Source organism: Novosphingobium sediminicola, assembly GCF_014196525.1.
Lineage (GTDB): Bacteria > Pseudomonadota > Alphaproteobacteria > Sphingomonadales > Sphingomonadaceae > Novosphingobium > Novosphingobium sediminicola.
On the sequence record NZ_JACIDX010000021.1, the window covers coordinates 1 to 57,671 of the forward strand.

At 62.2% G+C, this 57,671-nt stretch carries 46 protein-coding genes and 1 pseudogene (1 of these 47 running past the window's edge); 22 read left to right on the forward strand and 25 right to left on the reverse strand.

Going from position 1 to position 57,671, the window contains the following annotated elements; genetic code table 11:
- Positions 1-312: electron transfer flavoprotein subunit alpha/FixB family protein (locus GGR38_RS20815; RefSeq protein WP_221227191.1), on the forward strand; the 312-nt coding region annotated here is incomplete at its 5' end.
- Positions 313-346: 34 nt separating this feature from the next.
- A complete protein-coding gene (locus tag GGR38_RS20820; RefSeq protein ID WP_183628380.1) occupies positions 347-1,216 on the forward strand; it encodes a 3-hydroxyacyl-CoA dehydrogenase family protein in 870 nt (289 codons plus the stop codon).
- A gap of 158 nt (positions 1,217-1,374) precedes the next feature.
- Here GGR38_RS20820 and metB read toward each other — a convergent pair whose 3' ends face one another.
- Positions 1,375-2,616: a cystathionine gamma-synthase gene (metB, locus tag GGR38_RS20825; RefSeq protein WP_183628382.1), complete on the reverse strand. Its 1,242-nt coding sequence runs from the start codon at positions 2,614-2,616 to the stop codon at positions 1,375-1,377.
- A gap of 49 nt (positions 2,617-2,665) precedes the next feature.
- Complete coding sequence (locus tag GGR38_RS20830) at positions 2,666-2,983, reverse strand: Rrf2 family transcriptional regulator (protein WP_183628529.1); 318 nt, start codon at positions 2,981-2,983, stop codon at positions 2,666-2,668.
- Here GGR38_RS20830 and GGR38_RS20835 point away from each other — a divergent pair.
- Entirely contained in the window at positions 2,912-3,385 is a 474-nt protein-coding gene (locus GGR38_RS20835; RefSeq protein ID WP_183628384.1) for an NnrS family protein, read from the forward strand. The genes GGR38_RS20830 and GGR38_RS20835 overlap by 72 nt on opposite strands.
- Positions 3,386-3,423: 38 nt before the next feature.
- On the opposite strand, the gene GGR38_RS20840 is transcribed toward GGR38_RS20835, so the two are convergent.
- Complete coding sequence (locus GGR38_RS20840; protein WP_183628386.1) at positions 3,424-4,272, reverse strand: LysR family transcriptional regulator; 849 nt, start codon at positions 4,270-4,272, stop codon at positions 3,424-3,426.
- Between the two features lie 222 nt (positions 4,273-4,494).
- Between GGR38_RS20840 and GGR38_RS20845 the strand changes: the two genes are divergently transcribed.
- The 5 genes from GGR38_RS20845 (at position 4,495) to GGR38_RS20865 (ending at position 9,497) form a co-directional block, all read left to right on the forward strand.
- On the forward strand, positions 4,495-4,707 hold the full coding sequence (locus GGR38_RS20845) for a hypothetical protein (protein WP_183628388.1): 213 nt from the start codon (positions 4,495-4,497) through the stop codon (positions 4,705-4,707).
- 203 nt (positions 4,708-4,910) lie between these two features.
- Complete coding sequence (locus GGR38_RS20850; protein ID WP_183628391.1) at positions 4,911-6,962, forward strand: FUSC family protein; 2,052 nt, start codon at positions 4,911-4,913, stop codon at positions 6,960-6,962.
- Positions 6,959-7,189: a DUF1656 domain-containing protein gene (locus GGR38_RS20855; RefSeq protein WP_183628393.1), complete on the forward strand. Its 231-nt coding sequence runs from the start codon at positions 6,959-6,961 to the stop codon at positions 7,187-7,189. The genes GGR38_RS20850 and GGR38_RS20855 overlap by 4 nt, the downstream gene beginning before the upstream one ends.
- Positions 7,186-8,085 carry an efflux RND transporter periplasmic adaptor subunit gene (locus tag GGR38_RS20860; protein ID WP_183628395.1) on the forward strand — a complete coding sequence of 300 codons (900 nt, stop codon included), beginning with the start codon at positions 7,186-7,188 and terminating at the stop codon, positions 8,083-8,085. Before GGR38_RS20855 ends, GGR38_RS20860 begins: the two co-directional genes overlap by 4 nt.
- Positions 8,079-9,497, forward strand: a complete 1,419-nt coding sequence (locus tag GGR38_RS20865) for an efflux transporter outer membrane subunit (protein ID WP_183628397.1) — start codon at positions 8,079-8,081, stop codon at positions 9,495-9,497. Before GGR38_RS20860 ends, GGR38_RS20865 begins: the two co-directional genes overlap by 7 nt.
- An 11-nt stretch (positions 9,498-9,508) precedes the next feature.
- Here the strand turns inward: GGR38_RS20865 and GGR38_RS20870 are convergent, their stop codons facing one another.
- Genes GGR38_RS20870 through GGR38_RS20880 form a run of 3 tightly spaced genes read right to left on the reverse strand, consistent with a single transcriptional unit; the run spans position 9,509 to position 12,601 of the window.
- Positions 9,509-10,156, reverse strand: a complete 648-nt coding sequence (locus tag GGR38_RS20870; protein ID WP_183628399.1) for a 2-dehydro-3-deoxy-6-phosphogalactonate aldolase — start codon at positions 10,154-10,156, stop codon at positions 9,509-9,511.
- On the reverse strand, positions 10,153-11,022 hold the full coding sequence (locus GGR38_RS20875) for a 2-dehydro-3-deoxygalactonokinase (RefSeq protein WP_183628401.1): 870 nt from the start codon (positions 11,020-11,022) through the stop codon (positions 10,153-10,155). The genes GGR38_RS20870 and GGR38_RS20875 overlap by 4 nt, the downstream gene beginning before the upstream one ends.
- Before the next feature lies 1 nt (position 11,023).
- Positions 11,024-12,601: a sodium/sugar symporter gene (locus GGR38_RS20880; RefSeq protein ID WP_183628403.1), complete on the reverse strand. Its 1,578-nt coding sequence runs from the start codon at positions 12,599-12,601 to the stop codon at positions 11,024-11,026.
- An 86-nt stretch (positions 12,602-12,687) separates the two neighbouring features.
- On the opposite strand from GGR38_RS20880, the gene GGR38_RS20885 reads away from it, so the two are divergent.
- Positions 12,688-13,410: a FadR/GntR family transcriptional regulator gene (locus tag GGR38_RS20885; RefSeq protein WP_183628405.1), complete on the forward strand. Its 723-nt coding sequence runs from the start codon at positions 12,688-12,690 to the stop codon at positions 13,408-13,410.
- A gap of 9 nt (positions 13,411-13,419) precedes the next feature.
- On the opposite strand, the gene GGR38_RS20890 is transcribed toward GGR38_RS20885, so the two are convergent.
- Together GGR38_RS20890 and GGR38_RS20895 are read right to left on the reverse strand one after the other, a co-directional pair.
- Entirely contained in the window at positions 13,420-14,277 is an 858-nt protein-coding gene (locus GGR38_RS20890; protein WP_183628407.1) for an SMP-30/gluconolactonase/LRE family protein, read from the reverse strand.
- Between the two features lie 10 nt (positions 14,278-14,287).
- Positions 14,288-16,084, reverse strand: coding sequence for an IlvD/Edd family dehydratase (locus GGR38_RS20895; protein WP_183628409.1), 1,797 nt, complete (start codon positions 16,082-16,084; stop codon positions 14,288-14,290).
- 114 nt (positions 16,085-16,198) lie between these two features.
- Here GGR38_RS20895 and GGR38_RS20900 point away from each other — a divergent pair, with 114 nt between their 5' ends.
- From GGR38_RS20900 to GGR38_RS20910, 3 genes are read left to right on the forward strand one after another with little or no spacing between them, the layout of a single operon-like run.
- On the forward strand, positions 16,199-17,122 hold the full coding sequence (locus GGR38_RS20900; RefSeq protein WP_183628411.1) for a Gfo/Idh/MocA family protein: 924 nt from the start codon (positions 16,199-16,201) through the stop codon (positions 17,120-17,122).
- Positions 17,123-17,126: 4 nt separating this feature from the next.
- Positions 17,127-19,640, forward strand: a complete 2,514-nt coding sequence (gene galA / locus GGR38_RS20905; protein ID WP_183628413.1) for a beta-galactosidase GalA — start codon at positions 17,127-17,129, stop codon at positions 19,638-19,640.
- A 13-nt stretch (positions 19,641-19,653) separates the two neighbouring features.
- Entirely contained in the window at positions 19,654-20,724 is a 1,071-nt protein-coding gene (locus GGR38_RS20910; RefSeq protein WP_183628415.1) for a glycoside hydrolase family 53 protein, read from the forward strand.
- A gap of 108 nt (positions 20,725-20,832) precedes the next feature.
- Here GGR38_RS20910 and GGR38_RS20915 read toward each other — a convergent pair whose 3' ends face one another.
- The gene (locus GGR38_RS20915) at positions 20,833-23,421 is read right to left on the reverse strand and encodes a TonB-dependent receptor (RefSeq protein ID WP_183628417.1); all 2,589 of its coding nucleotides are present in this window, start codon (positions 23,419-23,421) and stop codon (positions 20,833-20,835) included.
- A 452-nt stretch (positions 23,422-23,873) separates the two neighbouring features.
- Here GGR38_RS20915 and GGR38_RS20920 point away from each other — a divergent pair, with 452 nt between their 5' ends.
- From GGR38_RS20920 to GGR38_RS20940, 5 genes are read left to right on the forward strand one after another with little or no spacing between them, the layout of a single operon-like run.
- Complete coding sequence (locus GGR38_RS20920) at positions 23,874-26,522, forward strand: TonB-dependent receptor (protein ID WP_183628419.1); 2,649 nt, start codon at positions 23,874-23,876, stop codon at positions 26,520-26,522.
- Positions 26,523-26,533: 11 nt separating this feature from the next.
- Positions 26,534-27,319, forward strand: a complete 786-nt coding sequence (locus GGR38_RS20925) for a DUF1868 domain-containing protein (protein ID WP_221227192.1) — start codon at positions 26,534-26,536, stop codon at positions 27,317-27,319.
- 29 nt (positions 27,320-27,348) lie between these two features.
- The gene (locus GGR38_RS20930; protein WP_183628421.1) at positions 27,349-28,041 is read left to right on the forward strand and encodes an acid phosphatase; all 693 of its coding nucleotides are present in this window, start codon (positions 27,349-27,351) and stop codon (positions 28,039-28,041) included.
- Positions 28,042-28,055: 14 nt separating this feature from the next.
- Positions 28,056-29,366, forward strand: coding sequence for an MFS transporter (locus tag GGR38_RS20935; RefSeq protein ID WP_183628423.1), 1,311 nt, complete (start codon positions 28,056-28,058; stop codon positions 29,364-29,366).
- Between the two features lie 8 nt (positions 29,367-29,374).
- Positions 29,375-30,544 (forward strand): ROK family transcriptional regulator, encoded by a 1,170-nt coding sequence (locus GGR38_RS20940; protein ID WP_183628425.1) that lies wholly within the window; start codon positions 29,375-29,377, stop codon positions 30,542-30,544.
- 50 nt (positions 30,545-30,594) lie between these two features.
- Here GGR38_RS20940 and GGR38_RS20945 read toward each other — a convergent pair whose 3' ends face one another.
- From GGR38_RS20945 to GGR38_RS20955, 3 genes are read right to left on the reverse strand one after another with little or no spacing between them, the layout of a single operon-like run.
- On the reverse strand, positions 30,595-31,602 hold the full coding sequence (locus tag GGR38_RS20945; RefSeq protein ID WP_246405124.1) for a diguanylate cyclase: 1,008 nt from the start codon (positions 31,600-31,602) through the stop codon (positions 30,595-30,597).
- Positions 31,566-34,385, reverse strand: coding sequence for a hybrid sensor histidine kinase/response regulator (locus GGR38_RS20950; protein WP_246405125.1), 2,820 nt, complete (start codon positions 34,383-34,385; stop codon positions 31,566-31,568). The genes GGR38_RS20945 and GGR38_RS20950 overlap by 37 nt, the downstream gene beginning before the upstream one ends.
- Positions 34,385-34,753 carry a hypothetical protein gene (locus GGR38_RS20955; RefSeq protein ID WP_183628427.1) on the reverse strand — a complete coding sequence of 123 codons (369 nt, stop codon included), beginning with the start codon at positions 34,751-34,753 and terminating at the stop codon, positions 34,385-34,387. The genes GGR38_RS20950 and GGR38_RS20955 overlap by 1 nt, the downstream gene beginning before the upstream one ends.
- 798 nt (positions 34,754-35,551) lie before the next feature.
- On the opposite strand from GGR38_RS20955, the gene GGR38_RS20960 reads away from it, so the two are divergent.
- From GGR38_RS20960 to GGR38_RS20970, 3 genes are all read left to right on the forward strand, one after another.
- Positions 35,552-36,748: an AAA family ATPase gene (locus GGR38_RS20960; protein WP_183628429.1), complete on the forward strand. Its 1,197-nt coding sequence runs from the start codon at positions 35,552-35,554 to the stop codon at positions 36,746-36,748.
- On the forward strand, positions 36,749-37,858 hold the full coding sequence (locus GGR38_RS20965) for a ParB/RepB/Spo0J family partition protein (RefSeq protein ID WP_183628431.1): 1,110 nt from the start codon (positions 36,749-36,751) through the stop codon (positions 37,856-37,858). It abuts the gene before it with no gap.
- Positions 37,859-37,939: 81 nt separating this feature from the next.
- Positions 37,940-39,061, forward strand: a complete 1,122-nt coding sequence (locus tag GGR38_RS20970) for a replication initiator protein A (RefSeq protein ID WP_183628433.1) — start codon at positions 37,940-37,942, stop codon at positions 39,059-39,061.
- Positions 39,062-39,910: 849 nt separating this feature from the next.
- On the opposite strand, the gene GGR38_RS20975 is transcribed toward GGR38_RS20970, so the two are convergent.
- The 7 genes from GGR38_RS20975 to GGR38_RS21005 all read right to left on the reverse strand — a co-directional run bounded on the left by GGR38_RS20975 (position 39,911) and on the right by GGR38_RS21005 (position 48,782).
- Entirely contained in the window at positions 39,911-40,408 is a 498-nt protein-coding gene (locus tag GGR38_RS20975) for an RES family NAD+ phosphorylase (protein ID WP_183628435.1), read from the reverse strand.
- Between the two features lie 9 nt (positions 40,409-40,417).
- Positions 40,418-40,768, reverse strand: a complete 351-nt coding sequence (locus tag GGR38_RS20980; RefSeq protein WP_183628437.1) for an antitoxin Xre/MbcA/ParS toxin-binding domain-containing protein — start codon at positions 40,766-40,768, stop codon at positions 40,418-40,420.
- A 449-nt stretch (positions 40,769-41,217) separates the two neighbouring features.
- Positions 41,218-42,462: a phosphatidylinositol-specific phospholipase C1-like protein gene (locus GGR38_RS20985; protein ID WP_221227193.1), complete on the reverse strand. Its 1,245-nt coding sequence runs from the start codon at positions 42,460-42,462 to the stop codon at positions 41,218-41,220.
- A 62-nt stretch (positions 42,463-42,524) separates the two neighbouring features.
- Positions 42,525-43,724: a Ca2+-dependent phosphoinositide-specific phospholipase C gene (locus tag GGR38_RS20990; protein WP_183628439.1), complete on the reverse strand. Its 1,200-nt coding sequence runs from the start codon at positions 43,722-43,724 to the stop codon at positions 42,525-42,527.
- A gap of 12 nt (positions 43,725-43,736) precedes the next feature.
- Positions 43,737-46,142, reverse strand: coding sequence for a TonB-dependent receptor (locus GGR38_RS20995; RefSeq protein WP_246405127.1), 2,406 nt, complete (start codon positions 46,140-46,142; stop codon positions 43,737-43,739).
- Positions 46,143-46,214: 72 nt separating this feature from the next.
- The gene (locus GGR38_RS21000; protein WP_183628441.1) at positions 46,215-47,561 is read right to left on the reverse strand and encodes an MFS transporter; all 1,347 of its coding nucleotides are present in this window, start codon (positions 47,559-47,561) and stop codon (positions 46,215-46,217) included.
- A 30-nt stretch (positions 47,562-47,591) separates the two neighbouring features.
- Positions 47,592-48,782, reverse strand: a complete 1,191-nt coding sequence (locus GGR38_RS21005; protein WP_183628443.1) for a TetR/AcrR family transcriptional regulator — start codon at positions 48,780-48,782, stop codon at positions 47,592-47,594.
- A gap of 147 nt (positions 48,783-48,929) precedes the next feature.
- On the opposite strand from GGR38_RS21005, the gene GGR38_RS21010 reads away from it, so the two are divergent.
- Positions 48,930-50,651 (forward strand): phospholipase D-like domain-containing protein, encoded by a 1,722-nt coding sequence (locus tag GGR38_RS21010; protein ID WP_183628445.1) that lies wholly within the window; start codon positions 48,930-48,932, stop codon positions 50,649-50,651.
- A 71-nt stretch (positions 50,652-50,722) separates the two neighbouring features.
- On the opposite strand, the pseudogene GGR38_RS21015 reads toward GGR38_RS21010, so the two are convergent.
- Together GGR38_RS21015 and GGR38_RS21020 are read right to left on the reverse strand one after the other, a co-directional pair.
- A pseudogene (locus tag GGR38_RS21015) lies at positions 50,723-50,821 on the reverse strand (IS5 family transposase); the annotation flags it as partial.
- 57 nt (positions 50,822-50,878) lie between these two features.
- Positions 50,879-51,994: a zinc-binding dehydrogenase gene (locus GGR38_RS21020; protein WP_183628447.1), complete on the reverse strand. Its 1,116-nt coding sequence runs from the start codon at positions 51,992-51,994 to the stop codon at positions 50,879-50,881.
- A 160-nt stretch (positions 51,995-52,154) separates the two neighbouring features.
- Here GGR38_RS21020 and GGR38_RS21025 point away from each other — a divergent pair, with 160 nt between their 5' ends.
- On the forward strand, positions 52,155-53,786 hold the full coding sequence (locus GGR38_RS21025) for an FAD-dependent oxidoreductase (RefSeq protein ID WP_183628449.1): 1,632 nt from the start codon (positions 52,155-52,157) through the stop codon (positions 53,784-53,786).
- A gap of 4 nt (positions 53,787-53,790) precedes the next feature.
- On the opposite strand, the gene GGR38_RS21030 is transcribed toward GGR38_RS21025, so the two are convergent.
- From GGR38_RS21030 to GGR38_RS21045, 4 genes are all read right to left on the reverse strand, one after another.
- Positions 53,791-54,558, reverse strand: coding sequence for a glucose 1-dehydrogenase (locus GGR38_RS21030; protein ID WP_183628451.1), 768 nt, complete (start codon positions 54,556-54,558; stop codon positions 53,791-53,793).
- A 106-nt stretch (positions 54,559-54,664) separates the two neighbouring features.
- The gene (locus GGR38_RS21035; RefSeq protein WP_183628452.1) at positions 54,665-55,864 is read right to left on the reverse strand and encodes a cytochrome P450; all 1,200 of its coding nucleotides are present in this window, start codon (positions 55,862-55,864) and stop codon (positions 54,665-54,667) included.
- A gap of 14 nt (positions 55,865-55,878) precedes the next feature.
- On the reverse strand, positions 55,879-56,934 hold the full coding sequence (locus GGR38_RS21040) for a phosphotransferase family protein (protein WP_246405129.1): 1,056 nt from the start codon (positions 56,932-56,934) through the stop codon (positions 55,879-55,881).
- Positions 56,924-57,671: the 3' portion of an acyl-CoA dehydrogenase family protein gene (locus tag GGR38_RS21045; RefSeq protein ID WP_183628454.1), read on the reverse strand. 437 nt of this gene lie beyond the right edge of the window; the window shows 748 of its 1,185 coding nt (coding positions 438-1,185); the start codon falls outside the window, past its right edge — the gene reads right to left on this strand; the stop codon is at positions 56,924-56,926. The genes GGR38_RS21040 and GGR38_RS21045 overlap by 11 nt, the downstream gene beginning before the upstream one ends.

Below are 57,671 nucleotides of genomic sequence, written 5' to 3' on the forward strand. Positions count from 1 at the left end.
GAGACCTTTGCCGCCACGATCCTGCCGCTGGCCGACAAGCTGGGCGCGGCGGTGGGCGCGAGCCGCGCGGCGGTCGACGCGGGATACGTGCCCAACGATTATCAGGTGGGCCAGACCGGCAAGATCGTCGCGCCGCAGGTCTATGTGGCCGTCGGCATTTCCGGGGCGATCCAGCACTTGGCAGGCATGAAGGACAGCAAAACCATCATCGCCATCAACAAGGACGAGGACGCGCCGATCTTCCAGGTGGCCGACATCGGGCTGGTCGCGGACCTGTTCCAGGCCGTGCCCGAACTGACGGGGAAGGCATAAGGCTGTCGTCTGAGGGATTTGAAAGGTAGAAAGCATGAAAATCGTTGGTGTAATCGGCGCGGGCCAGATGGGCGTGGGCATTGCCCAGACTGCGGCGCAAACCGGACATAGCGTGCGGCTCTCCGACATCAGCCTGGAGCTGGCTGAAAAGGGAAAGGCAGGCATCGGCAAGTCGCTTGCACGGCTGGTGGCCAAGGAGAAGTTGAGTGAGGATCAGGCGCAAGCCATCCTTGCCGCGATTACGCCGGTAGGCGAACTGGCCGCCATGGCCGAGGCCGATATCATCATTGAGGCCGCGACCGAGCGCGAGGAGGTCAAACTCAAGATTTTCGAGAGTACGGCAAGTATCCTTGCCCCTTCCGCGATTCTGGCGACCAACACCAGTTCGCTCTCGATCACTCGAATGTCGCGTTCCGCGCCGGACCAGAGCCGCTTTATCGGCATGCATTTTTTCAATCCGGTCCCCGTTATGCCTTTGGTGGAGGTGATCCCCGGCCTTGCGACCAGCGATGATATCACCATCCGCACCAAGGCTTTTGGCGAAAAGCTGGGCAAGACGGTGGTGCTGGCGCAGGACGATCCGGGCTTTGTCGTCAATCGCATCTTTGTGCCTTTTATTAACGAGGCCATTTTTGTGCTTGGCAACAGCACGGGTAGCATTGTCGATATCGACGCTGGTGTGAAATTGGGACTGGCGCATCCGATGGGGCCGCTGGAACTGGCTGATTTCATCGGGTTGGACACGCTTTACGAAATCATGATGGTCTATCTGCGCACCACGGGCGACAGCAAGTATCGACCCGCGCCCTTGCTTCAGAAATATGTCGAGGCAGGCTGGTTCGGTCGCAAGAATGGGCGTGGTTTCTATGATTATTCAGGCGGAAAGCCGGTGCCTACGCGCTAATTTCATCCGATCCGTCATTGGGGATCTTGAATGTCGATCCTGACTGACAAGAGTATCCAAGTCATCACACAGCCGATGGCTGGCTTCATCGCTGGCCGCCCTTAGAGTTTTTACATAATTACCAATATTCAAAAAATGGTCCTGCCACCAGATCGCCACTACCGCTCCTTCCTTAACGCATTCTCCGCCCGTGCCAATTCTTCATGCCGACAAAGAGGAATGGTCGTGTCGGCGCTTGCCTCCAAGGCGCGCCCGAGGTCGGCCAGCAGATCGTCGCGATGCTCCAATCCGACCGAGAGGCGCAGCAGATTGTCCTCAATCCCTGCCGCCTGACGGGCTTCCTTGCCCATATCGGCATGGGTCATGGTGGCCGGATGCGCGATCAGGCTTTCAACGCCGCCAAGGGACTCAGCCAAAGTCAGAACCGAAATACCGGCCACGAAGCGGCGGACCGCTGCCTCGCCCCCGGCCAGTTCAAAGCTCAGCATCGCGCCAAAGCCCGTTTGTTGCGCTCCGGCCAGTTCATGTCCGCCATGAGAGGTCAGGCCGGGGTAATGCACCTTGGCAACGGCGGGGTGATTGTGCAGAAATTCGGCAATGACCATGGCGGTGGACTGCTGTTCCCGCATCCGGGCAAACAGGCTGCGCAGCCCTCTCAAGGTCAGCCACGCATCGAAAGGCGATCCGGCGGTGCCGATCACGTTGCACCATTGCTTCAGGGAAGCCGCCGCCTGCTCCTGCGCCGCAATGACCGCTCCACCGATCACGTCGGAATGCCCGTTCAGAAATTTCGTTGTTGAATGAACAACATAATCCGCCCCGAGAGCAAGGGGCCGCTGAACCGCCGGAGAAAGGAACGTGTTGTCCACCGCAACTTGTGCGCCAACGGCATGGGCCATCCGGCACAAGGCAGCAATGTCGACAATACGCATCAACGGATTGCTTGGCGTCTCGACAAACAGCATCGCCGCGCCGCGCCCGAGAGCATCCGATACGGCAACAAGATCGGACTGATCCACAAAGGCGAGCTGAAAATGCCGCCGCGCCGCTCTGGCCTTCAACAGCCGCATCGTCCCGCCATAACAATCGTAAGGCGCGATCACCAGATCATCGCCCGACAATTGCCCCAGCACCAGATCAATGGCCGCCATGCCGCTGGAGGTCACCACGGCCCCTGCTCCACCTTCCAATTGAGCCAGAGCATCGCACAAAAGGTCGCGCGTCGGATTGCCAGCGCGGCCGTAGTCATATTGGCGAGCCCGATCAAAACCGGCAAATTCATAGGTGGTCGAAAGATACAGCGGCGGGGCAACCGCGCCAAAGGCAGGATCTGTTGCGACACCATGGCTGGCCGCGATGGTTTCCCTGTGCAGGGGGTGATCGTGGCGGTCTTTTGTCATGCCTGCACTCCTGTCCTGATGGCGGCATGAAGCGCCGCGTAACGCCAGATCATAGGGCTATGCTGGCCAGACTATGCTTGTCGAGGTCGGCGTAAAAGGCCTGTTCGGCAGCGATCAGGCGAAACTTTAACCGGCATTTGCCGTCGAGTGAACAATCCCGCTCGCTCCCCGTGGCCAGACAGTCCACCAGCGCCTGTCCCTCCTCAAGTCGGCGGATGATCTGGCCAGGAAAGATCTGATCGGGCGGGCGTGCCAGAATGGCCCCGCCCCCGCGCCGCGTTTCGACAATGCCCATTTGCGCCAGCTTCTGAATGATCTTGGCGAGATGATTGCGCGCGAGATCATTGCCGGGCGCAATTGGCGCAATCTGGGCGTGTTGGTGCTGCTGGTGAGCGCTCTGGCATGGATCATGGCACCCTCATCCCGCCTGACGGCTCTGGCGCTGGCCGCTGCGGGTGTGCTGCATCTGCTGCACCTTGCCTATGCGTTTCTGCCGGTCGGTGCGCTGGTTATGGCGGTTTCGGCGGTGGTCCCTGCCTTTGCCACCAATGCGGCGGGACAGCATTGGTGGATGGCCGGTTGCATCGCCATGATGACGATGGCCGTCATGACGCGGGCCACGCGTGGACATACCGGCCATGACCTTGCCGGAATTGCATGGATCGCGGGTTTTGCCGGGTTCTGCCTGCGCTATGGCCCGATGCTGTTGAACCGGCGGGACGGCCAGCCCCAAGGACAAAATCCGCTTCACGCAATCAGGCTGCATTGATCGTTTGCCGCAATATTTTTGATATTAAAGTGGCAGTATCACAGGATGATCTGCGCGGCGGCGCTCAGCCCTGCCCTGACGCGATCCATGACGCCCGCATCCGCGCGTGAGGAATGAACAGCATAGGCGGAATGGGAAAATTCCGGGCTTCCCGGCACCAGTATCAGGCGCCCCTCCTCCAGATAGGGCCGGATGAAACCCTTACGGAAATAACCGCTGCCCCCCGCCGCAAGGATATATTCCAAAGCCAGCGGACCATAGCTGATCGACATCACCGCATTGGGCTGATCGGGAAACGCGGCCTGATAACTGGCCGCAAATTCCTCGCCCCAATCGATCTGCACATGATCCTCGGGCGTCAGTTCAACCGAGGTCGGCGTGGTCCTGACCAACACCAGCTTTTCCTCGAACAACAATTCGGCGACGATACCGGGACGGCTGGGCGCGGCATAGAGCACGGCCACATCCAGCGTTCCGTCCTGCACCTGCTCCATCAGGCGATCGGCCGTGTCGATCTGGGTGCTGACGGCAATATCGGGGCATTCCCGGCGCATCCAGATCAGCCAGTGCCGCAGCAAAGGGCTCCATAGGCTAAGCTCCGCACCGATGGTCACCACCGTCTGGCGCCCCGGCGGCAGCGCCACCGCGCGCTGGGCGCGGGCCCAGACCTGCACCAGCGTTGTCGCAAAGCGCTGGAACTGCTCGCCCGCCGGGGTCAGTTTCGCCCCGGCCTTGTTGCGGATGAACACCGGCCGTTCGAGCTGCTCCTCCAGCACCCTGATCCGAGCGCTGACGGCGGTCTGGGTCAGATTGAGATTGTTGGCCGCCCCCACAAAGCTGCCTGTCTTGACCACTTCGAGGAAAGTGCGGGCGATGCCTATATCCATCCCATCATAATCCTTGTGTTAAATTCGATCAATGCAATTTTCCGATTGGCATTAGCATGAGAAGCTGTCTTCACAAAGCGTGGGAATGCGTCACCCTCGCCGCCCGCCCTTGGCGGCTGCGTCCGGGGGAAGCACAAAAATCCGATGGATGAACCACAAATATCGGCATTGGATAGCAGAAAGCAGAGCGGCTAAATCCTGCCTCAAAAGGGTAAGATCACGATGGCTCGGACGAAGATATACAGCCGGATATGCAATGGTTTGGGCGTATCCTCCCGCGCCATGATGGCCACGGCCCTACTCGCGCTGGCCACGGCTGTCCTGTTGTTGATCCAGCGATATTTCGCCTTCGCTGATTCCTCGCTCTACATTTTTGTCATTCTGGCGATGTCAGTGGCGATCTCGATCATGGCCCGGCGCGACGACGGGGCCTGATAAAGCCCATTACGCCCGAGACGGAAACAGATTTCATTTTAAAATCAATTTAATGCATTTTATTTGCTGATTCCATTCAAAATTTTGCTTTTGTACAGCCCCCGCCCTGCCCGCTAGTGGCCCGCCTCGATCCAGAGGGCAGTCGGGCACGCGGCCTGTTTGCCCATCGGGAAGAGCAACCAGCCCAGGCAAAACTTCATCCCATGTGGCCGCCCCAGCCTTTGACCCCCAGGCCTTTGACCATCGACCGCCGCAAGCTGCTGTTTTCCATCAGCAGTTTCGTGGCCGCCGCGATCACTCTGGCCATTGCCTTTGCCGCCAGTCTACCCCGCCCATGGTGGGCCCTGCTGACGGTCTATGTCACGGCCCAGCCCATGGCAGGCGCCTTTCGTCCCAAGGTCATCTATCGCCTGTTGGGCATTGCGGTGGGCGCGATCACCGCGCTGACGGTCGTGCCCAATCTTCAGAACTCGCCCGCCCTGCTGGTTCTCGTGATGGCGGCATGGACCGGATTGTGCATTGCCCTTGCCGTGCTGGACCGCAGCCCGCGTGCCTTTCTATTTCAAATGGCGGCCTTTTCCAGCGCCGTCATCAGCTTTCCCTATCTCGACGATCCAGCCAATATTTTCGACACAACCATCGCGCGGGTTGAGGAAATGGCGGTGGCCATTCTCTGCGTCACGGCGGTCCACGCGCTGTTTCAGCCATGGCGCGCCATCGATCCGATCCGGGAGCGGGCCGACACTTTTCTGGAGGACGCGGCGGCATGGTGCGCCGATGCCGTCGCCATGGGCAGCATCCGGGCCGAGCCGCTCCATCGGCGCAAACTGGCCACCGATATCACCGAAATCGGCATGATCGCGCTGCATCTGCCCTTTGACGATCCGGCCGCCCCCGCCACCCGCAGCACGATCAGGGCGCTGCAACATGAATTGACCGAGATCCTCCCGCTGGCCTCGGCGGCGGCAAACCGGCTCGCGTTGCTGGATGCGAGTGGCGGTTGCGGCGCGCCGCTTATGGCTCTGCGCGACAGGATCGCGCAATGGTTGGGCGAGGCCCGCGCCGGGGATGAGGCATGGATTGCCCAAGGCGAAGCCCTCGCGCGCCTCGCCGGCGAAGGCCCTGAACCGGGCGCGCATCCATGGACCGACCTGTTGCGCGAAAGCGCGGCGATGCGCATGGGCGGGATGGTGACCGCGCTGGTGCGCGCCCATCGCCTCGCCGCCACCTTGGGGGCAAAGGCGCCCGACCTGTCAGATTATCGCACCGACCGCTTTCCGCTGGCCCGCGATTACGGCATCGCCGCCATGGCCGGATTGGCCACGGCGGCCGCGATCATGCTCTATTGCGCGGTCTGGGTGCTGCTGGCCTGGCCCGCCGGTTCGGCCACGGCGGCCTTTGCCGCGCTGATCACCTGCTCCTTTGCCGCGCAGGACGATCCCGCCCCGGTCATCGGGCGCTATCTGACGGCCACCTTGCGCACCATTCCGCTGGCCGCGCTCTATCTCTTCGTGATCCTGCCCCGGGTCGACGGGTGGTTTATGCTGGTGCTGACGCTGGCGCCCGCCCTGATCCGCATGGGCTATATTCAGGCCGATCCGGCACGTTCCGCGCAAGCCTTGCCGATGTTTTCCTGCTTTATCGTGGCCATGGGCTTTCTGTCCCGGTTTCAGGGCGATTTTGCCGCCTTCATCAACACCGGCCTGGCCCAGATCGGCGGGATTGTCACCACGCTGGCCATCACGCGCCTGTTCCGCTCGGTCGAGGCGCAATGGAGTCTGCGGCGGGTGCTGTCGGCCAACTGGTCCGAGATGGCCCGGCTTGCCGATATTCGCCGCCCGTTCCGCGCCGGTGACTGGAGCGCAAGGGCTACCGACCGCATGGGCCAGATCGCCGCGCGCATGGCCCTGTCCTCATCGGCCGGGCCGGTCGATGCCGCCGATGCGCTGGCCGATCTGCGGATCGGGCGCAATGTCCTGCCGATACGGGGCGCCCTGCCCCATGTGCCCCATGCCGCGCGCCACCATTTGGGGGAAGTTCTGGCCATGCTGGTCGAATTGCTTCGGCAGCGCGGGATGATGGGGCAGGAATTGCGACCGGCCAACACGCTGTGTTCGGCCATTGACGGCGCTTTGGCGGCGCTGCTGGCGCTGGCCTCGGACCGGCATCGCCACGCCGCGCTGGCCGCGCTGGTGGGCATGCGCTGCAACCTGTTTCCCGATGCCGCACCGCCCCATCTGGAGGTGATGCCATGATCGAGGAAGTCGTCCTGCTCGGCGTCTATGCCCCCGCCGCGCTGGTATGGGCGGTGCTGGCGGTCGTGATGGTCTGGCTGATCCGCCCCGCTTTGCTGCGCCTGCCGCTGGAGCGCCTCGTGTGGCAGCCCGCACTGATCGACATCGCCCTGTTCATTGCCGTCTGGTGGGGGCTGTCCGCCCTTGCCGACACGTTTCTCCCAGCGTGGATTGCGCATCACTCATGATACATCGAACCAATCTCCTTCGCTCAATCGGTACGCTTGCGCTGATTTCGGCCATTCTTTTCGGCATTTACGCGCTGTGGATGCGCTATCAGGTCGAACCGGTCACGCGCGACGGCAAGGTGCGCTCCGACCTCGTTCCGGTGGCGCCCGATGTTTCGGGGCTGGTGACGCAGGTGGCGATTGCCGACAATCAGAGCGTGCGCAAGGGGCAGGTCCTGTTCGTCATCGACCCGCCGCGATACCGGCTTGCCCTGGCGCAGGCCGAGGCGGCGCTGGCCGATCAGCGCGCCGGGCTGGCTCAGGCGATCCGTGAGGATCAGCGCAACCGCGCCATGCCCGATGTGGTCGCCGCCGAAACCATCGAGGAAGGCCGCACCAAGGTCGAAACCATGCGCGCGGGGCTGACCCGCACCTCGGCGGCCCGCGATCTGGCGCGGCTCAACCTTGAACGCACCGCCGTGCGCGCGCCGGTCGACGGCACGATCACCAATGTCTCGATGCAGCCGGGGATCTATCTGGCGGCGGGCAAACCGGCGCTGGCGCTGGTGCATGGCGCATCCTTGCGGATCGAGGGCTATTTCGAGGAAACCAAGCTGCCGATCATCCATCCCGGCGATCCGGCCAGCGTCTGGCTGATGGGCGTGCGCGACGAAATTCGCGGCCATGTCGAAAGCATCGCGGGCGGGGTGGAGGATCGCGAGCGCAGTGGGGGCGACGCGCAACTGGCCAATGTCAATCCCGCCTTCACCTGGGTCCGCCTGGCCCAACGCATTCCGGTGCGGATCGCCATAGACAAGGTTCCCGACGGTTTGCGCCTGATCCCCGGCCAGACCGCGACGGTCGAAATCCACCCGCGCGCCGATGGCCGCATCGTGCATCGGAGCCTGCCATGGTGAGGCGCACACTTGCCATTCTGGCGCCGATCCTGCTGGCCGCCTGCGCGCCGGTAGGGCCGAATTACCATGGTCCCCAAACCGCGCTGGTCGCCCGCCCGGCGGTCAGCGGGCCGTTTGTCGCAGGCGATAGGGCCATCGATCACGCCATGCCTTTGCCCGATCGCTGGTGGCGGCTCTATGACGATCCGGTGCTGGATGGATTGGTCGAACAGGCCTTTGCCGCCAACACCGACCTGCGCGTGGCCAATGCCAATCTGGCGCGCAGCATGGCCCTGCTGAGCGAGGCTCATGCGCGGCGGCAGGTGCAGGCCGGATTCAGCAGCGAGGTCAGCGAGCAACAGCGCTCGGCCGAGCAGGTCTTGAGCCATGTGCAGCCGCACGAGCGCCCGCTCTACGATATAGGTGTATCGGTGGGTTATGATCTCGACCTGTTCGGCGGGATCCGGCGCGGGATCGAGGCTGCCTCCGCCGACAGCGACGCGGCCGGCGCCGCGCGCGATCTGGTGCGGGTGGCCGTGGCCGCCGAAACCGCCCGCGCATGGGCCGATATCTGCAATGCCGGAAACCAGATGGCCGCCATGAAGCAGATCATTGCCACGCAGCGCGGCGATCTTGCGCTGAACCGGCAGATTGTGGCGCAGGGGCGATTGCCCGGTTTCGAAGCCGAAAAGCGTCAGGGAGCGGTTGAGGCAAGCCGCGCCCGCCTGCCGCAAATTCAGGCCCGTCAGCGTAATGCCGCCTTCCGTCTGGCCGGTCTGATCGGGCGTCCGCCCGAAGAATTCGATCCGAGCTGGCTGGGCTGCAACCGGCCTTTGGCGCTCATGCAGCCTCTGCCGGTTGGCGATGGCGCGGCCCTTTTGCGGCGGCGGCCCGACATCCGCATCGCCGAGCGCCGGATCGCGGGCGATACGGCGCGGGTCGGCGTGGCCATGAGCGCTTTGTATCCTGACATCCGTTTGGGCGCATCCATCGGATCGACCGGCGCGGTGGTGGACCGGTTCTCGCCGCTGACCAACCGCTTTGCTTTGGGGCCACAGATCAGTTGGACCGTCAATCGCAGCGCGGTGCGGGCAAGGATCGCGGGCGCGCGGGCGGGTGTCGATGCCGATCTGGCCGCCTTTGACGGCAGTGTGCTCAAGGCGCTGCGCGAGGTGGAAACGGCATTGAACACCTATGCGGCGGACCTCGATCGGCTGAACGAATTGACAAAGGCGCAGGAGGCCGCCGCGCTGGTGGCGGAAAAGGCGCATAAATTGCACGCCGGGGGCCGCATCGGCGCCCTGCCCGCAATTGCTGCCGACCGTGATGCGGCCATGGCAAAGCAGGCGGTGGCCGATGCGCGCGCGGATATCAACACCGACCAGATCGCCGCCTTTCTCGCGCTGGGCGGAGGATGGGAGGCCAAGCCCTGACGAGGCGCCGGTTAGCCCGCCTTGGGCAGCTCTGCGACCGCCGCGACAAAGGCCTGCGCCCGCGCGCCGACCTCGGTCGCCGAGAGGCCCGCCTTGTAGAGCGCCGAGCCAAGCCCTGCGCCTTGCGCGCCTGCGTCCACCCATTGCGACAGGTTTTCCGGCGTCACCCCGCCCACGGCCAGCAAGGGCAGATCCTTGGGCAGAACCGCGCGCTGGGCCTTCATATAGGCGGGACTGGCCCCTTCGGCGGGGAAGAGCTTGAGGCCCGTGGCGCCTGCATCCAGCGCGGCAAAAGCCTCGGTGGGCGTGTAGAAACCGGGCAGCGAGATCATGCCCGCCGCCACGCTGGCGCGGATCACATCGGCGTTCACATTGGGCGAGATGATGAGGCTGCCCCCGGCTGCTTTGACATCGGCGACATTCTGCACGGTCAGCACCGTACCCGCGCCCACAAGCACGTCCGGCCCATAGCGCCGCGCCAGCAGCGCGATTGAGGCCAGCGGATCGGGCGAGTTCAAAGGCACTTCGATCATCGAGAAGCCCGCCTCGATGATCGCATCGCCAACGGCCTCAACCTCATCGGGGCGCACACCGCGCAGGATCGCCACCAGCGGACAAATGGCAAGGGCGGCGTTCAGGGTTTCGATAGGAGTAGTCATATTTGGCTCGCTTTCCACAGGCGGAAGATACCGGCGACAAAAGCCGCGTGGCTGTCGATCAGGATGGGCTGGCCACCGGCAATATGCACGGCGCTGGCGTATAACCGGCCCAGATGCGGGTCGGCAAGGATATGGACCGGGTCGCCCTCGCGCAGGCCTTCGCCGCCCACATCATGGCCGATCATCAGGCCCGAGGTATAGGAGGCGCTGTCCTCGATGCTGCGCTGGCCCAGCAGGGCGGCGGCGCGCACGCGGAACAGGCGCGTGGTCAGGCGGCCCGTCAGCCCATCGCGCACCCCGGCTCGGAAGGCTTCATCATCGCCCACTTCGCCGCCGAGAAAATCGGCCAGCAGGCTGTGGTTTTTGAGCAGGGCAAAGATCTCGCCGGTCATGGCGGTGGCGAAACTTTCCACACGCCCGCCCGCCATGCGCGCCCATTTGCAATGGGTGCCGGGCTGACACAGCAGCGCATCGCCGGGCACCAGCCCCGCCGCCACCGCGCCCAGCAATTGCACTTCCTCGCCGCGCATCACATCGCCCGCCGGATCGCACAGGCCCGGAACGATAGCGGTCCGCCCCGGCTCGACCCAGTGCAGCGCGCCGCCCAGATCCGCCAGCCCGGCCGGACAGGACAGGTAAGGCACGTTGACCCAGCCCTTGGCCGAACCCACCATGCCCGCCAACAGCACCGGCAGGTCGCCCATTTTCGCACGGATCTCGGCAATCTGGTCGGCAAAGCCCCCCGGCGGCACGGCCAGCAGGCCCATGCCATCGCGCTCGGTCTGCAAGACCTTACCCTCTGCGTCGATCAGATAGGCGCGGCGGTTGGTCGTTCCCCAATCCACCGCGATCATTTCACCCGTCATATCACCACCACACCGTGTAAAGCGCCACAAGGATCACGGCCACCAGCGCCGAGGCGATGGTAAAACCGCGCGACGTGTCAAAGGAAACGCCCTCCATAATGCCCTTGCCCTGCCGCACCGGAGCTTTGCCCAGCAACGAAACCACCACCGTCAGCGCCAGCGAGGCAAAAAACACCATCGCCATGCGGTGCATGAAGGGAATTTCGGTCAACGCCGTCACTCCGCCAAAGCGGAACAGAGCCGAGAGTACCACACTGGCCAGAGCGCCCGACAGTGCGCCCGCCTCGGTGGCACGGGGCCAGAACAGACCGGTCAGGAAGATCACCGTGATGCCCGGCGTCACAAAGCCGGAGAATTCCTGAATATACTGAAACGCCTGATCCATGCCGCCCAGCAAGGGCCGCGCCGCGACAATGCCGATAACGGTCGCCACGCAGGCGGTGATGCGGCCCACGCGGACCAGCTGCGTCTCGCCGGCGCCCGGCGCGATTTTGCGGGCATAGAGGTCGAGCGTGAAGATCGTGGCGATCGAATTGATCTTGCTGGCGGTAGAGGCGATGATCGCCGCCGTCAGCGCGGCAAAGACCAGACCCAGCAACCCATTGGGCAAGAGATGCATCATAGCCGGATAGGCCTGATCGGGCTTGGCCAGATCGGGCGCGAGCAGCACTGCGGCAATCCCCGGCAGCACGATGATGACCGGCATCAACAGCTTGAGAAAAGCGGCGAATACAATGCCCCGCTGCGCCTCGCCCAGAGATTTGGCGGCCAGCGTGCGCTGGATAATATATTGGTTGAACCCCCAATAAGACAAGTTTGCGATCCACAAGCCACCGATCAGCACGCCAAGGCCGGGAAGATCCTTGTAATGCGGGCTGTCGGGCGAGAGGATCATATGGAAATGATCCGGCACCGCCCGCACCAGCCGCTCAAAGCCATGGAGCGCGCCCGCCCCTTCGCCCAATTGCCCCAGCGCGATGCCCGAGACAATCAGGCCGCCCATCACCAGCAGCGCGACCTGAACAATATCGGTCAACGCCACGGCCTTCAGCCCGCCCCGGATCTGATAGGCCAGCGCGAAGACGCCCAGCACCGCCAGAGCAACATCCTGATCGACGCCCGCCACCTGATGCACCGCGATGGAGCCCAGCCACAGGATCGAGGTCAGGTTCACAAACACATAAAGCACCAGCCAGAACACCGCCATCACCGTGCGGATCGTCGGGCCAAAGCGCGCCTCCAGAAATTCCGGCATGGTGGTGATGTTGTTCTTGAGGAACACCGGCAGGAAGAACTTGCCCACGATCAGCAGGGTGAGCGCAGCCATCCATTCATAGGAGGAAATCGCCAGGCCGATGGCATAGCCGGAACCTGCCATGCCCACGATCTGTTCGGCCGAAATATTGGCCGCGATCAGCGACGCGCCGATGGCCCACCAAGGCAGCGCGCGACTGGCCAGAAAATAACCGGCGCTATCCTCCTGAGCATCCCCCTTGCGGCGGCTGACCCATTGGGCAAGACCAAAGATAAAGATCGCATAGGCCACCACCATGGCCGTATCGATGGTTGAAAGCGTCATGGAATGGTCTTTCCTCTCGAAAGCCTTGCCAAAAGGCGATTATGTCTATTTATATGATAAAAACGCACGCCAGAGGGGGCCTCACGATGACCGACAATGACGATATTTCCGGCGGCCTGGGGCGCAATCTGACTTATGGCCTGCTCGATCTGCTGGGGCGCCAGATCGTGACGGGCGCCTTTGAAAACCGCACTTTTCCAACCGAAGCCGAGCTTTCGACCCAGCATGGCGTCAGCCGCTCGGTCACGCGTGAGGCGGTCAAAATGCTGACGGCCAAAGGCTTGCTGACCGCCCGCCCGCGTCAGGGCACCAGCATTCAGCCGGTGGCCAGTTGGAACCTGTTTGACGCCGATGTGCTGCGCTGGCTGCTCGAACGCAAATTCTCGGTCGAGCTGCTCTCGCAATTCAACCAGTTGCGCGCGGCCATCGAACCGGCCGCCGCCGCGCTGGCCGCAGGCTCGGCCGACGACAAGGGGCGCGCGCTGATCGAGGCCGGATTTGCCCGCATGGAGGCCGCCGAAAGGGGCGAGGACGACGTGCTCGACGCCGATATCGCCTTTCATCTGGCCATCCTGCGCGCCGGCGGCAATCCCTTCTTCGCTCAGTTCCGCGATGTGGTCGCCACGGCCCTGCGCACCTCGATCCGGCTGACCAACCGCATTGTCGGGCGCACGGCCGATCTGGCCGCGCATGGCGCAGTGCGCGATGCGATCATGGCGCGCGATCCGCGCGCGGCGCAGGACGCCATGCGCGCGATCATCGGCGATGTCATGGACCTGATCGCCCGGCACAGCCATGCGGCGCAATAGGCTCATCGCCTAGGCGCCGAACATGCGGGGCGGCAGGCCGAACACGCCCGCCTCCACCTCGAACACTGATCCGGCCAGAGGTTCATCCACCCCGTCGGCGGCGCTGGTCAGGAACAGGCGGCTGTAATCGGCCCCGGCAAAACAGGGCCGCGTGATCTGGCTCGCGGGCAGGTCGATCCAGCGCTCTCGCCCGCCAGCGGGGTCGAACCGGCTGACGCAGCCCGCGCCCCAATGCGCGATCCAGATCCCGCCCTGCGCGTCCACCGTCATGCCATCGGGCGATCCCCATGCATCGGGAAATTCGAGGAAAACCTCACGCGGGCCAAGGCTGCCATCGTCATGCAGGGCAAAACGATAGACCAGCCCCTTCGCGCTGTCGGTGTGGTAAAGCGTGGCACCGTCCGGGCTGATCGCCGGGCCATTGGCGATGGCGTAGGGCGCGTCCATGCGATGCCATGACAGGTCCGGGTCGAGCCGGTAAAGCGCGCCCTCGTCCCGGCTGCCATCCATACTCATCGTGCCCGCCCAGATGCGACCATAGGCATCGGCGCAGGCATCGTTCATGCGGTTGAAGGGCAGATCCGGCTCGGGCGCGGCGATGGGTTCGAGCGCGAAGGGATCGAGGCTGAGATGGTGAAATCCCGATTTCAGCCCCGCAACAAAGCCCCCGCCCGCGCTCCGCTCAATCAGCCAGCCCGCCATTTCGGGCATCGCCCATTCGCGATATTGCCCATCGCCCAGGCCATAGCGGTTCACCCGCTGGCCAATGATATCCACCCAATAGAGCGCATCCTCGCGCGCGACATAAGTGATGCCCTCGCCCAGAATGTCGCGCCGCGCCCGTTCGATAATGGTCCAGTCGCCCATAGTCCCCCCCTTAGTGACTGTCGCGGGGCAGACCCTTGGTCTGGGCGATGCGCTGATATTTGACCGCGCTTTCGATCACCGCGCCGCCTGCGAATTGCCCCGTCTCGCGCCGGGCAATTTCGTGCCATGGCGTCTGGCTTTCGGGGCCGGAGAAGGGATTTTCCGCGTTCTCGGCGCGGCGGCGGTCCAGTTCCTCGTCGCTCACCAGCACATTGACGCTGCGGGTCTTCAGGTCGATCCGCACGATATCGCCCGTGCGCAGCAACGCCAGACCGCCGCCCGCCGCCGCCTCGGGGCTGGCGTTCAGGATCGACGGCGAACCGCTGGTGCCCGACTGACGCCCATCACCGATGCAGGGCAAGGCGTCGATCCCGGCGCGGATAAGGGCAGCGGGCGGGCGCATATTGACCACCTCGGCCCCGCCCGGATAGCCCACCGGCCCGGCGCCGCGGATCACCAGAATCGAACGGTCGGTGATGCCGAGAGCAGGATCATCGATGCGGTGGTGATAATCCTCCGGCCCGTCGAACACCACGACATTGCCCTCAAAAGCCTCCAGATCATCCGGGTTGGCCAGATAGCGCGCGCGGAAGGCGTCAGAAATCACACTCTTTTTCATCACCGCCGCATCGAACAGATTGCCCGACAGCACGGTCAGCCCCGCCGCAGGCCGCAAGGGCGAGGACAGAGGGCGGATCACATCCTCATCCTCAATCACGGCCTCGGCAATATTCTGCGCCACGGTGCGCCCATTGACGGTCAAGGCCTCGCCATCGAGCAGGCCCGCGCGATAAAGTTCGCCCATCACCGCCGGAACGCCGCCCGCGCGGTAATAATCCTCGCCCAGATATTCGCCCGCCGGTTGCAGATTGACCAGCAGCGGAATGTCCGCCCCATGGCTCTCCCAATCGGCCAGCGAGAGTTCGACGCCGACATGGCGCGCAATGGCGTTGAGGTGGATCGGCGCATTGGTGCTGCCGCCGATGGCCGAATTGACGCGGATGGCGTTGAGGAAGGCTGAACGGGTGAGAATGTCCGAAGGCTTGCGGTCGGCCCGCACCATTTCGACGATCTGACGGCCGGTGTGATAAGCGCTTTCCGCACGGTCGCGGTGAGGCGCGGGGATGGCCGCGTTGCCCGGCAGGCTCATGCCCAGCGCCTCGGCAAGGCTGTTCATCGTCGTGGCCGTGCCCATCGTGTTGCAGAAGCCCGTGCTGGGCGCGCTGGAGGCCACCAGCTTGATGAAGCCCTTATAGTCGATCTCGCCCGCCGCCAGCATTTGCCGAGCCTTCCACACAATGGTGCCGCTGCCGGTCCGCTCGCCCTTGAAATTGCCGTTCAGCATCGGGCCGACCGAGAGCGCAATGGCCGGAATATTGACTGTCGCCGCCGCCATCAGGCACGCAGGCGTCGTCTTGTCGCAGCCGATGGTCAGCACCACGCCGTCAAGCGGATAGCCGAACAGCGTTTCGACCAGGCTGAGATAGGCCAGATTGCGGTCAAGCCCGGCGGTGGGCCGCTTGCCGGTTTCCTGAATGGGGTGGCAGGGAAATTCGATGGGAATGCCGCCCGCCTCGCGGATGCCGTCGCGCACGCGCTCGGCCAGCACGATGTGATGGCGATTGCAGGGCGACAGGTCGCTGCCGGTCTGGGCGATGCCGATGATCGGGCGGTCGGACTGCAGTTCCTCCATCGACAGGCCATAGTTGAGATAGCGTTCAAGATAGAGCGCGGTCATGTCGGGCAAGGCCGGATTGTCGAACCATGCGCGGCTGCGCAGCGAGATCTTGGGGTTTTGCTCTGACATGGCTTTTCAGTCTCCTTCGCGCCGACCGATCGCACGAATCCCGCGCCGTGCCAGCTTGCTGTTGACGTCTATAAGCATATATATCATACAAAAGTAAAGCGCGAGGATGCATTCATGAGTAATTCCCTGATTCGATTGGGTTTGGTAGGACTGGGCAAAATCGCCCGCGATCAGCATCTGCCCGCCATTGCCACCAATCCGCGCTTTGCCCTGACCGCCACGGCCGACCCTATGGGCGGGCTGGAAGGCATTGCTTCTTATCCCACCCTTGATGCCCTGCTCGATGCGCGACTGGCGCTGGATGCGATTGTGCTGTGCACCCCGCCTTCGGTGCGTGCGGGGCTGGCGCATCGCGCGCTGGAGGCCGGGTTGCATGTGATGCTGGAAAAGCCGCCCGCCGCCGGTCTCTCGCAGGTCGATGCGCTGGTCCGGGCGAGCGCGGGCCGCACCATGCTGGCCACATGGCACAGCCGCGAAAGCGCCGCTGTCGATGCCGCCGCCGCATGGCTGGCCTCGCGCCAGATCAAGGCCGTGCGCCTCAACTGGCGCGAGGATGTGCGCGTCTGGCATCCGGGTCAGGACTGGCTGCTGGCGGCGGGCGGCTTTGGCGTGTTCGACACCGCCATTAACGCCTTTTCGATCCTGACGCATATCCTGCCCCAACCGCTGGCGCTGGAAAGCGCGGATCTGGGCATCCCCGCCAACCGTCAGGCGCCGATGACAGCCCGCCTGACCATGCGCCATGCCGGGGCCGAAGTGGCCTGTGACCTGTCGATCCTGCACCCCGGCGCGCCGCAATGGGATATTGCCATCGACACCGATGCGGGCCTGCTGGAACTGACGCAGGGCGGCCAGCAGATGGCCATTGACGGCAAGGCGCAGGACATCGCACCCGATGCCGAATATCCCCGCCTCTACGCCCGCTTTGCTCGCCTGATTGATGCGGGGCAAAGCGATGTCGATGCGCGGCCCCTGACGCTGGTGGCCGATGCGATGATGCTGGGCAGCCACCATTCCCTTCCGTCTTTCGAGTTCTGAAACCATGGAAAACACGCTCCCCCCGATGGACCGCCGCCGTGTCCTTGCCGCCTCGCTGTCGGCCGCCTCGGGCCTTGCCTGCGCCGATCAGGCTCTGGCCAAGGCTGCAGCCAAGATCATGCCGCCCCAGCCCGCCCCCGAACCCTCGCCCCGCCGCGAAGTGGTGCTCGACGATGGCTGGCGCTTTCACCTTGGCCATGCCGCCGATCCGGGGCGCGATTTCGGTTTCGGCAATTGGGGCCGCACCTATGCGAAGCCGGGCTTTGATGTGGCCGAAACGGTCAAGCCCGATTTCGACGACAGCGGCTGGGACGCGGTGCGCGTGCCCCATGACTGGGCCAGCGCCCTGCCTTATGCCCCACCCGCGACCATGGAAAAGGGGCGCGAGGATTTCATCGCGGGCCACGGTTTCCGCGCCATCGGCCGCGATTTTCCGCAAAACAGCGTGGGCTGGTATCGCCGCACCCTGCCTGTGGGCGCGCAGGACAAGGGCCGCGCGGTCTGGCTGGAATTTGACGGGGTGTTTCGCAATGCGGTGGTGATCGTCAACGGCTATATCGCGCATGAGAATGCGGGCGGCTACGCCCCGTTCCGCGTCGATATCGCCGATTTCCTGAATTATGACGACAAGCCCAACCTGCTGGTCGTGCGCGTCGACGCCAGCCTTGGCGAAGGCTGGTTTTACGAGGGCGCGGGCATCTATCGCCATGTCCGGCTGGTTTCCGCCTCGGCGCAGCATATCCCGCAATGGGGCATCTGCGTGCGGGCCGAGCCGCGCGGGCAAGGCGCGGCAATCTCGATTTCCACCGATCTGGCCAATCTGGGCGCGACGGCCTCGGTTCAGCTTCGCCATCGGGTGGTGGCTCCCGATGGCGGCGTGGTGGCGGCGGGAGATGGCTCCGCCGTCACCCTTGCCGCATCGGGCAAGACCGTGGCCGAAAGCAGCCTTGCCTTTGCCAACGCCCGGCTGTGGTCGTTAAAGGACCCAACGCTCTATCGCCTCGTCAGCGAAGTGATCGTGGGCGGCGAAGTGGTGGACCGGGTCGAAACGCGCTTTGGCGTGCGGAGCCTGCGCTTTGACGGGCATCAGGGGTTCTTCCTCAATGGCGCGCCGGTCAAGCTGCTGGGCGTGTGCAACCATCAGGATCACGCGGGCGTGGGCACGGCGGTCCCCGATGCGCTGCACCGCTGGCGCGTGGCGCAGATGCAGGACATGGGCGCCAACGCATGGCGCAGCGCGCATAACCCGCCCTCACAGGTCCTGCTCGACCTGTGCGACGAGATGGGGATGATGATGATCGCGGAAACCCGCCTCAACAACACCAGCCCCGAGGCGATGGACGAACTGGACCGGATGATCCTGTCCAGCCGCAACCACCCCTCGATCATCCTGTGGTCGGTGGGCAATGAGGAAGGGCATCAGGGCAGCCCGCGCGGGCGCAATATCTCGGCAAAGCTGGTGGCGCGCTGCAAGGAACTGGACCCCACGCGCCAGACCACGCAGGCCATAGACAGCGGGTGGCACGAGGATGGCGCCGCGCGGGCGGTGGACGTGGTGGGCTTCAACTATCGCACCGACAAGATCGCCGCCTTCAAGGCCAAATATCCCGACACGCCGGTGATCGGCACCGAAACCGCCAGCACCGTGGCCACGCGCGGCGAATATGCCAATGATGCCGCGCGCCATATCGTGCGCGCCTATGACACCGAGGCGCCATGGTGGGCCAGCACCGGCGAGGCATGGTGGAGCATCGTGGCCAAGGACCCGGGCATTGCGGGCGGCTTCATCTGGACCGGCTTTGACTATCGCGGCGAACCGACGCCCTATGCGGCATGGCCCTCGGTTTCCTCCTATTTCGGGGCGGCCGACATCTGCGGCTTCCCCAAGGACAATTACTATTATTATCGCGCATGGTGGCGGCCCGAATTGCCGCAGGTCCATCTGCTGCCCCACTGGAACTGGGCCGGGCGCGAAGGGCAGCCGATCGAGGTCTGGGCGCATGGCAATTGTGCGCAGGTGGAATTACGGCTCAACGGGCGCAGCCTTGGGCGCAAGGAGATGCCGCGCAACGGGCATCTGGCATGGTCGGTTCCCTATGCGCCGGGCGTGCTGGAGGCGGTGGGCTATGACGCGCAGGGCCGGGTCACTGCGCGCGACAGGCGCGTGACGGCGGACGCTCCGGCAACGCTGCGTCTGTCGGCCAATGCGGCGCGTTTGCGCGCCGATGGCGCCGACATGGCCATCATCCGCGCCGAGGTGTTCGACCGGGCGGGCCATCCCGTGCCCACCGCCGCCATCCCCATCCGCTTTGCCCTGTCCGGGTCGGGACGCGTGCTGGGCACCGGCAATGGCGACCCCACAGACACCACGCCCGACCACAGCCTCGACCGGCGCAGCTTCAACGGGCTGGCGCAGATCCTGGTGCAGGCCAGCGACAGCGCCGGGCAGATCACCCTTACCGCGCAGGGCGAAGGGCTGGCCCCGGCTCGCCTCGACCTGTTTGCCCATACTCTTTGAAAGCATTGAAACCATGGCCCTTGGACTTCTTGCCGCCGCCCTGCTGGCTTCTGCTGCGCCCAAACTCTATCTGGGGGCGGATCTGTCTTTCACCAACGAGATGGAGGATTGCGGCGCGGTCTTTCGCGAGGGCGGCAAGCCGGTCGATCCTTTTGTGGCGATGAAGGCGCATGGCGGCAATATCATGCGCGTGCGCATCTGGAACGCGCCCGGCTGGACCAAATACAGCACCTATGAGGATGTGCTCAAAACCATCCGCCGCGCCCATTCGGCGGGGCTGGAGGTGCTGCTCGACTTCCATTATTCGGACGATTGGGCCGATGGCGAAAAGCAGATCGCGCCCGCCGCATGGGCCAAACTTTCTACCGACGAACAGGTCAAGGCGCTGCATGATTACACGCGCGAGATCCTCGACCGTCTGGCCAAGGAAGGGCAATTGCCCGCCTTCGTTCAGGTCGGCAATGAGACCAACCCCGAACTGCTGGGCGGCACCAAGGACGGCAAGATCAACTGGGAGCGCAATGCGCGCCTGATCAACGCCGGTGTCGCCGCCGTGCGCGAGGCGGCCAAGGCCTATGCCCATCCGATGAAGGTGATGCTGCATATTGCCCAGCCGGAAAACGTGATCGGCTGGTTCGACGATGCGACGGCCGCCGGGGTGATGGATTATGACATCATCGGCATCAGCTATTATTCCAAATGGTCGAAATACAACCTTTCCGGTCTGGGCAAGGTGATCGATGCGGCCCACAAGCGCTATGGCGCGGATGTCTGGGTGGTGGAAACGGCCTATCCCTTCACCAATGAATATGGCGATACGACCGGCAATCTGCTGGGCTCGGATTCGGCCCTGCCCGAATATCCCGTCACCCGCGAGGGGCAGGCGCGCTATATGGAGGATCTGACGAAACTGGTGGTGGCCAATGGCGGCAATGGCGTGGTCTATTGGGCGCCCGACCGGGTTTCGACCGGATGCAAGACGCGCTGGGGCGTGGGATCGGATTGGGAAAATGCCGCTTGGTTTGATATCAAGCGGCATGAGGCCCTGCCCGTCATGCGTTTTTTGGAAATGACGCGGAAATAACGCAAAACCCGCGCCAACGAAAAGGGCCGCGAGGAGCAATCCTCGCGGCCCTTTTGCTGTGAGAGAGGTTGGAAGGGCCGCCGGTTTCAACGCCGGTGGCCCCTCGGATCAGAACTTGACCGTCACGTCGGCCAGATAGCTGGGGCCATACTTTTCATAACGGGCGATCTGGTTGGGATCGTTGGCGTAATAGAAGCGGGCGGCCTGATTGGTCAGGTTGTTGGCCTGAACGCGCAAGGAGATCGCCTTGGTGATCGCATAGGACACGCTGGCCCCCACAATCGTCTCGCTTTCCATCCGCGTCAGCTTCGATGCGTCCCAGCCGAAGATCACGGTCTGCGGGCTGTGATGCTTGATGCCGATGCGCGCGTCGATGCCATGGCCCGAATACCACAGGTCGAACTGGCTGGTGAACTTGGCCATGCCCACGGCGGGCAGCGGATTATAGGTGGGCGTCATTTCCTTCAGGTTCGAATCCACCAAGGCAACATTGGTATAGACCCCAAAGTTCGACAGGGCCGGAACAAACCAGAACGGCGTGGAGAGCGAGAGTTCCGCGCCGCCGATATAGCCGCCCTTGCCATTGGCAGGGCCGGTGATCGTATAGGTCGTGCCCGCGATGGTGGTGGGGTACTGGGTATAGCCGACATTGCTGTCGACATCCTTGTAATAGCCCGCCAGCGCGATCACTGCATCCTTGTGGAAGTAATATTCAAGGCTCAGGTCGCCCTGCGTGGCCATGAAGGGCTTGAGATTGGGATTGCCCGCGCTGCCCGACAGATAGGAAGGCGGATAGTAGGACAGGTTCTGGCTGGCGCGCAGTTCGTCGAGCGGCGGACGGCTGAGCACCCGCGCCGCGCCCGCGCGCAGCTTGAGATGATCGTTCAGGTCGAAATTGAGGTTGAGGCTGGGCAGCGCGCGGAAATAGTGGTTGGGCGCATAGATCGGGTTATAGGTCGTGACATTGGCGCTGCCGTTCCACGAGGTCACGCCCTGATAGGCGCTCGACCCGGTGGAGACATCGACCATGCGCACGCCCAGATTGCCGTAATAAGGCACAGCGCCCAGATTGCCCGCCAGTTCGGCCATCGCATAGGCCTCGAAATCATCCTCACGCACGCGCCAGTACTGGGTCTTGTCCTGCGTCGCGGTGTTCAGGTTGAGCGAGGAAATCGCGTCGTAATTGGCATAGAGCATGTTGGGGAAGCTGAAGCCGCCGCCCGTGATGTTGAAGGACGAAAAATTGGGCGTGGAAGTCAGATTGACCGTGCCGCCGGTCAGCGAGTTGAAGCTCTTGACGCGGTTCGAATAGCGCAGACCGGCATTGAGCGCGGTGATGATCCCGCCATGCAGCTTGTAATTGAAGTCCATCGCCAGAGCGCCCAGCGTATCGACAAGGCGTTGCGGCCCGGTCAGGCCGGTGCCCGCATAGGACTGGGCCGAGGGGGCCGTCACATCGGTGGCCGTCGAAATCGAGGGGACGGAGCCTGCGGCGGTGTTGAAGGTCACGCTCTGGGGCCAGACATTCCATTCCTGCGCGGCCCAGGTGTTGTTGCGGCGGGCCTGCGAATAGGAAGCGTCGAGCTTCACCGTGACATCATCGGCGTGATAGCGGGCGTTGAGGCCCGTCGCCAACAGGTTCTTGTCCTCGGTATATTTGGCGATCACATTGGTGACGGTGGTTTTGTAATTGCCCACCGTGGCGCCTACGATGTCATTGCCCGCCAGCGTGAACTGACCCGCGCCATAGGTGGCGTCGGGCAAGGTGCCGCCCCAATCGCCCCAGCCGCCATGCCATTGCTGGAACTGGTTCTCGTTGATCTTCACATTGGAATAGAGGAAATCGGCGTTCACATCCCAGTGATCGTCGGGCTTCCATTGCAGCCCCGCACTGGTGCTCCAGCGTTCCTCGATCAGCGCCTTGACCTCGGCCTGCGCGCCCCACGGGGCGTTGACGGACTGGCCGTTATAGGTGGGCGGGCTGTTGCCGGCGTCGGCATTGTTATAGCCCCAGCCCTGGAACGAGGAATAGCCGTTCTTCTGCTTCTGATAGGTCCCGCCCAGCGAGAGGCCCAGCGTGTCGCTCAACCGCGTCACATATTGCAGGCTGCCGCGAGTACCCACGGTGTCATAATTGGGAATGCGGAAGCCCGGATCGTTCATCTGCGCCCCGGCGCGCAGCGTCAGGCGCGGCCCGGAATAATCGAGCGGGCGGATCGTGCGGATGTCGATCGTGGCGGCCACGCCACCCGCGATCAGATCGGCGCCCTGCGACTTATAGACGGTCACGCCCGACACGGCTTCGGAAGGATAGATTTCCCAACGCACATTGCGGTCCGGCTCGGAAGACGCCACTTCGCGCCCGTTGACCAGCCCCAGCACCAGACGGGGGCCAAGGCCGCGCACCGAAGCCTGGCTGGCATTGCCGCGATCACGCGTGGCCGTCACGCCTGGCAGGCGGGCCAGCGCATCGGCAATGGTCACATCGGGCAAGACGCCGATATCCTTGGAAGAAATCGTTTCGGTCACGACCGCCGAGGCGCGCTTGGCCGAGATGGCGTCACGCAGCGAAGCGCGCAGGCCGGTGACCACGATATCCTGGGGTGCCGGGGTCTCATCGGCCGCCATCGCCGGGCTTGCGGCCACGGCCAGTGCCAGAGCGCTCACCATTGCGGCGCCATATGTTTTGCGAGTCACGAATACCCTCCCTTAAGGCTTGGCGTCAGTCTTTTGAAATCTCATTTATCTTATAAATAGGCTCAGACTGAAGGGCATGTCAATAAGCCTACGCATTTTTGCCTGCAACGAAGGAAAAATCGGGCGCTACTCAACAGGTCGGGGCCAACGACGCCATCCGATGCCGGCGCAAGATTGCACGGCTGTGAAGCGAAATGGCCGTGGGCTGGCTCCCCTCAGATACGCGAAAGACCTGCAACGGTCCGATGATCTGCGCCTGTCCGGCCCATCGTGACGCCGATCCCTGTATCAACCCCGCGATTATCGCGACGGTACATTGGGCCGACAATTGTGGCATTTCCGACCGGTGAAACGCGCAGAACTCCTTTGCCCTCTTGCATCATCGACCGGTCTGTCATAAATCTTACTTACTAACGATAGATAAATAAGTATCTTCAGAGAGGGAATGCTGCATGATTCGGACGTTCAAAGGCGCGCTGCTGCTTGGCGCGGGCTTGCCAATTATCGGGGCAATTCCTGCCCATGCGGAACCTGCGGCATGGCCGGCCGGTGCTACGGCAACCGGGGATTCGGCAGCGGGCGCGGCCATTTCGGACATTGTCGTCACCGGCACTCGCGCCTCGATGCAAAAAGGCATAGCCGTCAAACGCCAGGCCACCGTGATTGTCGATTCCGTTTCCTCCAGCGAAATTGGCCAATTGCCCGATTTCAACGCGGGCGACGCCTTGCGCCGGGTTACCGGCGTCAACACGCTGCTCTATCAGGGCGAGCCGCGCTTCGTGATCATTCGCGGCTTTTCACAGGGCTATAATGACATTCTGGTCGATGGTTTCGGCCTTGCCTCCACCGACGTCAACATGGGCACGACCAACACCAACGGACGCCAGATCTCGATGGAGGTGTTGCCCGCCAACATCGCCTCGCATATTGACATCATCAAATCCGCCAGCCCGGAAAACGAAGCCGGCTTTGTCGGGGGCCTTGCCAATTTCGTCACGCCCAGCGCCTTTGATTTTGCCAAACCAACCCTGTCGGCATCGCTGAAAGGCGGACAGGCGCTGGACAGTAAAAGCAATGGCGGCAATCATTTCGTGGGCGAGGCGCAAATGTCCGGCGCCACTCGCTTCGGCAGCGATCGCCAGTTCGGCCTCTATCTCTCCGGGACCTATTGGCGCCGCCAGATCAATGTCGCACAGCAAGAGGCCGGTGGCACGCAAAACTGGTACACCGCGGCAGGCGCCGCCACCACGCCCTATGGCGGCAATACCTATCCCGTGCCCAGCCAGCGCCTCTATTACAATTACCAGAACGAGCGCCAGCGGGCCGGGATCGAAGGACGGCTGGACTGGGCGGGCGATCATGGGCTTTCGGCTTTTCTGACCGGATATTATTTCGATCAGAAGGAGGACTCATCGCGCAACACGCTTAACGCCGCCGTGCAATCGAGCACCACCGACACCAACCAGACCGCCACCACCGGCACGCTCAGCAATCTGACGCAAACGGTGATGCTGGGGCGCTATCACTGGCGCCGCCATGTCTATGGCGTCTATGGGCGCGGCAAGGCCGAATTGGGCGATGGCTGGCTGGCCGATTTCGGGGCAAGCTGGTCGCACGGCTATGTCAGCAATCCGCAAACCGCCGACAGTTTTGCCCAGACCAGAATGGCGTTCAACTATGACATTGGCGGCGCGGTGCCGGTGTTCACGCCGGTAAGCGCGGCCAATGCCAACAATCTTTCGCTCTATCCCGCCACAACCCGTGTTGAGGAAACCTATGGCCTCAACTCCAACCGCTATGATTTTCAGGCCAATCTGGGGCGCAATGCCGGGGCAAAGGACATCGGCTTTGGCGTCAAAGCCGGTGCACGCCTGATGATCACGCGCCAGAACTATGGCTACAATGGCACCACCTATACCGGCATGGCCTATACGCTGGCCAATGTCAGCAATGGCACAATCTGCGGCTATCAATGCGACAGCCCCATCCCGCTCATCAACCCGTCCTCCCTGGATACCGCCTTTGCAGGCAGCACGGGCATCACCGCCACGCCCAATACCGTCTCGAACGCGGGCGGCACCTACAGTTTGAAGGAACAGATCTGGGCCGGTTATCTGCAAGGACAGTACCGCAGCGACCGCCTGTTCATTCAGGGCGGCGTTCGGCTTGAGGCCACCAACTTCCATTCCGCCAGCACGCAGGCCACCAACGGCATCTATGCCCCGATCAGCGCGACCCGCAACACCACCAACCTGCTCCCCTCGCTCAACGTTATCTGGAACGACAGCGATGCGGGCAAGCTGCGCTTTGCCATCAGCATGACACTCGGCCGCCCGTCCTATGGCGGCATGGCGCTGCACGGCGGTACGCTCAGCACCACCAGCGCGACGCCCACTCTGGCCACGGGCAACCCTGATCTGAAAGCGCGCCGCGCGATCAATCTGGACCTTGGCCATGAGTGGTATTTCGACGGCGGCAAAGGGATGCTGGCGATCAACGGCTTTTACAAATGGATCAAAGACGAGATCTACAGCTTTGGCGCCTATCAGACCATCGACGGCGTGGCTGCGCCTGTGCTGGTCACGCAATTCCGCAATGCATCGGGCCTGACCCGCGCCTATGGGCTGGAGGCCAGCCTGTCGCATGATCTGGGCTTCATCGCCCCTGCCCTCGACGGATTTGGCTTCAATGCGAACCTCACCCTTGCCCGCGCTCATATGCCCATCACGCTCAGCGATGGATCGGTGAGAATTCTCGACAGCCTGCCCCAGCAACCTGGGCGCATCGTCAATGCCTCGCTCTATTATGACAAGGGCAAGATGCATGGCCGTATTGCATGGAATTATCTGGGGCGCCTGTGGGATGACCGCTTCCCCAATTTCACCCCGACCGGCTTTTACGCCAACCGCATTCAGCAGCCGACAAACAATGTCGATCTGCAAATGTCCTATGATCTGACCAGCAACATCTCGGTCAGCCTCGACATTCAGAATGTGACGGCACAGGGCATGACCTATCGCTATGGCTATAATCAGGAGATGTTCCAGTCGACATGGAAACTGCCCACGCAAATCCTGTTTGGCGCCAAGGTCAAATTGTGAGGGGTGAAGCTGTGACCACACGCAGACGATTTCTGGAAGGGGCAGCTTTGAGCCTTGTCAGCATGAACGCCCAGGACGCGATGGGGCAAACCACAACACAGACGTCACGGCCGCCCGATGTCGGACGAAAATTCGCCGATGATGGCCGCGTCCTGCCCTTTGCGGGCAACACAATCATCTGCCACCTGCCGCAACAGGGCGAAGCTTCGCAGGCTTTCGATGCGTTGCTTGATATTTATCGCGCCATGCCGTCTCGCGACTGGATGCGCAAGGTGACCGCCCTGCCGCCGTCCAGCTATCACATGACCATCTTTGGCGGTGCGAATGACAAGACGCGCGCCTATCCGCAATGGCCCGCCAGCCTGCCGCTGGACATGCCGATGGACGCCTGCAACGCCGTGCTGGCCGAAAGGCTGAAGCGTTTTCGCATGGGCAAGGATGCCGGACCTTTCCACATGCGCGTCAACCCGGATGAACCGCCCATCGGCGAAACGCCGCTCACCATCCGGTTGCTGCCCGCCGATGAAGATACCACGCATCGCCTGAGGCATTTGCGCGACCATCTTTCGCAGGTCACCGGCATCCGCGAGCCGGGGCATGAGAATTACCGTTTCCACATCACGCTGGGCTATCAATTCGCCCCGCTTACCGATGCGGAGGTCGTCGCCTATCGCGCTGATCTGGCCCGGTGGAAGGCCGAACTGGCCCGCAAGGTGCCGGTCATTGCGCTGGGCGCGCCGGAATATTGCCTGCTGGCGGATATGTTTGCCTTCAAACGCCAGTTCTATCTGAGGTGACCGATATGAAATCCTATTGGATATCGGCCATGCTGCTGACCATATTAACTCAACCAGCACTGGCCCAACCCGCGCCGGCCCGGACGCAGCAGCGCTACCTTGCAGGCAACGGGGTCGATCTGCGAGCTTTCATCCCAACCCCGCCCGAACCGGGCACATGGCTTGACCGGCGCGACCGCGAAACGTTCCTGACCGGCCGCGCCCCGGCCGATAGCCCGCGCTGGCAACAGGCCATCAACGATGTGGACGAAGCCGTGCCCGCGATGCTGGCCGACTTCTCCAAGGCGACGGGCCGGACGCTGACGCCCGGCGCCTATCCCGCGCTGGCCCGGCTGCTGCTGACCATGCGTCCGGATGCGGCGGCAGCCGTCAATGCGGTCAAACCGCTTTATGCCCGACCGCGCCCGTTCCTGCGTGACGATGGCCCCGTGTGCGAGGATAAGCAGCAATTATCCCACAGCTATGATTACCCCTCCGGCCATACCAGTTGGGGCACATCGGTGGGGCTGGTGCTGGCGGAACTCTTTCCCGAAAGGGGCGATGCCATCCTGCAACGGGCAAGGGATTATGGTAACAGCCGGGTCATATGCGGCGCGCATAGCGTGTCGGCGGTCGAAGCCGGGCGTCAGGCGGCGGCGGCAATCGTGGCCGGGCTTCACGGATCGCCCCGCTTCCGCAAGGATTTGGAGGCTGCCCGCAGCGAGGTATCGCGGGCGCGTTAAGAGGCCCGATCAAGATGAGCAGCGTTGATCCGATCCGGCAAAACGACAGGGATGCTCCATACACCCCCACCGCAAGCATAGCGGCCTATCTGTTGGCCCATGGCGGAAAAACGCTGTTCTGGACCATCAGCGATCTCTATTTCGTGTTCTATCTCAATCAGATTTGCGGGATCGCCCCGGCCATCACCGGGCTGATCGTCGGCCTGTCGATCCTGCTGGCGGCGCTGGCCGATGCCTTCGCCGGGACCATGCTTCAGGCCATCGTGATCAGGCCGGGACAGATCATCCGCCTGCAACTGATCGGCGGGATCGGCAATGGCCTGCTTTTGCTGCTATTTGCCCTGACCGCCTTTGTTGACACCAACTGGCGGGTGGCCTGTGCGGTGGCGACGCTGATGGGGCTGCGGCTGTTCTATGCGCTGATCGACATTCCACAAAATGCGCTCCTGTCATGGGCGCAGTGGTCGGACCGGGGAATCGCCACGGTGGTGGCGGGCCGCAACATCGTGGGGGGCATGGCTCGAATGATGCTCGCTCTGGCATTTGTGCCGATCATGACCGGCGCGCCATCGGGCCAGAGCCCCGCCCGCTTTCTCGCTCTGGTCTGCGCGATCAGCATCATTCAGATCACGGGCGTCGCCTTGCTGGCACGCCATTTACCGGACGCACAGCCCGACATCCCGGCGGCGGAAGGGCAGGATGGCGCGCAACCATGGCTTCATTTCGCCCGCATGGGTCTGGTCTCGTTGATGATCACCGGATTTACCCAGCTTGAGCCCTATCTGGTCAGCCGGGTCATCGCGCAGGGGTTTGCCGCCACCACGTTCCTGACCAGCGTTTCGCTGGGCGGCACCATCGGTCAACCGTTCTGGCGCTGGCGCAGCATGCAGGCCCCACACCCGCGCCTGCGCCTGCGCCTGCGCCTTCAAGGTGAAATCATGATTTCGGGCATAATCGCCGGGATTGCGCTCGTTCTGGCACCTCTGCACCAGCCGGTCGGCAGCGGGGTGGCGGGTCTGCTATGCGGATTGGTCAGCGGGGGCTGCCTTTTCCTGCTCTGGACCGATCTTGCCGCGAACACACGGCGAAAGGACGCTTTCAGCACTTTTGGCGGCTTCACCGCCAGCGCCAAGCTTGGGCAAGGTTTGGCCATCATGGCCATGGGCGCATGGCTTCAAGGATATCTTGCCCCCATCCTGCCCGGTGATGCGGCCTCGATCCGGCCCATTGCGGGCATCCTGCTGATCATGGCGGCCGGGGCCTTGATTCTTGTACACCATGACGTGCAATCTCATCGTCGCCATAGGCTGGAAAAAGCCTCATAAGAACCGCCATGAACAGACCATCGGATGCCGCAGACGCCAGAATCACACCTTTCGGACGCGATCTTGTCCTGCCCGATCCCTTTCGCTCGCTCTCGGCCAATGAGCGCGAAGTGTTGGCCCTGATCAGGCTGGAAGGCCCGATCTCACGCGCGGAAATCGCCCGGCGCAGTGGTCTGGCCATGCCCACCGTCAGCCGCCTGACGGGGCAACTGGCCGGCGAGGGCCTGATCGTGGCCGAGGAAAAGGTGATGATGGGCCGGATGGGACAACCCAGCCTGCCGCTGCTGTTGGCCCGGCACGCGGCCTATGCTTTTGGCGCGGCGGTGCGCGCGGATTCGCTGGCGGTCTGTCTGACCCATCTGTCGGGCGAGATCGTTGCCACCGTCGAGGAAACCCATTGCGGCCTGACCCGCGAGGAAACGATGGTCCGGGTCAGGGCCGCTGTTGAGCGGATCGTCGATCAGACCGGCGTGCCGCGCGACCGTGTCTGCGGGCTGGGTCTGGCGATTTCGGGCTTCTTCGTGGATGATCAACGTCGGATCAACGCCCCGCTGGGCATGGAGGATTGGGCCACGGGCGAGTTGGAGCGGGATTTCAGCCATGCGCTGGGCCTGCCTGTCTTGGTCGAGAATGACGGCAGCGCGGCGGCGCTGGGCGAATCCATTTATGGTCAGGGACGGGAATATCCCAGTTTCGCCTATCTCTATGTGGACCGCGGCATGGGCGGCGGCATCATCTTGAATGGCAGGCTGATGCGCGGGGTTCATGGCAATGCGGGGGAATTTACCGGCATGCTGCCCCCCGATCTGCGCCGGCATCGCCCGACGTTGGCCTTGCTGGCCGATATGGCGGGGGCTGATGCCGGGCAATCGCTGACCGATTTCGCGGCTTCTCTCGATCCCGATGGCGCTGCCGTCGGCGCGTGGATCGAACGGGTTGCCCCTGCCACCTCTTCGATCATTTCAGCCATCGCCGCGATTGTCGATCCGGCAGCCATCGTTCTGGGCGGTCGCCTGCCTGCGCCTGTTGCCGAAAGGCTCATCCAGGCCCTGAACTTCTACAGCGTTCCGGTGCGGGGGCGCGACCGGGCCTTTCCCGCGCTGGTCGCATCCTGCGTTCAGGGAGATGCGGCTTCTCTTGGCGCCGGCACCCTATGTTTTGATCGGTGTTTTCTGTGACCGCAACCTGTGCGCCGATGGGGCATCGCCGTATGGCTCAGGGCAGGCTTCTATAACCTCGCCGGTGCAACTCCATGGTCCCGTAACGTCATATATTGGGACTCCTCACTGTTTTCGATCCCAAACACAGTTCCGACGACCTTGTTCCTCCCGGCGACCTTGGCGAGATAAAGCTGATTGTCCGCGACCTTGACCCAAAGGTCCCGCGCCAATCCCGGCCTGCACCGCGCTGACGCGATGCCCACGCTGACGGTCACATAGGGGCCAACCTCCGAATTCCGGTGCGGTATGCCCAGCGAACGGACCTGCTCCATGATGGAGTTTGCCACAATCACGGCCGCTTCGTGATCAGTGGCAGGCAGAACGCAGGCAAACTCCTCGCCGCCATAACGGGCGGTCAGATCCGAGGCGCGCCGAACCGCGCGTTGCAGCGCTGCCGCGATCATCACGATACAGTTATCACCCTCGGGATGGCCATAGGCATCGTTGAATTGCTTGAAGAAGTCTATGTCGAGCATGATCACCGAAAGCCAGTCGTCGGTGCGTGAAAGTCTGGAGGTTTCCACATCGAGGGTCTGTTCGAGCCGGCGACGATTGCTGAGTCCCGTCAACGCGTCAGTGACCGCCAGTTCGGCAAGTTGATCGCGCATGCGCTTCAATTCGATATGATTATGAACGCGTGCACGCACGATAGCCGGGTGGATCGGCTTGACGATATAGTCGATCGCGCCGAGCAAAAGACCGTTCGCCTCGGATTCCTCATCGCCAAGCCCGGTGGTGAAGATGATCGGGACATCGGCGATCAGCGGATCGGCCTTGCATCGGCGGCAGACCTCATACCCGTCGGTGCCCGGCATGAGCACGTCCAGCAAAATGAGATCGGGCAGGCTCGCCTGCGCGACCGTTATGGCCTCTTCGCCGGATGTGGCGAAGCAGATCTCATAATCATCCTCCAGCGCCGCATTCATGATCTCGATATTCGAGACCTCGTCATCGACGATAAGAACCAGAGGCCGGCCCATTACAAGTTCACCGCCGCCAAAGGCGCCGTCCCGCATTCTCGGGTATCCGCGCCCGGTATCAGATCCAATTGCGTAAGAGCCTCTTCGAAATTGAGTCTGGCGAGCGCGGCCTTTACCGCATGCAGTCCTGCAGCCTCAGGCCTTGTGCCGAGTGTCTCTTCAAGTTCCTGGAAAGCTTTGCGGGCGCCAAGGCTTCGGCGCCGCAGCAAGCCGCGAATCTCTTCGATCTGCGAGGCCCATTCGGAATAATCGAGCTGCACGTCTGATTGCGTCAAAGTCGGCTGCGACACCCCTTTCAGCGTTGCCGAGGCGGCGAGCGCGGGCAGGATAGCCTGGGCAAGCACATCCAACTGCTCATCGATCCTGCTGAGATCAGATTGGGCCAGCGCGGCTTCAATGCACTTGGCCGCTTCGGCAACCGCGCCGACCTCCAACGTCCCAGCAACGCCCTTCAATGTATGGGCAAGACGCCGCGCCTCGCTCAGATCTCCGGCGGCGATCTGGCCACGAAGCGTCGAAGTGACCATGGCGAAAGTATCGCCGAAATCGACGATGAGTTTTCTCAGCAGCGCCCGCTTGCCGTTGACGCGCACGAGCGCCGCCTCGATGCCGAACGGAGGCAGGTGGTCCGGCAGCATATCGGCCTTGATCGGCATCACAATCGGACTTGCTGTCTCGACAAAACCTGTTTGAGACGGGCGCGGCTTCAACCAAAGGTCCAGTTTCCTGACGAGCAAAGCAGGATCGACCGGCTTGGGAATATGATCATCCATGCCCGCATCCAAACAGCGCTGCCGTTCGGCCTCATAGGCGTGGGCCGTCATGGCGATGATCGGCAGCCGCCCGGCCGGGTGGATTTGACGGATACGCACTGTCGCTTCGATTCCGTCCATTTCAGGCATTTGCACATCCATCAGAATGGCGTCGAAGGGCTCGGCCGCATCCCTGATGCACTCCAAGGCGATGCGGCCATTTTCGGCGACCTCAACCTGCAACCCGGCATCCATCAGCAACTCGATCGCGATCTCGCGATTGATCTGATTGTCCTCGGCAACGAGAACGCGAAGGCCGCGCAGATGGGCCGCCACCATCGGAACCGCCCCGGCCTGAGCATCATCGACCGGAAGGCCGGGTTGCTCTGCACCGAAAACCGTGTTCATTGTCGCAAGCATCGTTGCCGGATCAATCGGCTTGATCAGCACGGCGGCGATGTTCGCTGTTTCCGCCTCGGCCCTGACCTCGTCATGTCCGTGAGCTGTGACCAGGAACACGCTGGGCACTTTCGCCAGATAAAGATCCTGGCGGATGGCGCGGGCGGTTTCGATGCCGTTCATATCCGGCATCCTCCAATCCATCAGCACCAGATCATAAGGCGCCGCGTCGGCCGCAGCCGTCACAAGGGCGCCCAAGACCTCCTTGCCCGAAGCGACGACATCGACGTTCATCGACCATGCCGCGAACATGGCCTGCAGAATTTCGCGCGAGGCCGGGTTGTCATCAGCAATCAGCACGCGCAACCGTTTAAGTTCAGCCGAGGGCATGTCCTGCACCGGCGGCGCGGCGTCATCGGCCTGAAGCACCAGGCTAAACGTGACCGTTGTCCCCTGCCCGAGACGGCTTTCGACCCCGATATGCCCCCCCATCAACTCGACCAGTTGCTTGCTGATGGCAAGGCCAAGACCCGTGCCGCCAAACCGGCGTGTGGTCGAACTGTCGGCCTGGGTGAAGGAGTGAAACAGCCGGGCCTGCTGCTCGGGCGTCATGCCGATGCCCGTGTCCCTGACCGAGATTTCAAGCGACACGGCCGTTCCATGCCGCGCCGAAAGATCGACCGTGACCGTGACCGTGCCGTTTTCAGTGAACTTTACAGCATTGCTGACCACGTTCAGCACGATCTGGTTGAGGCGCAGGCAATCGCCCAGCAGCGTGGCGGGCACGGTGGGGTCCATAATAAGTTCAACAGCAACGCGCTTTTTGGCGGCTTCCACCGAAGCAATGGCCAGTTGGCCTTCCAGCGCGGCCCGCAGGTCGAAGGAGGCGATCTCCAGCGAAAGCTTGCCCGCCTCGATCTTGGAGAAATCGAGGATGTCGTTGATGAGCCTTAAGAGAGACAGGCCCGCCCCGTTGATCTTGGAAACATAGTCCTGCTGCTTGGGCGTCATGTCGGTGCGCAGCGCTAGATGGCAAAATCCCAGAATGGCGTTCATCGGGGTACGGATTTCATGGCTCATATTGGCCAGGAACAGGCTCTTGGCCCGATTGGCCTCTTCCGCCTCCAGCGTCCTTTCGCGCAGCGCCTCATTGTTGAGCGCAAAGCTCTCGACCAGCGTCCTGCTCAGCCACACCAGCACCCCGGTCTGAAGGGCAACGATTCCGGCATGCAGGCCGACCCGGCCCACATCGGCTCCATCGGCAAAAACGGCGAGAGGCAAAAGGAAATCCAGCACGATATGGTGCATTGCAATGGCCACAGCGCCCACCACGACCACGCGCCAGTCGCACCAGGCGATGGTCAGCGCCAACAGCGCAAAGAAATACATATGCATGTCCATCTGCCATTGGTGACCAGCCAGCAGATAGACGAGCAATGCGGGCTCTCCCATCAGCGCGACAGCGGAGAGATAGCGCGTGACAGGGGTAATCCCATGCCGCCACCAGGTCAGATGATAGGCGCCGGCAAGGAGCGCGCCCGCCAGACCGGCCGCGAGGGGCGGACGACCCACAGCAAAGGCGACCGCCGCGAGCACGGGAATGTGCAGCCATAGCAGGATGACCAGAAACCGACCGAATCGAATTCGCAGTCTATCGAGATCGGACATCAGGCAGAGGCTCCAAGAGAGGTTGAAACGCGATGAAATCCTGCGCAACCCCGAAGCAGGTGGGGGTCTATGACCAGCCACGCGCCCGCGTGATAGAGCGCAGCCACAACGTTCTTGTCGGCAGAATGCAGGATCACAACGTTCTTCAAACCACCAACATCGACGATGCTGCCGCCGGCAGTCCGCACCATCGTGATCGTCTGGCCCAAATCATAGGATGGCGGCGCAACGACGGCATACTGGCCCCGATCCCCGGAAGGCCAGAGCGTAGCGGCGACAATAGCCGCTATCACGACAATCATGAGGACAGCAGCGGGAACGAAATCACGCCAATGCAGTTTGATGGAGGTTAGGGCAGCAGAAAGCATCGTTGCCCCTTCTTTCTCGCCAGAAGCACGCTGGAGGCGCACATGCTCCAGACACAAATGATCTTATCGTGAAGGGTTACGCCCGAGACATTGCGATATGGTTAAGAATTATCATCGGGTGCATCGCGCCATTGCCAATGGCAGATCAGTTTAAGCCTCTCGTCGGCAATGGTGGGAAGCGCACCTTGGGGTAAACGTGCAATGCCGTTTCTCTATGAGAGCTGGAATCGGGACTCCGGCGCCATCGCCCCCCGCGCCCGGCCGGACACAGCCCATCCGCACGCTGACCTCCCCCTTGGCCGCGCTTTCATCGCTTAGGCGGGCTGCCGCCGCGCCATCGATATGGCCTGACGCCGAGCGGGCGAAGGGTGGGTTCATGACGATGACGCTGGGCAGATCCGTCACGTGGTTCGCAATCTGCGTCGCATTGAAGCTGCTTATCTCCGCATCTGAGAAAAGGGAGGCAAGAATTGCGGCTCGCAGCGGATCGATTCCGTTAAGTTGGAGAAGGCCCTTCGCGGCGCGAAGCCATTGCGCCAGCACCGAGGAGCGGTGTGATTAGACCCCAGTCAACACGGGGACTGCATTCGAGTGACAAGGTACACGAAGGGTCACGGAGAAGGCCCTTCTCCCCCCAGTTTCGCAAACCATCCAAAATTCGTTCGATTGTACGCTAATGCCCCTCACAAACATGAGAGGTTTGCCTCAAGGCACCTATTGCGCCGCATGTCCCGATTTGATAGCTGAAATGGGAAATTTTTGACGAACTTTTTCCCGAATCAGAATCGGAGATGTCGCGTGCTGTCAGGTCAGACCCTTGATGCCATGATCACGGCCTGTGAAAATGCCAAAAGTGTACTTCGCAAAGCAGCGATTGACCCCTCTGAGCGTAAAACGCTGAACATCACCTTGTCGGCATCCGTGGCAGCCGAGTTCCTTAACCGAACCCCGGAAGGCCTTGCGAAGGCTGAAGCGCGTGGCCGCCTCCCATCGCCCAAGACGGCCACGAATGGCCGTCGCTTTTACACGGTCGAAGACCTGATTGCGATCCGCGAAGCGCTGGGCATCAAGGTGGGCAAAGCCGAGGATGAGCGCGCTGTGGTTGTGGCCGTTCAAAACTTCAAGGGCGGGGTCAGCAAATCGACCACATCGAAGCATTTGGCCGATTATCTGGCGCTGCGTGGCTATCGCGTCTTGGTGGTCGATTGCGACCCCCAAGCATCCATGTCGGTGATGTTTGACGTCAACCTCGAAGAGCTGATCGACGAGACGCACACGCTTTCCAATTTTCTTTCGCCGCAAATGGATGACGCGGATTCCTTCCGTAAAACGGTGCGCCCTACCGCTTGGCCCAATATCGACATCTGCCCCGCCAATCTGGGTTTGCAGGATACAGAATGGGAGCTGACCGCGACGATTGAGGACGGAGCAGGCGCAATTGCCGATGCCTTTCGCCGGTTGCGCGATGGTCTGGAGGAAGTGCGCGCCGACTATGACGTGATCATTCTTGATCCGCCGCCGGCCATGGGCTTTCTTGGCATCAACACCCTGACTGCGGCGGACGGCTTGCTGATCCCTGTGCCCGCGCGCCAGCTCGATTATCTCTCGACGATCCATTTCATGCAGACCTGCCGCGAAGCGCTGGATCTGATCAGCAAATTTGATCCCACCATCGACTATGGCTTCATTCGGGTGGTTTGCACGATGTTTCAGCCCAACCGGACCAATGAGGCGCAAATGCTTCAAGTCATGGAAAAAACCTATGCTGGGCAGATGATTAAGACGCCTATTTTGCTGTCCGAGGAAATCAAGAACGCGGGCGTGCTCATGTCTTCGATCTATGAGGTCAACAAACCCTATGGCTCGCATCAGACGTTTACGCGGTGTCGCGACAATTTGAACATGGTGTTCAAGGAAGTTGAGCGCGAGATCTGCAAACAATGGCCGTCGCGCATGACGCAGATCGGCACCGACAAGCTGACGGAGGCGGCATAAATGGCAATGGGTGGAAAGCGCCGCAGCCTGCTGGCCAATGCGATTGAGAGTTTGGGCGTCCCTGTGGCCCCTTCCACACCCGCCGCTGAGGTCGAGCCCGAAGAGCGCTTCGAGGATCTGACGCCGCTTGAGGATGTGGAAGTGGAAGCGGCGGACGCCGGCCCGACCCATCCCTCATTCCTCGCCCGGCGCGCTCAATCGCTGGGTGAAGTCAGCCGGACAGTCAAACGCCCCACCATCCGCCTTAAACCCAGCGAATGCTCGATTTGGCCGGGAAATGCTAGAAATTACAATGATTTGAATTATCAGCGCTGTGAAAGTCTGATCAATTCCATCAAAGAAGAAGGGCGCAATCGCGAGGCGGTTGTCGTGCGCCGCACGAATGATGGCCCCCTGCCCTATGAACTGCTGGTCGGGACCCGTCGTCATTGGTCTGTCTCGTGGCTGCATGCCAACAACCATTCCGAGGTAGAATTCATTGCCCGGATCGAGACGCTCGATGATGAGGGCGCTTTCCGCCTTGCCGATCTTGAGAACCGAGAGCGTGAGGACGTTACCGATTTGGAGCGGGCGCGCAATTACCTGCATGCCGTTGAGGCCTATTATGGCGGTGTGCGCGCAAGAATGGCTGAGCGGTTGGCGATTGCACCGACCAGCCTCTATAATTTTATTCGCCTGGGCGAACTCAGCGACGAGGTCATCGCGGCATTTCCTGACACGGCAAGCGTCAAGGCCGCCCATGCAAACAAGCTGGCGCCGCATTGGAAGGCGGAAATCGAGCGCGACCGTATTCTAGCAGAAGCTCAGATCATCGCGGACGAGCAGGCAACCCTGCGGAAAAATGGCGAAAGGCTGATCGACGCGGCAAAGGTGTGCGATCGCCTGATCGCAGCCGCAAAAGACCGCAGCGGGCGCCCCAAGCGGGCCGAGAGCAAGGCCCCCCCTCCCCTGTTTTCCAGCGAGGGAGATTTGCTTGGCCATATCGTTGCGGATTCAGCCAAGAAAGGGATGACGATCACGATCAATCCGGCTGAATTGCTGTCGGTGGACGAGATCCTGGCCGCTTTGCGCCCCGCGATCGAAGCGGCAAAGTTTGCAAAGAAGGTTTAATTATCTCATATTTTCAAATGGATGATGGCAATCTACCAACTTGGTAATTCAGCGTGTTGGTAGAGCATCACAAGGCGATTGATGACACGATCCAAAGGCCCTGATCACGATCTGCAAGCAGATCTGTTTCTGCCGCAGATTACATCCCTCCCCATCCGGGATCAGAGGGATACGATGGAGCGTCCGTTTTTCTCGCTGCACAAGCGCAAGCGCGTCAAGCCTATCGACTATACCAGCCCGGACGGCAAAGTGTCCGTCCACGTCACGGGCAACAGCGAGTATGGCATAGCCACGATCTACGATCTGGACATCCTGATCTATTGTGCGTCCGTCCTGATGGAACATAAACGGCGGGGTGTGAACGACATCCCCCAAACGCTTGGCGTCGTTCCCTACGATATGCTCAGGACGCTTCGGCGCGACACAGGCGGCGGGGAATATGAAGGGCTGGCAAACGCCCTCAACCGCCTGCAATCAACGACAGTCAAAACCAACATTCGGACCCATGGCCGCCGCGAGCACACTTTCTCCTGGATCGACAGTTACAGTCAGGTCGTCGATCCTAACGGCAAGATCCGGGGCATGCGCATCACGCTTGCCAAATGGTTCTACGATGGCGTGCTGATGGATGGCGGTGTGCTGGCCATTGATCCGGCCTATTTTGAGATTAAGGGCGGCGTGATGCGCTGGCTTTATCGCGTTGCCCGCAAACATGCCGGTGGTAATGGCGCTGATGGCTTCACCATCTCTATGCCTACCCTGTATGAGAAGTCCGGCTCGGAATCGCCTTATCGTCGCTTCAAGTTTGAGATGCTCAAACTTGCGCGGGAAAACAGCCTTCCCGGTTATTCCCTCGAAATCGTCGAGCATCCGGACAAGGAGCCCTCCATCAAGATGGTGCGCCGGGCCACTTTCGCTTCGGCCGCTGGAGGCGAAGAAGTAATCCCCCCTGCCCTCAAACGTCCTGCAAGAAAGAAAGTGGAAAGCCGTGACAATCGGCCAGAGTTTCCGGCTGATGGCCACATCGGTTATACGCCATTCGGTTCCATTGCCCGCGAGGCACTCCCTCATCCCCAACGAGACCTTGGCCTGATTGCCGACGAGTTCCGGCGCTTTATTGCCACGCGCAAGATCCCGGCTGACGCCATTAACATCGCTCAAATTTTTGCGACATTCTGTTCGCGGCAATCTCCAGCCATCTGAACATCTTTTTGGCAGCCCGCGTCGGACAGGCTCGGACCCGGAAGGTTCGAGGGGAATCTGCTGCTTCTTTTACGCGATCTTCGGGGTTTCAGGAACGCTACAGAAGCGCACGCTTTGCTCCACGCCATTGGGCTAGCCGAAACGAAGCACGACTTACAGAATAAGCGCTTATTTTCATAAATTTAGGGCCGCTTTACCAACTTGGTAGCCGCCCCGCCTTACGCGAACAGGTAAAGCAGCCTCTGCCATAGCGCATGACGATCATCGGTGCCCGCTGCGCTGTTCCTGAAAACCCGTGCTTTGCGTGACCATCGGCTCTCCCAAGAAAGAGCACTCTTGCGCATTCAGACGATAGGCGTTCCTGAAACCCCGTGTCGTAGCTGAGCAGTCAAGGCAGCCGCCGAATCCCAAAAATGTTGCTGGCACGGCAAATCGCTGTCTTGTGGGTAATGGGCCTTGTCATTTGAGTTCGAAGGCAGTGATTACAGCCCGTTTTTCGGCAATTTGCCGCCACTCTCTCGCATGCACAATCAGCCACGGGGTTTTAGGAACACTTTCCCAGAACGACTGAAATCAGCCTATGTTGCCCGTTCTCCTCCCTCTCGGTGGATCGGGAACATATTCACGGGGCTGAAGGAACGCAGATTCGGGGTTTAAGGAACGGATCGTCGGGTTTGAAGGAACAGCGGCTTTCACCGACTCGTTGAATTTGGCTGAGTCGGGCGCTTAAAGCTCTCCTTTAACTTCTATAACTTCCTATAACTGAATAAGGACGGCTAACGCCGCCCTTCCTCCTTTTTTATAATTTTGAATGGATCAAATCCAAACTCACAGGTGCTCAGCTAGATCTCAATGCGAAAGTCGTCCTTGATCGTCGATCAATCGCAGAAGGGCAGGGGGTTCATTGCCCCATTGCCACAAGACCAGATTTTCGGAGCCTAATGGAGTATGAGGCGCAAAACTAGGCACCAATATGCCGGCATAGCCTTGTGCGGCTAAATCCAGCGCCAGACGTTGAGTAGGGGCAATGCCGCCCGACAGCATCACATCGCGCCACGCTGGATCGCCAATTTGCGATGGGGTCATTGCAACAGATGCCAAATTTTTGGGATCTGTCGCATTAAAAATATTCCTGATCTCGGCATGATAGGCCACCAAAGTGATTGGTTGAAAGGCGCCAACCTGATTGGCCTCTCTCATCGCCGTTTCCGGTTTCAAACTGGTATAGAGCGCCGCCATACCTTTTGGGTTGAAACGTCCGCCAAATTGCGCAGCACCTTCGCCCGAGAGCGGGCTTCGCGCCCATATGGGATTGAGGGCTCGGAAGAGTGTGCCGACATAGTCCATGGATCAAGCTCAGGCGTGAACGCCGGCATCCACAGCGTCGATATAGTCCAGCACATCATGCGCGCGTCCGGCCTGAACCAATTGCATCGCAGTTTGTCCTGAAAAGCCGGGGAGGGGCTCGGAGCGGAACCAGGCATAGGCAACAAGGGAAGTGCCGAACCTTGGTTCAACCTTGTTCAGGACTTCGACCAATTCGCGCAGTCGCTTCTGAATCCTAGGTTGCCGCACGCGGACTGCCCGCTGAATCGAATCTTTTCCCAAGCCTGCGGTTCGCGCCAGATCGTCGGCATTGGTCAGCAAAGATGCTGCGATACGACGAGGATCAAACATTCCGTCACTGGTATAGGCTTCAAGGCTCATAGCTATCAATATCCCATAGATACTGACGGTATATAGCGTCAAATTCCATGGCGTCAACGGTCGGCCTCGCACGCACGCGCTAAGCGAAGCGTTCCCAATCTCTTGTGTTATGCGGATAGTCCAAGCTAATTGAGCCCCTGCGATACCCGGCCACTCGCCCTAAAGGTGAGTACGAACGAATAATGCTCTACTGGCTAGCTTAGCCGCATTCACTGCCCTGCCTGGCGTTTGCCAGGCTCGATCATGTCGTTTCGGATGCGCAGCTATCAGACGATATGGGGCAGGTGGTGGCCAGTCGTTACAATGCGATGGCGCATTCGTTGAGCAACGATGACAGGGCAAAGCGATAGCCGAGGTCGTTGGCCCGGTCATTGGCCTTCGCCTATGCCGCCGCCTGGTCTGGCCAAAGGCTAGAACAACCTGTTCGGTGCCTAGGGGACGCCTTGATCCTAGCGCGTTGCAGGCCAGACGATCGGGGCTGTCTGCGCTTTGGCCCAGTCTGCCTTGCTGACGCGTTCGACGGGCAGGTTTCCGCAACGTTGGGCGGTGCGCATGGGATTGCACATGCTGGCGGCATGATCGGGCAGGCTGACGGTGAACCCTCCGGCAAAGCGCGGATCGGCCCAAAGATAGTCCGTCGAGACCGATTGTGCGCCCGAATGCAGAGCGATGTCACGATGGGCGATATCGTTGGTGCGGGCCTGCCATGTGCCTTCATCGGCGCGGGTGCGGACCAGAAAGCCCGCTTTTACATCGCGGGCAATGCGATCTGCATCCTCGACCGGGCGGTTCAGCGTCAGATAGGCGGCGGCGGGGGATTGTTCGTCGGTGTTGATGAACATCACCCGGCCTTCGAGCGAAGAGCGATGCCCGCGATAAAGGGCCACCTTCTCGGGCGCTTCGTCCAGCGCGAAGAGGATGCGCCCGCGTGCCGCGCCCAGCCGGGGCCAGTTATTATGCAGCACCGCTTCGCGCAGGGTGGCATAACGGCCCTGTACATCGTCAGGCGTCAGCAATTGCGCAGGGGGCAAGACCGCCCGCACTTCAGCATCCAGCGCATCGAAAGCGGCCTCGTCGAAGGAGAGCAGGGGGGTGCCGCCCGGCAGAGTCTTACCGTCCTTGGCGTTGATCAGGATGGTGACGGGGGCGTGACGCGGATGCGCGCGGGACCAATCGCGCACCATGCCAAGGCAGGCCTTGAAGGTGATGCAATGGGAGCGGAAATCGACATCGGGGACATGCTGCACCTTGAAGCCGGGCCGCTGCATCGCGCGCACCCATGCCGGATCGAGCGCCGTTTGTGTCTGCGCGGCGATCATGGGATGGGCATAACGGCCGCCCTGCGGATCATAGACCACGTCGATCTCGATCTCCCGCGCGCCAAAGTCCAGTTGGGCGGTGATGGATTTATGGGCATAGTCCAGCTCCTGCGCCAAGCGGGGATTATAGGCCGTTATCAGCCGATAATCGGCGGGAGGGATGGCCCGCTTATAGCTGTTATGCGTCCCAACCGTCAGCAGATCGTTGACCCTCAGATTGACATCCATCCAGCGCTCCTCGCAGCCCTTTCCGGCATGAGCAACATCGGGCGCGTCGAGGCGGCAGACATCACGGTGCGCCGCCGCCGGGGTGGCAAGGGCGGCTAGTCCCATCGTAAGGGGCAGCAGCAAGGGGCCGGAAGCAGGCAGGCGCATGTACAATCCTTGACTGGGGTGAGGGCAGTTTATGGAGGCATCGCGCAGATGCCCCCATATGCCTATCGGCAGGCCTTGCCCGCATTGACCGGGTTGCAGCGCATCGCTCCGCCGCCCGGCAGCTTCACGATATAATCGGTGCCATAGGCATTGCCCGGCTTGTAAAAGTCGGTCGAGACGATCTGCGCGCCGCTGGCAAAGGCCTGACGCGCGCGGCCCATGTCATTGGCCTTGGCCTCCCATGTCTCGATGTCGGCGCGGGCGCGCACCAGATAGCCTTGGCGGACCAACTCGGGGATTTCCTTGGCCCGCATCGTGGCATTGTCCATCAACAGGAACGCGCCATAACTTTGGCCCGGTTTCGATTCGAGAAAGGCCGCGCGGCCTTCCAGATTGGGATGGCCGCCAACATAGCCTGACAGGCCATTGGTATCGAGCGCTGTCAGCAGCAGGAAGACGAACTTGCCCCTCGCATCCTTGAGGCTTGGCCAATTACCCGCCTTAACGCCTGCCTCCAGCGTGGGGTAGGCGCCGCGCACCTTGTCGGGGGTAACGATCCGCTCGCGACCGATGACCTTGAACAGATCAGCATCCATCTCGTCGAAGGCCTGCGCGGTGAAGGGCAGGGGCGGTTTGGATCCCGGAAAGATCGGCACCGGATCGCTCTTGGCTTCCAGCAGGATAAAGATCGGCTCGTGGTTCGGATGGGCGTCGGACCAGCGACGCAATTCGGCAAGGCAGGCGGTGAACAGGTTGCAGCTCGACCGCACGTCGAAATCGACGATATGCATGACCTTCAGCCCCGGCTGGTCGAGTCCGGTCTTGTCATGAGGCAGCAATTGGCCTTCTGCGATGCCCTTGGCTTTGGCCGCTTCATAGGCGGCGGGACGCAGGAAGCGCGCCCCATCCGGATCGCGGTTGAGGTCGAGCTCAAGACTGCGCATCCCTGCATCCAACTGTTCGCTCAACGTACCGTAACGATAGTTCAGCGCCTCGGTCATGCTGACTTCGTTGGGGTGATATTCCTTGTACTGGGCACGGGCGGCGGGGGGCATCCGGGCCGCCATTTGCGACATGCGCGGGCCGATGATGGCATCCGCCATCGCCATGATCTGGGGATCGACCCCTTGCGAATAGGAATTATGGGTGCCGACGATCTGGATCTGGTTGAGCTTCAGATCGTCCCCGCGCTGGGCATGGGCGGCCATGGCCACCATGGCCAAAGCCATGGCGCCGCCGTTGCGTAAAAGCTTGAGTTTCATCGCAAGCGCCTTTCAGAACTTGACCTGAGCAAAAGCGCCGACCGTGCGATAGGCATCGGGCGAGGTGTAATGCAGCAGGCCCAGCGCGCCGTAGATCTGCCAACCTGTCGAGAAATACTGGTTGAACAGATTGCGGGCATAGATGCCCACCTCCACCCGGTCATTGGCGCGGGCCAGCGTGATGCGGCCATTCACCAGACCATAGCCCGGCACATAGGAATAGCTGGCGTTCGGCGTCTTGGTGCCATCGGCATTGGTGACGGCGGGCGCCGTGATATTGCCCAGCATCGCGCCCGTCACCGTTTGCAGGTCCGAGCGATAGACATATTCCAGATGGGCCTTCAGGTTGATGTCATCGCTCACCGGCGCGTTGTAATCGGTGGCAATGGTCGACATCCAGCGCGGCGCATTGGTCAGGCGCGTGCCGGTGTAATTGGCGGTGCTGCTGGCCACGTAATCGGTGAATTTGGCGTCGGTGAATGTCACCGCGCCCGACAGCGACAGGCTGTGCGTAGGCTTGATCGCCACCTGCGCCTCGAACCCGCGGCTGCGCAGACCGGGCGCATTGCCGATGGCCGAGGCGAGGATGAAGCCGCCGACGCCCGTCGAAACCGGGGTCAGGATGGTTGCCTGAAAATTGGTGTATTTGGACGAGAACACGTCAAAATTGACCCGCAGGCGATGGTTGAAGAATTCACCCTTCTCACCGATTTCCCAGCTTTTGACCGATTCCGAATTATACGGATCGTATTTGTTGCCGACAAAGGCCACGCCGCCCGGCTTATAGCCCGTCGAATAGGTCGCATAAAACATCACGTTCTTGTTCAACTGGAACGTGGGCGCGATGCGATAGGTAAAGCGTGAGGAGGATTTCACGCCATAGCGAAAATCGGCGGTGGGCGCCGTGCCGGTGGCGGTGAAATTGATCGTGCGGCCAAGGATCGGCACGGGGTCGGAATTGGGATAGCTGATCGTCTGATCGTTGCGGTCGTAATTATACCGCCCGCCCAGCGTCAGGCTGAAGCGCGAGGTGGGGTTGAACTTGACCTGGCCAAAACCGGCCAGCGTTTCATTATGCGCGTTGAACTGCACCGCATTGCCCAGCAACTTGCCGGTGACGGGATCATTGGCGCCGGTATTGGCATAGAGATTGCCGATCACCTGTCCATTGACCACCAGCGGACTGGTGCCCAGCGGACCCCATTGCACCTGCGTCTGGTTGGCATGAAGACGGTTGTAAAAGCCGCCGATCAGATATTCCACGAAACCGCCGGTGGGCGAGGCGAGGTGCACTTCCTCGCTGAACTTGTCTGTCTTCAACCGGCCCGAATTATACGAAATATAGGAATAGACATCATTGGGCAGCAAATCGGCGGGCGTATCATTGCCATAGGCCGTTTCGCGATAGGCGGTGATCGAGGTCAGCGTGTGATCGCCCAGCTTGTAGGCGACATGGAGCGACCCGCCCTGATTGGTGGTGCTGATCGAGCCTAGGAATCCGTCGGCCGTATCGACATTGCGCGGCCCCGGCGTCACGCCCAGCGCGATCTGCGCAGCGGTGACGGCGGCGGTGGGGGCAAAACTGGTGCCGGCCGGGCCGCCGACGGCGGTGCGCACGGATGTGTCGAAATGATGGGTATATTCACCCGCCAGAATGACTTCCAGATCATCGCTGGGCTGCCACAGCAATTTGGCCCGCGCGCCGAATTCATCGACCCGGCCCAGATTGCGGTTGAGCGTGACATAGCGCCCCTTGCCGTCCTGTCCGACGTCGAAAGCGCTGATGCGCAGCGCGGCCTTTTGCCCCAGCGGAATGTTGAGCGTGCCGTTGATCGTGCGGTCATTGCGCTCGCCATAGCTGGCGTAGACCTTGCCCGAAAAGTCGTTCAGCTTGGGCTTGACCGTGGTGATGGCGATCACGCCCGAGGTGGAGTTCTTGCCGAACAGCGTGCCCTGCGGCCCCATCAGCACGTCCACGCGCTCGATATCGACCAAACCGGTGATGCCCAGATCGCGCTGGGCGTCCATCACCACATCGTCAACCACGACATTGACCGATTTGGCGTTGGAAAAGTCGAACGAGGTCGAACCCACACCGCGGATCTGAAAGGCGGCGCCCTGCGTCGGGTCATAAGTCAGGCCCGGCGTGGTATATTGCAGGTCGGTCAGCGACTGATAGCCGCTGTTCTGCAAGGCATCCCCGCTCAGCGAGATGATCGAGATCGGGACATTCTGCATCTTTTCCTGACGCCGCTCGGCCGTGACGAGGATCTGGTCCAATGCAGGCTGGCCATTGGCATCGGCAGTTGCGGCATCTGCGGTGCTTTCCGCATAGGCTGTCATGGGAACAGCCGTCATGGCCGTGGCGGCAAGCAGCAAGGCAGGCGTGAGTGCGCCCCGGCGACGAAGACTGGACATGATTCGATACCCCAAGTTGTTCTGGGGCCCGATTATGCGGTGTAGATGACAATTTTGAGACGATTGTTCAGTTCATAGAAGGCTTTTTATAGGCTTTGAAATACAATTGTTCAGCTTGAATGGCGCCGGTTCATACCGCCCCTCCACCCGCAGCGCCTGTCTCAGCATCAGGATAAACCCCATAGCCAGCACCAGAAACAGGCCAGCCATGCCGCAAGTCAACCAAGCCAGCCCGGCCGCATGATCTGCCCCTCCTAGCCCAATCCACGCCAGCCCGCGAAACAGCAGCGCCGTGCCCACCACCGCCCCGATGTTGAACGGCAGATGGAACCCGGCGTAAAACGCAGCGGCGGGGGCATCCCCATCGCGCTGATGATAGTGGTCCAGCCTTTGCCCCAACACCACGCGCAGCAGCATGAAATCCACCGCCAGCGTGCCCCCCGTGCCTGCCGACCACGCCATCAGGGGCAGCACTTGCCCGGCGGGTAACCATGGCAAGGCCAGAGCGAGCGCCAGATTGATCCCGAACACTGCCCCCAGCATGCGCAGCGGCGGCACATGGCGCAGCAGACGCGGCGCGATACCGGTGCCGATCATCGCGGCCAGCGCCTGTATCAGAACGCCCGGCGTACCCCATTCGGGCAATTCCAGCCGATGGCGGGCGATAAACAGAAAGCTGCTGCCGATCACGGCCATATGCGCGCCCACCAGCAGAAACAGCGCCGCCAGCCAGCGATCTGCCGCCGCAGCGATGCAGACCTGAAAGGGCTTGAGCGTCCCAGCCCAATCGAGCCGGGACGAGCCTGTCCCGTCCCGTTCCCTGACGCGCCAGATCAGCCAGCCATGGACCAGCGGCGCCCCCGCCATTGTCAGCAGCAGGATGACGTAAAAATCATCGGGCGCTTTGGCCTGATGCCTGCTCAACAACAGGGCCATGGCGAACAGGATCGAACCGGCCATGCCCGCCTGAGCGCGCGCACCAAAAATGCGTCCGCGCGCCACGATCCCGCTGGAGCGTTCCAGCGCCCAGGCCCCATGCGCCAGATTGGACATCACCCACCCGCTGGCCAGCGGCAGCAGGCCGAGCAGCCAGACAAAGGGGGAGCGACCGAGCGGCGGCGTAAACCACAGGATCAGCCCACCTGCCCATTGCAGCACCGTGCCCGCCGCGACCCAGAAACTGCGACGACGTTGCGGATCGGGCGCCAGATCGCAGACCATGCCGAACAGCACTTCGATCAGGATGCTCCACGTGCCGACAATGGTCAGGATCAGCCCCGCCATGTCGACGCCCACCGTCCCCGCCAGCAGCACGGGCAGATAGGTCTTGCGCGCCAGTTCATAGCCCGAGAACACAAAACTGGGCAGCGACAGCGCCAGCATTTCGGTGCGATCGGGGGCAGGGGATTCGTGTGTCATCGGCAGGGTACGTCGGTGCAGATCCGTTCCTCAGCCGCACACCTCGGCCAGTCGGGCAAAGGCGGCCAGCAACACCTGATGTTCGTCCAGTCCGCGCGCCATGGCCACCATGCGCATGCCGAATACGGCGACGGACGCCACTTGCGATGTGCATCGGTCGCCGATCCGCCCTCGCGGCAGGCCCATTTCCCACAGCACCGAATTGACGAAATTTTCCCCGCGCCGACGCCGCATGTCCAACGCATGATGTGCCAGCCCCGGATGCCGGGCAGCGGCGATGGCGATGATCGAGGTGGCCCTGACCAGATCGCGGGAGGAGGCGTAATTGGCATAAAAGGGGCGGGGCTGACCAAAGTTCTCGGCCAGACCATGCCGGAAATTCGTGACAACCGCATGAAGCGCGGCCACCATCAGTTCATCGCGCGTCCCGAAATGATAAACCACCGTGGAGGCCGGGGTTCCGGCCGCCGCCGCCGCCGAACGATGCGTCAGCGCTTCCAGCCCGTGGGTGACGATCAGATGTCCGGCCTGCGCCGCGATCAGCCCGCGCTTGCTGCGGTCGGGCGTGTCGGGATAGGTCTGTTCAGGTTCAAGCGCGGCGATCCATTGTTCCAGATGGCGGCCCTTGCCGATATCCTCGTCAGGGTCGGGAAAGAGGCCGCCCGTGAAGCGATGCAGGCAGAGCGCGCGGATCATGCGATAGGCCGGATTGTCATGGGCAAACAGGGAGAAGCCTGCTTCGTCGATTATATAGCCCAGCGCCGCATCCGCCTGGCGCAGACTGTCAAACAGGATTTCGGCCCAGAAGGCCCCGGCTTCATCCAACCATGCGCTCAATGCGGGCGAACAGGTGCCAGATCGCCCGGCTTCCTGTATGAGGTCGATCAACAGGCAGGCGGGCCCACGCTGCCGCACCACCCAATCATCGAGGATCGTCTCGGCCAACACGGCCCGCATGCCGCGACCGATGGGCGCCATTGCCCGAACCCGGCGCAGCCAGAGATCGCGGAATGCCGCATCCTGCGCCATGGCGCTGGCGATCACGCGGGTGATCAGTTGTTCTTTCGACCCCATCGCCTGGGTCAGCGCATTCAGGCTCAACCCCACCTTGTCGGCCAGCGGGCGCAGGGTCAGTTCGGTCAGACCATGCGATGCGATCCAATCCAGAGCCGCAGCCATGATGGGCTCAGCAGCATGTGCTTTGTCATCGGCGATGCTCATCGGATTCCCTGAAGTTGGCGCAACAGCCCCTTTAGAAGCGCATTCCGACCATGTCACGGCCGGCTTTGCCGCGCTTTGCGAATGGAAACCGAAACAATCGCGCGATAAAATGACGCGACAAGACGTGTCGATGGGCAGGGGGGAAACATGGCGACAGTTTCGGTGAGCAACGGGGCGCTTAATGTGAATCTGTGGCGCGGGGAGCGGATGTGCCTGATCGGCATGAGCATCGATCCTCAGCCCGCCGTCGATTTTGTGGGCTTTGCCATTGCTGTGCAGTCTCCCGGGGCGGATGGTTTTACCTATCTGCGCAACCGGCTCACCTTTGCCTATCCGGCGCAGGCGGATGTGACCGGCTTTCGACAGTTTCCCACCAACGAGGCACCGCTTCAGACCTTCCGCTGGATCCATTTTCCGCAAAATCCAAGGCCGGGCACCTACCGGTATCAGGTGACCGCAATGCATATGGATGCGACCGGTAATTTGCGCGAAGGCGACAAGGTGGCGGGAGATATCGCTTTGTTTGACGAGACGGTTCCCGGCGTTGTCGATATCGGTTTTACCCGCAACTTCGCCTCGTCGCAGGCTTTCGTCGAAAAGTTTCCCGATGCCGCCGCCCGCGCCAAAATCCTGCCCGCCAGTGGTGCGCAAGGCTATGATTTCGACAAAGGCGCCGCGCCTCAGGGCGTCTATGACTGGCTCTCGGGCAAAGCCAACGATCTGCTGCAGCAGATGTTGAGCGCCGCTGCCGATCCGGCGACCCGGCTCGATGTGATGGCCTATGATCTCAACGAGCCCGATTTTATCGCCGCGTTGGAAACTGTCGCGCGACGGGGTGGTGTTGACAGGCCTGCCTTGCGCATTCTGATCGACAATTCGGCCGACCACAAGGACGAGACCAGCGCCGAAAGTCGCGCCGCCGTCCGTCTTACGGCGGCGGGTGCGATGGTGGTGCGGCATCACTTTGGACATTTACAGCATAACAAAGTGCTGATCCTCTATCGCGACGGCAAAGCGGAGCGGGCCATCGGCGGATCGACCAATTTTTCCTTTCGTGGGCTTTATATTCAGGCCAACAATATGCTGCTGTTCACCGCGCCCGAGGTGGTTGACTGGTTTGTGCAGGCCTTCGAACTGGCCTTCAAGGGCCTGGGGGCATGGAACGCGGGCAGCTTTCCCGATACGTGGCACGCCGCCGCGAACCTGCCGGCAGGCACCAATATCCGGGCTTGCTATTCGCCCCACGCCGATGGTTCCGACATGTCGCTGTCACCCGTGGCGGCGGCGATTGATCAGGCGACTTCCAGCGTGTTTTTCGCGGTCGCCTTCCTCAATCAGGACACCAAGGGGCCGGTGCGTCAGGCGCTGGACCGGCTGGAGGGGAAGCCGCTGTTCAGCTATGGCATTGCCAACCGCAAGAACGGGCTGAAGCTTACCAAGCCCGATGGTTCAACCGGGCTGGTGGATTTCCGTTATCTGGCCGATCATGCGCCCGAACCGTTCAAGTCCGAATGGAGCGGCGGGCAGGGGATCACCATCCACCACAAATTCGTGGTCACCGATTTTAACCTGCCGACCGCCAAGGTCTTTGCAGGATCATCGAACCTCTCGGTCAGCGGCGAGGAGGGCAATGGTGATCACCTGTTTCAGATCGGCGACGCGCGTGTGGCGACGGCCTATGCGATTGAAGCTTTGCGCATGTTCGACCACCTGAACTTTCGCACCAGGATGCAGGCGACGGGGGGCACGGAAAAGTCGATCACTTTACGTCGGCCCCCCATTGCGGGCGAGCAGGCATGGTTTGCACCATTTTACGCAGAAGACAGCCAAAAGCAGCGAGATCGTCTATTGTTTGGTGGTTCGACCTAAGGGCAAATGGATCGCGGAAACTGGATTTGGAACAGGCGATCCGCGGGGGGAGTGCCGCGAATTCCGTCCGGGTTATACAATGTCTTGTGCAGCCCATATTCCCTGGGCGCATCACGCCAGCGCCGCCCGTTGCGATTGACGAAGATGATCCCGTTCAGCACGCGCCCATCGCCCCGCCAATCAATGGGTCATGTGTCCAGTTCCCTTACCTTTCAATTGCCTGTTTGTCACAAGGGCGCTGAGGGCAGGATCAGGAATTTGCTGCCAGTTGCGCGTCTGGTGTAATCTTCGACTGCCTCGCGCGACAGCGCATCTGCGAGCGACAATTCGCCCTTGTAATGGCATGCAAAGGTGGTCGTCAGTTCCGTTGCGACGCGGCCATGCATCCGCGCCCGGGCCTCGGGGCCAAGCCGCTCCATCATCGGGGCCAGCAGCCAGCCCGACACATCCCACACAAAGCCCAGCGTGCGCGGCAGGGTGATCGGCGCCATATCGAGCGCGCCATAGACATAGCCGCGCTTGGCCTGCGTCGAGCCGTAGCGCGAATAGGCGCCGTCTGCGTTGGCGACTTTTTCCATCGTGGTCAGGATCGTGCCCAGCAAAGGCCCGCCGCCGATGGCATCGAAGACCACCCGCGCCCCGGTCTCGCTCAGCGCCTGCGCCAGTTCATCGGGGAAAGCAGGGCTGGTGCTGTCGAGCACATGGCGGGCGCCAATGCTGCGCAGCAGCGCGACCTGATCGGGGCTGCGCACGATGTTGACCAGCGGGATGCCATCGGCCCGACAAAGCTTCACCAGCATCTGTCCCAGATTGGAGGCCGCGGCTGTGTGGACCATCGCCGACATGCCATCGGCGCGCATGGTTTCGATAAAGCCCAGCGCGGTCAACGGGTTGACGAAGGCCGCTGCGCCTTCACGCGCAGACACGCCTTCGGGCAGCACCATGCAGCCGGCTGCGGGAATGACGCGATACTGGCTGTACATCGCGCCCGCAAAGGCGGCCACGCGGCGCCCCACCAGCGCCTGCGCGCCAGACCCGGCGGCCACCACCAGCCCGGCGCCCTCGTTGCCGATGCCAAGTTGCTGCCCGATGCGATTGGCCAGCGCCTTCATTGCGGCGGGCGGCACAGGGGCAGAAACGCGCCCCTCTTCATAGCTGGCCTGTGCCGTCAGCGCCGGGCCGAACATCAGCCCAAGGTCCGACGGATTGATGGGGGCTGCCTCAACCTGCACCACCACCTCGTCCGGGCCGGGGGCGGGCAGGGGCAGATCGGCCAGTTCGACCACCATGCGGGCATCGTCATAAAGGGTGGTCACAAGCGAGCGGGTGGTGGAGGGCAGCATCGAATTTCTCCGAAAAAAATGGCGCGATCAGGCGGAATTTAGCACGGGCCTGGCGGGCCGGTGCACCTGAGACACTTGAGAGGTTCGGGCATGTCGGAGTTTGGCTATCATCGAGCCAGAGGCGCCACAACACAAAGCGCCTGAAGCGGGAGAAATGGCGATGGCGCAGGCCGAATATGACCTGATCGTGCTGGGTTCGGGGGCGGCGGGGCTAACGGCCGCCTTGACGGCGGCGGAGGAAGGCCTGCGCGTTCTCGTGGTCGAAAAGGGCGAGAAGATCGGCGGCACCAGCGCTTGGTCGGGCGGCCAGATCTGGATCCCCTGCAACCCCCACCAACAGGCCTATGACAAGGAGGACAGCCGGGACAAGGCGCTGACCTATCTGGAGAGCATGTCGAACGGATTGATCGATCCGGATATGGCGGCGGCCTATATCGACGGCGGCTTGGCCATGGTGCAGTTCCTTGAAGAGCGCACTCCGGTCAAATTCAGCGTGGTGCCCCATTTCCCCGATTATCACCCCGAACAGCCCGGCGCGGCATCGCGCGGGGGGCGGACGCTGGAATGCCCGGTCTATCCCTATGGCGAATTGGGGGAATGGGCGGAGAGGGTGGAGAAATCGCCCTATTACTGGCCCCACGTCTATTTCACCGTGGGCGAGACATCGCTGGCGCAGGCGGTGCCCGATCCCTTGCCGGTGGAAGAAGCCGAGCGTCGCGCGGCCAATGATGAGCGCGGTCTGGGCCATTCGCTGGTGGGCCGTTTGCTGCGCGGGTGTCTCGACCGGGGGGTGGAATTCCTGCTGAGCGTCGGGGGCAAGGATCTGTTGCTGGAGGACGGGCGCGTCGCGGGCGTCGAATTGGCGGATGGACAGATGTTGCGGGCGCGCAATGTGATGCTGGCCACGGGCGGGTTTGAGCATAATGAGGCGTTCAAGAAAGCCTTCCTGCGCGGGCCATTGCAAAATGCGGTGTCGATCGACACCAACACCGGCGACGGGCAAAAGATGGCGATGCGGGCGGGCGCGATGATGGGCTCGATGCGCGAGGCATGGTGGATGCCGATTGTCGAGGCCCCGCTCAACGCCAAGGGGATGATGCTGTTCACCGGCGAGCGGACCTTGCCCGGTACGATCATGGTCAACCGCAAGGGCCGGCGCTTTTGCAACGAAGCGGCCAATTACAACGCCTTTGGCAGCGCCTTTCACGAGATTGACCAGAACAGCAGCACCTATCGCAACCTGCCCTGCTGGTGCGTTTTCAATCAGGCGTTTTACGACAAATGGGGCTTTCTCGATGCGCAATTGATCGGCACCGGCGATGGCCATCGCAAAGAACCGGCGGATTGGATCGCGCGGGGCGAGACGCTGGGCGAACTGGCCGGGGTGCTGGGGGTTCCGGGTGATGCGCTGACCGCCACGGTCGAGCGTTGGAACGCGATGGTGGACCAAGGGGCCGATGAAGATTTCGGGCGCGGCGAGAGCTATTACGACCTCTATTGGGGCGATCCGGCGCATAAGGGCCGGAAAGCGGCCACGCTGGGCCGGATTGATGGCGGGCCATACTATGCCGCCGAGGTGAAAAGCGGCGCGCTGGGCACGAAGGGCGGGGCGCAGACCGATACGCTGGGCCGGGTGCTGGATCTCGATATGGTGCCTATCCCCGGCCTCTATGCCGCCGGCAATGCCATGGCCAGCATGATGGGCATGACTTATGGCGGGGGCGGCGGCACTTTGGGGCCGGGGATGGTGTTTGCCTATCTGGCGGGGCGGCACATGGTGGGGCGCAATTGACAGGCTATCGGGTGAGATAGCCCGCCTCGACCCCCAGCGCGTGGCCGGTGACATAGCTGGCCGCATCGGAACATAGCCACGCGCTGGCTTCGGCTACTTCTTCGGGGCGGCCAAACCGGCCAAACAGGCTGAGTGTGGGGGCGAAATCGGCCTCGGTATAGCCGGTGTCGGCCAGCGACTGGCGCAGCATCGGCGTGTCGATGGCGCCGGGCATCACCGCATTCACGCGAATGCCCTTGGGCGCCACTTCGACGCTTCCGGTCTTGGTCAGGCCGATCACGCCATGTTTGGCCGCGACATAGGCAGAATTGCCGGGCAAGGGCCGCACAGAGCTGACCGAGGCAATATTGACGATGGCGCCCGCATCGCCCTGCGCCAGCATCTGGCGGATCTCATATTTCATGCACAGCATGACCGAGCGCAGATTGACCCGGATCACCCGGTCCCACACTTCCATATCGGCATCGGCAATCGGCAGCAGATCGGGCGCAATCGCGGCATTGTTGACCGCACAATCCAGGCGGCCAAAGGCGGCGACACAGGCCGCGATCATCTCGGCCACCTGCGCTTCTTCGGCGACATCGCAAGATTGCGCCACCGCCGCCCCGCCCATGTCGAGAATGGCCTGCACCGTCTCTTGCGCCGCCGCCATATTGCGGTCGGCCACCATCACGCTGGCGCCATAGCCCGCCATGACCTGCGCCGTGGCCGCGCCCATGCCCATTCCGCCGCCGGTCACCAGCGCCACCTTGCCATCGAGCCTGTTACGCATCGCCATTCTCCCGTTTCGCCATCTGCGTGGCCGGGGTCATATTTGCATGGCGCGGCGCCCTTGCCCCCTATCCTTTCAGGCAGTGTTGGCCGGCGGCACCAACCCGCTATTTCCAGATCAGCGGAAGGCTGGTCAACGTGCCGACATTGCCCGCCTTCATCGTCACCGGCCGGGCCGGATCAATGGCAAATTCAGGGAGCGCCCCCAGCCATTCTTCAAGGAACACGATCATCTCCATCCGCGCCAGCCCCGCGCCGACACAACGATGCGCGCCAACGCCAAAGGTGGTGTGGTGGATGGGATTGAGCCCGCGATCAAACCGCGCCTCCTCGGGCTGGTCAAAACAGGCCGGGTCGAGATTGTGCAGCATACTGGGCAGATAGACGATGTCGCCTGCCTTGATGGTGACGCCGTTGACCTCGAAATCCGCCACCGCATTGCGCGACACCGAGGCCGAAGGATAGCGCCGCATCAATTCATCCGCCGCCGCCGGGATCAGATCAGGCTGGCCGCGCAGCAGGCGCTGATCGTCGGGATAGCGGGCCAGATGCATCGCCACCATGCCGACCATCGCCGCCACCGTGTCCAGCCCGGCGAACAGCACATTGCGCGCCATACGCAGCGCCTCGTCCAGCGTCCATGCGCGGCCCTGCACCGGCTCGGCCAGAATGCGGCTGAGCAGATCCTCGCCCGGCGCGGCCAGTCTCTGGCGGACATGGGGGCGCAGGTAATCATCCACCGCATCGCGCAATTCGACCACGCCCATCGTGCCGTCGGGCCGGGTCAATTGCGCGCCCAGCGGGCGCAGCCTTTCGCGATCCTCCACCGGCACGCCCAGCATCGAGAGGAAGATATGCACCGGGAAGATCTCGGCAAAATCGGGCATGAAATCGCAGGCGCCGCGCGGCTTGAGCTCCGCGATCAACTCTTGCGCCAGAGCGCGCACCGCCGATTCCAACGCGGCGATATGACGCCCGGCAAAGCCCTTCATGATGGGGGTGCGAAACGCCTTATGCTCGGCCCCGTCATTTTGCAGCGGGATGAGCTGCATCACCTCGCCAAGGCCCGGCACCACGGCCAGCACCTGGCTCGACAGGTTTGCCGTATCGGCCCAAAGGCGGCGGATCACCGCGCCATCGGTGGCGATCCAGTGGCCGCCAAAGGCCGGTGTCCATACCAGACCCGGCCCATCGGGGCGCCGCAGCGCCTGCCACGCCGCAATATAGTCCGCCTCGGCGCCGGGCGGATCAAAGATGTTGAAATCAAAGACCAGTTCGGCGGGAACATGAGCAGGTATCACAGCCATGGCGGGACGGCTTTCTAGACGAAGGAATGGGCGAGGCGCGCCAGCCTTGGAAAGGCCTGCGCCCTTTGGGCGGCCTGCGCATTGCTGGCATTGCCGCGCAGCACGCGGCCTTTGATGCCATGGAAAATCGCGGCCAGACGGAAGTAGTTGAAGGCCAGATAGAAGTTCCAATTCTCGATGCCGCTGCGCCCGGTGCGCCGGCAATAGGCGGCTATGTAATCCTCAAGCGGGGGCAGGCCCAGCGCCGCCGGGTCGGCCCCGCCCAGCCCGGCGACAATGTCGGGCGGCATCGAATAGACCATCGCGTGATAGGCAAAATCGGCCAAAGGATGGCCCAGCGTTGAAAGCTCCCAATCCAGCACCGCCAGAATGCGCGGCTCGGTGGGATGAAAGATGGCATTGTCGATGCGGAAATCGCCGTGGACGATGCTGGTCTCATCGCCATCGGGAATGGCGCCGGGCAGCCATGCCACCAATTCGTCCATCACCGGATCGCGCCCGGCCAGCTCGTCGGCCAGATATTGCTCGCTCCACCGTTTGATCTGGCGGGCGAAATAATTGCCGGGGCGCCCGTAATCGCCCAGCCCGACCGTGTTGTAATCGACCGAATGCAGCGCGGCGATCACGCGGTTGGTTTCATCATAATAGGCCGCCCGCTCGGCCTTTGGCAGGTCGGCAAGGCTGGCGTCCCAGAACACCCGGCCCTCGACCATGTCCATGATGTAGAACGCGCTGCCGATGATGCTGCCATCCTCGCACACGGCATGGATGCGCGCGACCGGGACATCGCTCCCCGCCAGCGCCTGCTGGACCCGCGCCTCGCGCAACACATCATGCGCGCCTTTGAGCACCGGCCCGGCGGGCTTGCGCCGCAGCACATAGCGCGCGCCCGGCGTGGTCAGCCGATAGGTCGGGTTCGATTGTCCGCCCTTGAACTGCTCCACCGTGACCGGCCCTGCAAATCCGTCGAGATGGGCGCCAAGCCAGCCCTCCAGAGCGCCCACATCGAACTGGGTCCGCATCGCGCCCACCCCGCTGTTGGCGGCGGCCATATCGGCCTTATCCGCCATGGGCGTGCTTCCACTCGCGCTTGATCTTCTTGGCAAGGCTCCATTTGTGAACCTCGGTGGGGCCGTCATAGATGCGAAAGGCGCGCACCTCGCGGAAGATCTGCTCGACGATGGTGCGGTCGGTCACGCCCGTCCCGCCCATCACCTGAACGCAGCGATCCGCAATCCGCATCAGCGCCTCGGACACGGCCACCTTGGCCATGCTGCTTTCCACCGTGCCAAGGCTGCCGGTGTCCAGCACGCCCGCGCACCAGTCGATCATCAATTCGGCCTGTTTGAGGTCAATCATGTTTTCGGCCAGCATGAAGCCGACGCCCTCGTGGTCGATCAACGGCTTGCCAAAACCCATGCGGCGGTTGGCATAATCGCCGGCGATCTCCTGCGCCCGGATGCAGCCCCCCAGCCAGCGCATACAGTGCGAGAGGCGGGCCGGAGACAGGCGCACCTGCGCATATTTGAATCCATCGCCCGCATGGCCCAGCAATTGATCGGCCGGTACGCGCAGATTGTCGATGGTCACATCGGCATGACTGCCGGGCATCGAGGTGTCGATCGTATTGGGCACATCGTCAATGCGGATGGCCGGATCGGGCAGATCGACAAGGAACATGCAGGCGCCGCCCTTGCTGTCCTCTTCTTCCGATTTGGCCATAACGATGCCGACGCTGGCCCCCTGCGCTCCGGTGATAAAGCGCTTCTTGCCGTTGATGACCCAGTGGTTGCCGTCGCGCCGACAG

Coding starts and splice junctions, on each gene's coding strand:
- GGR38_RS20980 (WP_183628437.1), bottom strand. CDS start 40,768: ATGAGCCTTGAAGCCTATACCAGTGACGGAATGTTTGATCCTCGTCGT.
- GGR38_RS20855 (WP_183628393.1), top strand. CDS start 6,959: ATGATCGAGGAAGTCGTCCTGCTCGGCGTCTATGCCCCCGCCGCGCTG.
- GGR38_RS20900 (WP_183628411.1), top strand. CDS start 16,199: ATGAGTAATTCCCTGATTCGATTGGGTTTGGTAGGACTGGGCAAAATC.
- metB (WP_183628382.1), bottom strand. CDS start 2,616: ATGACAAAAGACCGCCACGATCACCCCCTGCACAGGGAAACCATCGCG.
- GGR38_RS20840 (WP_183628386.1), bottom strand. CDS start 4,272: ATGGATATAGGCATCGCCCGCACTTTCCTCGAAGTGGTCAAGACAGGC.
- GGR38_RS20945 (WP_246405124.1), bottom strand. CDS start 31,602: ATGCGGGACGGCGCCTTTGGCGGCGGTGAACTTGTAATGGGCCGGCCT.
- GGR38_RS20920 (WP_183628419.1), top strand. CDS start 23,874: ATGATTCGGACGTTCAAAGGCGCGCTGCTGCTTGGCGCGGGCTTGCCA.
- GGR38_RS21010 (WP_183628445.1), top strand. CDS start 48,930: ATGGCGACAGTTTCGGTGAGCAACGGGGCGCTTAATGTGAATCTGTGG.
- GGR38_RS20910 (WP_183628415.1), top strand. CDS start 19,654: ATGGCCCTTGGACTTCTTGCCGCCGCCCTGCTGGCTTCTGCTGCGCCC.
- GGR38_RS21040 (WP_246405129.1), bottom strand. CDS start 56,934: ATGGCGGATAAGGCCGATATGGCCGCCGCCAACAGCGGGGTGGGCGCG.
- GGR38_RS20965 (WP_183628431.1), top strand. CDS start 36,749: ATGGCAATGGGTGGAAAGCGCCGCAGCCTGCTGGCCAATGCGATTGAG.
- GGR38_RS21005 (WP_183628443.1), bottom strand. CDS start 48,782: ATGAGCATCGCCGATGACAAAGCACATGCTGCTGAGCCCATCATGGCT.
- GGR38_RS20885 (WP_183628405.1), top strand. CDS start 12,688: ATGACCGACAATGACGATATTTCCGGCGGCCTGGGGCGCAATCTGACT.
- GGR38_RS20940 (WP_183628425.1), top strand. CDS start 29,375: ATGAACAGACCATCGGATGCCGCAGACGCCAGAATCACACCTTTCGGA.
- GGR38_RS20995 (WP_246405127.1), bottom strand. CDS start 46,142: ATGTCCAGTCTTCGTCGCCGGGGCGCACTCACGCCTGCCTTGCTGCTT.
- GGR38_RS20870 (WP_183628399.1), bottom strand. CDS start 10,156: ATGACTACTCCTATCGAAACCCTGAACGCCGCCCTTGCCATTTGTCCG.
- GGR38_RS21020 (WP_183628447.1), bottom strand. CDS start 51,994: ATGCTGCCCTCCACCACCCGCTCGCTTGTGACCACCCTTTATGACGAT.
- GGR38_RS20875 (WP_183628401.1), bottom strand. CDS start 11,022: ATGACGGGTGAAATGATCGCGGTGGATTGGGGAACGACCAACCGCCGC.
- GGR38_RS20865 (WP_183628397.1), top strand. CDS start 8,079: ATGGTGAGGCGCACACTTGCCATTCTGGCGCCGATCCTGCTGGCCGCC.
- GGR38_RS20880 (WP_183628403.1), bottom strand. CDS start 12,601: ATGACGCTTTCAACCATCGATACGGCCATGGTGGTGGCCTATGCGATC.
- GGR38_RS20895 (WP_183628409.1), bottom strand. CDS start 16,084: ATGTCAGAGCAAAACCCCAAGATCTCGCTGCGCAGCCGCGCATGGTTC.
- GGR38_RS20955 (WP_183628427.1), bottom strand. CDS start 34,753: ATGCTTTCTGCTGCCCTAACCTCCATCAAACTGCATTGGCGTGATTTC.
- GGR38_RS20975 (WP_183628435.1), bottom strand. CDS start 40,408: ATGGACTATGTCGGCACACTCTTCCGAGCCCTCAATCCCATATGGGCG.
- GGR38_RS20820 (WP_183628380.1), top strand. CDS start 347: ATGAAAATCGTTGGTGTAATCGGCGCGGGCCAGATGGGCGTGGGCATT.
- GGR38_RS20890 (WP_183628407.1), bottom strand. CDS start 14,277: ATGGGCGACTGGACCATTATCGAACGGGCGCGGCGCGACATTCTGGGC.
- GGR38_RS20990 (WP_183628439.1), bottom strand. CDS start 43,724: ATGAAACTCAAGCTTTTACGCAACGGCGGCGCCATGGCTTTGGCCATG.
- galA (WP_183628413.1), top strand. CDS start 17,127: ATGGAAAACACGCTCCCCCCGATGGACCGCCGCCGTGTCCTTGCCGCC.
- GGR38_RS20850 (WP_183628391.1), top strand. CDS start 4,911: ATGTGGCCGCCCCAGCCTTTGACCCCCAGGCCTTTGACCATCGACCGC.
- GGR38_RS21025 (WP_183628449.1), top strand. CDS start 52,155: ATGGCGCAGGCCGAATATGACCTGATCGTGCTGGGTTCGGGGGCGGCG.
- GGR38_RS21000 (WP_183628441.1), bottom strand. CDS start 47,561: ATGACACACGAATCCCCTGCCCCCGATCGCACCGAAATGCTGGCGCTG.
- GGR38_RS21035 (WP_183628452.1), bottom strand. CDS start 55,864: ATGGCTGTGATACCTGCTCATGTTCCCGCCGAACTGGTCTTTGATTTC.
- GGR38_RS20970 (WP_183628433.1), top strand. CDS start 37,940: ATGACACGATCCAAAGGCCCTGATCACGATCTGCAAGCAGATCTGTTT.
- GGR38_RS20860 (WP_183628395.1), top strand. CDS start 7,186: ATGATACATCGAACCAATCTCCTTCGCTCAATCGGTACGCTTGCGCTG.
- GGR38_RS20935 (WP_183628423.1), top strand. CDS start 28,056: ATGAGCAGCGTTGATCCGATCCGGCAAAACGACAGGGATGCTCCATAC.
- GGR38_RS21030 (WP_183628451.1), bottom strand. CDS start 54,558: ATGCGTAACAGGCTCGATGGCAAGGTGGCGCTGGTGACCGGCGGCGGA.
- GGR38_RS20985 (WP_221227193.1), bottom strand. CDS start 42,462: ATGCGCCTGCCTGCTTCCGGCCCCTTGCTGCTGCCCCTTACGATGGGA.
- GGR38_RS20950 (WP_246405125.1), bottom strand. CDS start 34,385: ATGTCCGATCTCGATAGACTGCGAATTCGATTCGGTCGGTTTCTGGTC.
- GGR38_RS20930 (WP_183628421.1), top strand. CDS start 27,349: ATGCTGCTGACCATATTAACTCAACCAGCACTGGCCCAACCCGCGCCG.
- GGR38_RS20845 (WP_183628388.1), top strand. CDS start 4,495: ATGGCTCGGACGAAGATATACAGCCGGATATGCAATGGTTTGGGCGTA.